This window comes from Candidatus Parakkermansia intestinigallinarum (assembly GCF_944389695.1).
GTDB classification, from domain to species: domain Bacteria; phylum Verrucomicrobiota; class Verrucomicrobiia; order Verrucomicrobiales; family Akkermansiaceae; genus Akkermansia; species Akkermansia intestinigallinarum.
This window is the reverse complement of sequence record NZ_CALXNG010000018.1, coordinates 1-45327: the sequence shown is the minus strand read 5'-3', so window position 1 is coordinate 45327 and position 45327 is coordinate 1. Positions and strand designations below refer to the sequence as shown.

36 protein-coding genes and 1 pseudogene are annotated in these 45327 nt (G+C 63.5%); 17 read left to right on the top strand and 20 right to left on the bottom strand.

What is annotated here, in order from left to right:
* Positions 1-311 precede the first annotated feature (311 nt).
* The 5 genes from AC6UAL_RS06440 to AC6UAL_RS06420 form a co-directional block, all read right to left on the bottom strand.
* Entirely contained in the window at positions 312-1937 is a 1626-nt protein-coding gene (locus AC6UAL_RS06440) for a class I tRNA ligase family protein (protein WP_500682552.1), read from the bottom strand.
* 310 nt (positions 1938-2247) lie between these two features.
* Complete coding sequence (locus AC6UAL_RS06435) at positions 2248-2892, bottom strand: hypothetical protein (RefSeq protein WP_500682551.1); 645 nt, start codon at positions 2890-2892, stop codon at positions 2248-2250.
* A 65-nt stretch (positions 2893-2957) separates the two neighbouring features.
* Positions 2958-4067 carry a glutamyl-tRNA reductase gene (gene hemA, locus AC6UAL_RS06430; protein ID WP_500682550.1) on the bottom strand — a complete coding sequence of 370 codons (1110 nt, stop codon included), beginning with the start codon at positions 4065-4067 and terminating at the stop codon, positions 2958-2960.
* 16 nt (positions 4068-4083) lie between these two features.
* Positions 4084-5619, bottom strand: a complete 1536-nt coding sequence (gene cobA, locus AC6UAL_RS06425; RefSeq protein WP_500682549.1) for a uroporphyrinogen-III C-methyltransferase — start codon at positions 5617-5619, stop codon at positions 4084-4086.
* A gap of 42 nt (positions 5620-5661) precedes the next feature.
* A complete protein-coding gene (locus AC6UAL_RS06420) occupies positions 5662-6738 on the bottom strand; it encodes a polysaccharide deacetylase family protein (RefSeq protein WP_500682548.1) in 1077 nt (358 codons plus the stop codon).
* Positions 6739-6979: 241 nt separating this feature from the next.
* Between AC6UAL_RS06420 and AC6UAL_RS06415 the strand changes: the two genes are divergently transcribed.
* Positions 6980-8065, top strand: coding sequence for an oxidoreductase (locus AC6UAL_RS06415; RefSeq protein ID WP_500682547.1), 1086 nt, complete (start codon positions 6980-6982; stop codon positions 8063-8065).
* A gap of 84 nt (positions 8066-8149) precedes the next feature.
* On the opposite strand, the gene AC6UAL_RS06410 is transcribed toward AC6UAL_RS06415, so the two are convergent.
* Together AC6UAL_RS06410 and AC6UAL_RS06405 are read right to left on the bottom strand one after the other, a co-directional pair.
* Positions 8150-8278 carry a hypothetical protein gene (locus tag AC6UAL_RS06410; protein WP_500682546.1) on the bottom strand — a complete coding sequence of 43 codons (129 nt, stop codon included), beginning with the start codon at positions 8276-8278 and terminating at the stop codon, positions 8150-8152.
* Between the two features lie 64 nt (positions 8279-8342).
* Positions 8343-8882, bottom strand: coding sequence for a MerR family transcriptional regulator (locus AC6UAL_RS06405; RefSeq protein WP_500682545.1), 540 nt, complete (start codon positions 8880-8882; stop codon positions 8343-8345).
* A 192-nt stretch (positions 8883-9074) separates the two neighbouring features.
* Between AC6UAL_RS06405 and AC6UAL_RS06400 the strand changes: the two genes are divergently transcribed.
* The 13 genes from AC6UAL_RS06400 to AC6UAL_RS06340 all read left to right on the top strand — a co-directional run bounded on the left by AC6UAL_RS06400 (position 9075) and on the right by AC6UAL_RS06340 (position 23993).
* Positions 9075-9347 (top strand): KH domain-containing protein, encoded by a 273-nt coding sequence (locus AC6UAL_RS06400; RefSeq protein ID WP_500682544.1) that lies wholly within the window; start codon positions 9075-9077, stop codon positions 9345-9347.
* A 235-nt stretch (positions 9348-9582) separates the two neighbouring features.
* Complete coding sequence (gene priA / locus AC6UAL_RS06395; RefSeq protein WP_500682543.1) at positions 9583-11832, top strand: replication restart helicase PriA; 2250 nt, start codon at positions 9583-9585, stop codon at positions 11830-11832.
* A gap of 163 nt (positions 11833-11995) precedes the next feature.
* Entirely contained in the window at positions 11996-13000 is a 1005-nt protein-coding gene (gene purM / locus AC6UAL_RS06390; RefSeq protein WP_500682542.1) for a phosphoribosylformylglycinamidine cyclo-ligase, read from the top strand.
* Between the two features lie 23 nt (positions 13001-13023).
* A complete protein-coding gene (locus AC6UAL_RS06385) occupies positions 13024-14940 on the top strand; it encodes an amidophosphoribosyltransferase (RefSeq protein WP_500682541.1) in 1917 nt (638 codons plus the stop codon).
* A gap of 387 nt (positions 14941-15327) precedes the next feature.
* A complete protein-coding gene (locus tag AC6UAL_RS06380; protein WP_500682540.1) occupies positions 15328-15933 on the top strand; it encodes an RNA polymerase sigma factor in 606 nt (201 codons plus the stop codon).
* Positions 15934-16021: 88 nt separating this feature from the next.
* Complete coding sequence (locus tag AC6UAL_RS06375; protein ID WP_500682539.1) at positions 16022-16429, top strand: AIR carboxylase family protein; 408 nt, start codon at positions 16022-16024, stop codon at positions 16427-16429.
* Between the two features lie 20 nt (positions 16430-16449).
* A complete protein-coding gene (locus AC6UAL_RS06370) occupies positions 16450-16968 on the top strand; it encodes a phosphoribosyltransferase family protein (protein ID WP_500682538.1) in 519 nt (172 codons plus the stop codon).
* A 7-nt stretch (positions 16969-16975) separates the two neighbouring features.
* Positions 16976-17905 carry an aspartate carbamoyltransferase catalytic subunit gene (locus AC6UAL_RS06365; RefSeq protein WP_500682537.1) on the top strand — a complete coding sequence of 310 codons (930 nt, stop codon included), beginning with the start codon at positions 16976-16978 and terminating at the stop codon, positions 17903-17905.
* Entirely contained in the window at positions 17898-19151 is a 1254-nt protein-coding gene (locus AC6UAL_RS06360) for a dihydroorotase (protein ID WP_500682536.1), read from the top strand. The genes AC6UAL_RS06365 and AC6UAL_RS06360 overlap by 8 nt, the downstream gene beginning before the upstream one ends.
* Before the next feature lie 6 nt (positions 19152-19157).
* Positions 19158-20102, top strand: coding sequence for a mitochondrial fission ELM1 family protein (locus AC6UAL_RS06355; protein ID WP_500682535.1), 945 nt, complete (start codon positions 19158-19160; stop codon positions 20100-20102).
* Positions 20099-21211: a glycosyltransferase gene (locus AC6UAL_RS06350; RefSeq protein ID WP_500682534.1), complete on the top strand. Its 1113-nt coding sequence runs from the start codon at positions 20099-20101 to the stop codon at positions 21209-21211. Before AC6UAL_RS06355 ends, AC6UAL_RS06350 begins: the two co-directional genes overlap by 4 nt.
* A complete protein-coding gene (locus AC6UAL_RS06345; RefSeq protein ID WP_500682533.1) occupies positions 21208-22308 on the top strand; it encodes a glycosyltransferase family 4 protein in 1101 nt (366 codons plus the stop codon). Before AC6UAL_RS06350 ends, AC6UAL_RS06345 begins: the two co-directional genes overlap by 4 nt.
* A gap of 299 nt (positions 22309-22607) precedes the next feature.
* Positions 22608-23993 carry an MBL fold metallo-hydrolase gene (locus tag AC6UAL_RS06340; protein ID WP_500682532.1) on the top strand — a complete coding sequence of 462 codons (1386 nt, stop codon included), beginning with the start codon at positions 22608-22610 and terminating at the stop codon, positions 23991-23993.
* Between the two features lie 630 nt (positions 23994-24623).
* On the opposite strand, the gene AC6UAL_RS06335 is transcribed toward AC6UAL_RS06340, so the two are convergent.
* The 8 genes from AC6UAL_RS06335 to AC6UAL_RS06300 form a co-directional block, all read right to left on the bottom strand.
* Positions 24624-27089 (bottom strand): ATP-binding cassette domain-containing protein, encoded by a 2466-nt coding sequence (locus AC6UAL_RS06335; protein WP_500682531.1) that lies wholly within the window; start codon positions 27087-27089, stop codon positions 24624-24626.
* On the bottom strand, positions 27089-27763 hold the full coding sequence (locus tag AC6UAL_RS06330; RefSeq protein WP_500682530.1) for a bactofilin family protein: 675 nt from the start codon (positions 27761-27763) through the stop codon (positions 27089-27091). Before AC6UAL_RS06330 ends, AC6UAL_RS06335 begins: the two co-directional genes overlap by 1 nt.
* Before the next feature lie 39 nt (positions 27764-27802).
* Entirely contained in the window at positions 27803-28423 is a 621-nt protein-coding gene (locus AC6UAL_RS06325) for a bactofilin family protein (RefSeq protein WP_500682529.1), read from the bottom strand.
* Positions 28424-28594: 171 nt separating this feature from the next.
* Entirely contained in the window at positions 28595-29266 is a 672-nt protein-coding gene (locus AC6UAL_RS06320) for a ubiquinone/menaquinone biosynthesis methyltransferase (protein ID WP_500682528.1), read from the bottom strand.
* 85 nt (positions 29267-29351) lie between these two features.
* On the bottom strand, positions 29352-30575 hold the full coding sequence (gene icd / locus AC6UAL_RS06315) for an NADP-dependent isocitrate dehydrogenase (RefSeq protein WP_500682527.1): 1224 nt from the start codon (positions 30573-30575) through the stop codon (positions 29352-29354).
* A complete protein-coding gene (locus AC6UAL_RS06310) occupies positions 30572-31456 on the bottom strand; it encodes a hypothetical protein (RefSeq protein ID WP_500682526.1) in 885 nt (294 codons plus the stop codon). The genes icd and AC6UAL_RS06310 overlap by 4 nt, the downstream gene beginning before the upstream one ends.
* 197 nt (positions 31457-31653) lie before the next feature.
* Positions 31654-32223: an elongation factor P gene (locus AC6UAL_RS06305; protein ID WP_500682525.1), complete on the bottom strand. Its 570-nt coding sequence runs from the start codon at positions 32221-32223 to the stop codon at positions 31654-31656.
* Positions 32224-32352: 129 nt separating this feature from the next.
* A complete protein-coding gene (locus tag AC6UAL_RS06300) occupies positions 32353-33147 on the bottom strand; it encodes a hypothetical protein (protein WP_500682524.1) in 795 nt (264 codons plus the stop codon).
* Positions 33148-33414: 267 nt separating this feature from the next.
* Here AC6UAL_RS06300 and AC6UAL_RS06295 point away from each other — a divergent pair, with 267 nt between their 5' ends.
* Positions 33415-37866, top strand: coding sequence for a M16 family metallopeptidase (locus AC6UAL_RS06295; RefSeq protein ID WP_500682523.1), 4452 nt, complete (start codon positions 33415-33417; stop codon positions 37864-37866).
* Positions 37867-38190: 324 nt separating this feature from the next.
* On the opposite strand, the gene AC6UAL_RS06290 is transcribed toward AC6UAL_RS06295, so the two are convergent.
* A complete protein-coding gene (locus AC6UAL_RS06290; protein ID WP_500682522.1) occupies positions 38191-39192 on the bottom strand; it encodes a GGGtGRT protein in 1002 nt (333 codons plus the stop codon).
* 26 nt (positions 39193-39218) lie between these two features.
* A complete protein-coding gene (locus tag AC6UAL_RS06285; protein ID WP_500682521.1) occupies positions 39219-39911 on the bottom strand; it encodes an iron-sulfur cluster assembly scaffold protein in 693 nt (230 codons plus the stop codon).
* Positions 39912-40492: 581 nt separating this feature from the next.
* On the opposite strand from AC6UAL_RS06285, the gene AC6UAL_RS06280 reads away from it, so the two are divergent.
* Entirely contained in the window at positions 40493-40756 is a 264-nt protein-coding gene (locus AC6UAL_RS06280) for a hypothetical protein (RefSeq protein ID WP_500682520.1), read from the top strand.
* 523 nt (positions 40757-41279) lie between these two features.
* Positions 41280-42023: a hypothetical protein gene (locus tag AC6UAL_RS06275; protein ID WP_500682519.1), complete on the top strand. Its 744-nt coding sequence runs from the start codon at positions 41280-41282 to the stop codon at positions 42021-42023.
* A gap of 439 nt (positions 42024-42462) precedes the next feature.
* Here AC6UAL_RS06275 and AC6UAL_RS06270 read toward each other — a convergent pair whose 3' ends face one another.
* The 3 genes and pseudogenes from AC6UAL_RS06270 to AC6UAL_RS06260 all read right to left on the bottom strand — a co-directional run.
* Entirely contained in the window at positions 42463-42855 is a 393-nt protein-coding gene (locus tag AC6UAL_RS06270; RefSeq protein WP_500682518.1) for a hypothetical protein, read from the bottom strand.
* Between the two features lie 220 nt (positions 42856-43075).
* Positions 43076-45031 (bottom strand): tape measure protein, encoded by a 1956-nt coding sequence (locus tag AC6UAL_RS06265; RefSeq protein ID WP_500682517.1) that lies wholly within the window; start codon positions 45029-45031, stop codon positions 43076-43078.
* A pseudogene (locus AC6UAL_RS06260) lies at positions 45024-45327 on the bottom strand (hypothetical protein); the annotation flags it as partial. The pseudogene AC6UAL_RS06260 and the gene AC6UAL_RS06265, both read right to left, overlap by 8 nt.

The following is a 45327-nucleotide window of genomic DNA, read 5'->3' as shown; positions in this document are numbered from 1 at the left end:
AAGACAAGCAAGGCTGAATTGCTACTTTTTTTGTCATCCGAGGCTGTTCAAAGCCTCAGCGGATCTGAAACAGACCCTCCTGCCTGTAAACGGTTAAACGGTTAAAGGGTTCATCAGGCGCGGTGCGCAGGTGCAGCGAGGGCGGCGCGGCGGGGCGGTGACGCCAATGCCGTGCGCACCGCAAAATACGAACGCGCACGGAAAGACCCGCGTTGAATCGCGGGGCGCTTCCGTGCGCGTATCAGGAGTTCCGCCCCTCCGGCGCATTCGCTCGGCATTCGAGCGGCGTCCCGAGGAAGGCGCCGAGCGGCTTACTGCTGCTCGGCGGCCTTGCGTGCGGCTTTGGCCGCAGCCTTGGCGGCCTTGGCGGCCATCTTGGCTTTCTCTTCTTCGGAGAGGATGCGGGGGAAGACCGGGCTGGGGGCCTGCACCTTGTGGCCGTCGGCGAGCAGACCCCAGTGCAGGCTCTGCGGGGTGAGGCCGGCGGGGTCAAACTGCAGCTGGTCGAGGATGCGCTTGGAGGCGTCGGGCAGCACGCAGGCCAACAGGTAGCCGACGTGCGTGCAGTTCTCCAGCAGGTGCGCCAACACGCGCTGCAGCTCAGGCAGCTTGCTCTCATCCTTGGCGAGGGCCCAGGGCTGCTTCTGCTCGATGTAGCTGTTGCAGAGGCCGACCTGAGCGTTGAGAGCGCCGAGGGCATCGGCCGTGTTGTAGGCGTCCATGCATTCGATGAACTTGCGCTCGGTGTTGGCCAGGCCGTCGCGCAGGGCGGCGGAGAGCTCGTCGTCGTCGCTGCCGAGGCTGACGGTGCCGTCGCAGTAGCGCACGCACATGTTGAGGGAGCGGTTGACGAGGTTGCCGATGTCGTTGGCCAGCTCGGTGTTGTAGATCATCTTGAGGCGCTCGGGATCGTAGTCGCTGTCGTAGCCCGTCTTGGTGTCGCGGACGAGGTAGTAGCGCAGCGCCTCGGCGCCGAAGGTGTCGCAGAGGTCGTTCGGGTCGACGATGTTGCCGAGCGATTTGGACATTTTTTCGCCCTTGATGTTGAGCCAGCCGTGCACCAGCAGGCGGGGCATCTCATCGTCGGCAAAGCCCATGGCGTGCAGCATGCAGAGCCAGTAGATGCCGTGAGCGGGCACGAGGATGTCTTTGCCGATGACTTCGCAGACGGCGGGCCAGAGGCGCTTGAAGTCGGGCAGAGTGTCGTCGCCGTCGGCGAGGTAGCCCGCAAAGGAGATGTAGTTGATGAGCGCGTCGAACCAGACGTAGGTGACGAAGTCCGGGTCAAAGGGCAGAGGAATGCCCCAGCTGAGGCGCTCTTTGGGGCGGCTGATGCAGAGGTCGTTGCCGACGGCGCGTTCGATGGCCTGCAGCAGGTCCTGACGGCGGAACTCGGGGGTGACGACCTCGGGGTGCGCGGTCACGTAGCTCTTGAGCCAAGCGACGTGCTGACTGAGGTTGAAGTACCAGTTCTCCTCCTCCAGCTCGATGACTTCGCCCCACTCGGGGCCGAAGTTGCCGTCCTCGCCGCGCTCCTTGTCGGTGAGGAACTGCTCTTGGCGGACGGAGTAGAAGCCCTTGTAGGCCTTTTTGTAGAGGCAGCCCTTGTCTTTGAGGCTGTTGAGGATATTCTGCACGCAGCGCTCGTGGCGCGGGTCGGTCGTGGCGGCCCATCCGTCGTTGGAGAGGCCGAGGCGCTGCCAGAGGGCGAGGAATTTCTCGGTGACCATGTCCGCGTAGGCTTGGGGCGTGATGCCTGCCTGCTCCGACTTCTGCTGCACTTTCTGGCCGTGCTGATCCACGCCGGTGAGGAAGTAGACCTCCTCGCCGCACATTCGCTTCCAGCGCGCCAGGACGTCCGCAAGGACTTTCTCATAGGCGTGCCCGATGTGCGGTGCACCGTTCGTATAATCAATAGCAGTCGTGATGTAAAACATGGTGCGGCGATTGTAACACAGGGCGGCAGGCAACGCAAGGGCAATCCTGCTCTGCTTTCGCACGCCGAGGGTGTTTTCCCGCGCCGAGAGGCTCGGCGGCTCGGCCGTGCGGCCTTGCTGCCCTTCTGCGGCCTTGCGGCTCCTCTGCGGCCGCGGAGGCTCAGCCGTATCGGCTTGAGCCCATCGCGAGCCTTCGCCGCCGATCGCGGGGGCTTTGTTGAGCTCCGCCCCGCAACGTGAACGGGCGCGAACCGGAGTTCGCGCCCGAAACAACAACTCTACAACTCTTTGGATGAAAAAACTGTTCGCTTCACCACACGCCGCGCACGGACGGCGAGAGGATTCGCGGAATCGAGACGGGGCTCACCGCGCCCTTCGAAGTCAAAACGGATGAAAAAACACTGTCGGAGGCAAAGATATGATCCTCCTGCTCCGGCGAAAACCAATCCGCAGCCATGACCGAATCCTCATTCAGGAGACTGTTGGACACGCGGTTGACGGAAATGGAGGTGCAGTGCTGCACGTCGGCGTCTCGCGACGGAGCCAACCCGGCCAAGCTCTCCTCGTAAGCCGAGGACGACTTCGACGACGCCGAGGTCGGCGCAGCAGCGAAGGCCGCCGCCGGCTCCGACTCATCCGTGAAGAGGGCGAAACAGCCCATGACCAAGGCACCGAAACCGAGAGTGGAAGCCCCGCAGGCCACGCGGCGGCGGACAATGAACTGGCGGAGATGATCGAACAGGCGGAAGCGAACGGGGCAGCAAACGGCGTCGCGAACGATGCGCTCGTGGAGGTCATAGATGAAACGCTCCTCAAAATCGGCCTCCGGCGTCGGCTCAAGCCTCAGCGCGGCAAGCAAAGCCACGAGACGTGTTTCACCATCGGTCTCCCCGTTAGTTATTTTTTCCTCACTCATCCTCTCTTCCTGATTCATCTGCGTCTGACTTTTAGACACGGCAGCCTCCATTTCGTTGAATAATTCTTGGCGGAGGTATTATTTTTCACGGGCGGGCAGCAGCCTCACGGTCGTTTTTCGTCCGCAGCGGGCGTGCGGACGGCGCTCGGCGCGGGCTGTTGAAGGAGGTCTGCTGCGTTGTCCGCCACCCAGTCATCGATCAGGCTCTGAGCCTTCCGCACCTCGGCGGCGCGGGCGCTGTGGGTGTGCTCCGCCATGGCCTGAAGGGCGTCGATGTCGTACACGTGCACCCCGGGGACGCCCGCGCAGTCGGGGTTGACGTTGCGCGGCACCGAGAGGTCGATGAAGAAGAGAGGGCGTCCGTCGCGGCGCTCCTGAATACCTTCCAGAACGTCGGGGTTGACGACGTAGACGGGTGCAGCGGTGGAGACAATCACGATGTCGATCTGCGCCATGTAGGGAATCCACTCGCTGAAGCGTATGACTTTGCCGCCGACCTGATGCGCCAACTCGACCGCCCGATCGTAGGAGCGGTTGGCCACAAAGACGCTCTCGGCTCCGCGCGAGCAGAGGCTCTGCGCCGTGCTGCGAGCCACATCCCCTGCCCCGACGACGAGCACGTTGGCGCCGGAAAGCTGCCCGAGGATATCCTGAGCCATCTGCACCGCAGCGGCGCCGACGGAGGTCGGGCCCGAGGTGATCTGCGTGAGGCTTCTCACCTTCTTGCCGATGCTGAAGACGTGCTGAAAGGTGGGGTTGGCCGAGCGGTGCGTCGCACCCGCCTCCAGCGCGGTGCGGTAGGCTTGCTTGAGCTGGCCGAAGATTTCCGTCTCGCCGATGACCATCGAATCGAGTCCGGCAGCGACGCAGGCGAGGTGCGTGAGAGCCTCTTGGGCTTCGTAGCGGTAAAAACAGGCAGCGGTCTGCGCATCGGGACGCGCACCGAGGAAGTGGCGCAGCACCTCATCGACGGCAGCGCCGCACTCGGGCGTCCAGAGGTAGACTTCGGTGCGGTTGCAGGTCGAGAGCAAAACGCACTCGGCGACCGAGTCCAGCGCCATGAGTTCGGCGACGGCCTGAGGCAGGTAGGTTTTGGGCACGGAAAACTGTTCGCGCACGGCCACGGGAGCCGTGCGGTGGTTGAGGCCGAGGCAGACCAGCGTCAGGGGGGTCCGCTCGTCGGGCAACGCAGCATTCGTGACGGCCTTGTGCATGGGCGGCAAGGGGGCATCAGCCTTCGCAGAGGCGGCGTATGGCCTGCACGAGGCCGGGGATGTCGTGGCTTTCAGCCTCGGCGGCCGGGCTAAGGCCGTATTCGCGCAGGGTGCCGGTGGTCACCGGGCCGATGCTGACGATGCGGCAGCCTTCGGGGATGCCCAAGCCGAGAGCCATGTAGTTGTGCACGGTGCTGGAGCTGGTGAAGGTGATGAAGTCGGCGCCCTCGTCGCGCAAGCGAGCCTGTGCGCCCGTGGTGTCGTCGGTCTCGGGGACGGTGTTGTACGCGATGCACTCATCGACGATGGCCTGGCGCTTCATGAGTTCGTCGTAGACGACGGAGCGACCTTTCTCGCTGTGCACCCAGAGCATGGTGACGTTGGCGACCCCGCCGAACTCGTCGGCCTTGCGGTCAAACTCGGCGATGAGCTCTTCGGCCACGGCCTTTTTGGGCATGACGTCGACCATGAGCCCCACCTTCTTGAGCTCCGCCGCCGTGGCGGGGCCCACGGCGGCGATGCGCGCGCCGCCGAGCTCTCGGATGTCCTGATAGACGGCGAAGAAGGCGCGGAAGAAGCGTTTGACGCCGTTGGGGCTGGAGAAGATGAGCCAGTCGTAGTGCGGGCTGTCGACGACGGCTTGCGCGAAGTCGCGCCGATCGCTCGGATCGGTAATGCGTATGGTGGGCAGCTCAATGGCGTCGGCGCCGAGCTCGGCGAGCTGCGCGACCAAGCTGCCGGCTTGCTCGCGCGTGCGGGTGACGACGATGCGCCGCCCGGCCAGAGGCAGGCGGCTGCGCCAATCGAGCCGAGGCATCTCGCTGACGACTTCGCCGATGACGACGACGGCAGGCGAGCCGATGCCGGCCTCTTCAACGGCGTCGGCCAAGGTCGCGACCGTGGCCGAGACGCTGCGCTGCCTTCCCGTGGCCGCCCATTGAACGGCGGCGGCAGGCGTGTCGGCGTCCTGCCCCGCCTCGAGCAAAGCGTCGAGCGTGCGGCGCAGGCGGCTCATGCCCATGAGCATGACTTTGGTTCCCTTGGCCGCGGCTATGCCCTGAATGTCGAGTGTCGACTCGGTCTTGGCCGCATCTTCGTGCCCGGTAAAAACGGTAAACTGGGTGCAGTGGGCCCGATGGGTGACGGGAATGCCGGCGAGGGCGGGCCCGGCAATGGCAGAGCTGATGCCCGGCACCACTTCAAAGGGAACTCCCGCCGCATACAGGGCTGCGGCTTCCTCGCCGCCGCGACCGAAGACGTAGGGGTCTCCGCCCTTGAGCCGCACGGTACAGGCGTGGCGCGAGGCGCAGGTCACGAGCAGCTCGTTGATTTGAGACTGGGGCATGGCGTGCACGCCCGAGCGCTTGCCGACGTAGATTTTCTCGCAGTCCGGCGAGGCCCAAGCCAGAACGGACGCGGGCACGAGGGCGTCGTAAACGAGGCAGTCGGCCCGCTCGACGAGCTCCTTGCCCCGCAGCGTCATGAGTCCCGGATCTCCGGGGCCCGCACCGACGAGGCAGACCTTACCGGGTGTCTTGTTCTCAGCTTTCATGGTGGGAGGATGGGTGGGTGAAGGGGAAGCCGAATCTCCGGCTCAGAGCGCGGCGGATGAGCCCGCAATCACCGCTGCCGTCGGAGAGGCGAATGCGGTGTTGGCGGCGGAAGCGGCAGGAGCGACGGGAGCCGACGGCGTCTCGGGTGCCGCAGGCAGCACCGGAGGAGCCGCAGGAGCCGGAACAACGGCGGGAGCGGTAGGAGCAGACGGAGTCGCGGGAGCGGTAGGCGCTGCGGGAGCGGTAGGCGCTGCGGGAGCCGACGGAGCGGCGGGGGTCTTGCCGGCCTCGAGAGCGGCGCGGCGCCCCATGGCGATAAGCTCGGAGACCGTCACGAGGGTGTAACCGCGCTGTTGCAGGCCGGTGACAATGCCCTCGACGGCGGCAGCCGTTGAGCCGTGTATGTCGTGCACCAGAATGATGGAGCCCGGCCTCGCACTGTTGACGGCGCGGTTGATGACAGTCTGCACGCCGGGTTTGCGCCAGTCATTCGTGTCGACATCCCAGAGGATGGAAGGCGCACCGTAGAGGTCGTAGATGTAGTTGACAACGCTTGTGCCGCCGGCACCGTAGGGGGGACGCACAACGCGCGGAGCACGCCCCGTGGCCTGCGAAATCACGGACGCCGTGCGGTCGAGCTCGTTCTTGATTGTCTCCTGACTGCTGCGCGCCATGTTGATGTGCGACCATGTGTGCGAGCCGATTTCACAGCCCTGAGAGACGGCGCGGCTCAGGATTTCAGGGTGCTGCGCGGCGCGCTGACCAAGCACGAAGAAGGTGGCGCGGGCATTGTGGCGAGCCAGCACGTCGAGGATGTGCGGCGTGTGGGTCACGTGGGGGCCGTCGTCAAAGGTGAGCGCGACATACTTGCCGGGCACGGAGACGCGGCTGATGCGCCGCCCGGGGAAAGAGGGCACGTAGGTGTAGGGTTTGCCGGGTTTGACGGAGGGAGTCTTGGAGCCGGGAGTTCGGACGCCGGATGCATTCGGCGTCTCGCCCTGAGTCTTCGAGCTGTCCGTCTCGACCTGATCGGTTTGCTGATCCTGCCGGCTCTGAGAGACGCAGCAGCTGAGCCCCAAGACGGCGACGAAGGCGACAAGGAAAAAGGATTTATTCATAGCTGTGATGCAGATGCGGCACCCGGTGCGGGTGCGTCGCGCGCCATTGTACGCTTTTGTCGCGTCTTTGGCAAACCTTTTCGCTGTCACATGCGTCGCGCGGAGTCTCCGGCGATGCGGTGTCCGTCGGGCCGCTGTATCGCTGCTTTCCCCGAGCCTGTCAGCTCTCGCGGATGGAGCTCCGAAACAGTTTTTCTATCTTCTTGATCAGACTCAAGGCCGATCTTAGAGTACAAGAACCATGAATACCCGCATTGAACTCTGCCTCCGCGATGTTGAGTTTCTTTTCAAGCCCTTTCGCCATCGCAAGCTCTGCTTGCCCACCCGCCTCGTGCTGGAAGCCGGGAACCGGGGTCTGTGTCCGGGCGGGCTTCCGAGCGTTGAGCTGCTCCGCGCGTACACGCGCAGCATGAGCGCCGGAATCGGGCTGGTGATGACGGAGGGCTTGGCCGTCTCGCCCTGTGCGACGAATGATGCCGACGCACCGGAGTTTTACTCGGGGCCGTCGCTGCGGCGCTGGCGCAGGGTGGTGCACGCCGTGCACGCAAACGGCGGGCGCATCGCCGCGCGGCTCTACCACGCCGGAGAACTGAGGATAGGCGGCTCGCGCCGCGTTGTCGGCAAGCAGCCGGCTCTGAGTCCTTCGGGCATCCACCCCGTCACCCTCCAAGCGGTCGGCGAGCCGATGAGCCGAGCCCGCATGGCGGACATCGCGGATGCCTTCGCACTCGCCGCTTGGCGAGCCCGTGCGCTCGGTTTTGACGCCGTCGCCGTCAACGGCCCTGGGGGCGGTCTCATTGACCAGTTTCTGCACGCATCCACCAACCGCCGCAGCGACGAGTACGGGGGAAGCAGCGTCGGGCGCCTGCGCTTTGTCCGCGAACTGCTGGCGGCCGTTCGGCGTGCCGTCGGCGCGCGCACGCCCGTCATTCTGCGCCTGCCTCAGAGGCTCGCGAGTCAGGAGCTTCGTCCGGCCTCAACGCCCGGTGAGCTGGCCGACATCGTTCAGCCTCTTGCCGAGGCCGGCGTTGATATCTTTGAGTGTGCGTCGGATTCCGTCACGCAGCCTGCGTTTGCGGGCAGCGGCCGCAGCTTTGCGGGCTGGGTGCGCTATCTGACGGACCGCCCCGTGATAGCGGCCGGCGCTGCGGTTTGCTCGCAAGCCGTCTCCGAGCAAGCTCGCGAGCGCGACATTCGCGCACAACTCCGCATGTTGCTGCTGATGATGCAGGCGGGAGAGTTCGACCTCCTCGCCATCCGCTCCGCCTCCCGCGCCGACCGAGCTTGGGCGGCGAGTCTGCGCTGCGGGGAGCGATGCGGAGATTAGCCGCAGCACCCGCGGGCGGCGCCTCTTCGTTCGCAGCAGCACCGTCGCGCGTTGCGGCAGCTCCGCAGGCCGCGTGCAGCTCCGTCACTCGTAGCGGCGCAGCATATCGTGCACATCGCGCACGTCGCGGCGCGAGGCGTAGATGAGCATCGCGGCCGCAGCGAGAAAACATCCGGCGGCACCAAGAGCAGCTATGCAAAACATCTTCTTCATGTCGGCTGAAGGATACGGCGATTATACGGCGATTTTGAGGGTTCAGCGAGGGATTCGGGAAAAATCAATCCTCTTGGGCAGCTGGCGGCGAGTCCGGCCTCAGCCCTCGGGGCTCACTCCCGGGCGCGTAGACTTCGAGCTTGTCGCCGATTTGCGCCAGATACGGGAAGGTGACAATGCCCTGCTTGGTGAAGAAGGGGAAGGCCTCATCGGGATCGTCCCCCCGCGCCTCGGCAGCCAGTGCCGCCTCTCCGCCCTTGAGGAAGTAGTTGACCAGCCCCAGAGAGCGGTCGAGCTCATCCCGCTGAGCCTCGAGCTGAGCCTTGGCTCGGCGCAGCATATCGAGACGCTCGGGCAGAGAAACCGCCCCTTCCCTCGTGCTGTCAAAAAAGGTTTTGATCTCGGGCAATGTCAGCCCGGCATGCTTCAGGCAGAGCACACCGAGCAAGCAGGCCAAGCTGTCTTCGGTGTAGACGCGCCGCCCCGACGGCGTGCGCTCGACGTAGCGCAAAACGCCTTCTTTCTCGTAGAAGCGCAGCGTGTGGATGCTCAGCCCGGTCTTGCGAGCCATGGCTGAGATGCTGTAGGTCTTGCGTTGACTCATGAACGTGCGGCATGAGTAAATCACAGCAATCTCCCCGCGTCAAGTCAATTGTTAACTGAGTCGACTTCTTGCAACGCATTCTGTCATGCAGCTCCGGCGGTGCGGATGGAGGCTTGACAGCCGCCGCACCATCGCATAAGATACGTCAAGCGTCGGCGACCTTTCATGCCGCGGCACCCCCGTTTCAGCCATATGCAGCAATTAGTCGAATCCATCGGTCGATATCTTCTTGCGGTCATCGGGCCGCTCATCAAGCATCCCGAAGCAGCTCAGCTGCGCGTGGCTTCGACTCCCCGGGGAGACATGGTGCGCTTTCGTCTGATTCTCAAACACGAGGACGTGGCACGCGTCATCGGCCGCAACGGCATGACGGCCTCCGCCATACGCTCGATGGCCAAGGCCGCCGGCGAGAAACAGGGCATCAAGGTGGTCGTGCACATTCTTTCGGAAGAGGAGCTCGACTGAGTTTCCTCGGGCGAGGCTTGTCCGACCCTCCCTCGCCCCCCCTTCCCCGCCTTCGGCAGGACGGACGCCCCCGACTCCACGCCTCTCGCCGCCGAGCCTCCTCCCCGCCTCCGAGCCTCCGTCTACCGCCTCCCTCCTGCGCCTCCGGCTTTCGTCCCTCTACTCCGAGTCTCCGTCTTCCGACTTCCGGCTTTTCCCCACTCTCCGCACACCCCTTTCCTCCTCCTTTTCCCCCATGCAGGAGCTCTTCAGCGAGGCGCCTCCGCTCAAGCTTGCCCGTGTTCTGGTAGACGGGCGCGACGACATGGCTCTCGATTACGCCATTCCCCCCGGGCTTGAGTCCGTCAGCCGAGGCTTTCGCGTCGAGGTACCGCTGCGCGGCGGCAAAGCTGTCGGCACCGTGCTGGATCTCGTCGATCCCGACCCGGCGCTGAGAAACCGCCTGCGGGCGATCCTGCGGGCCATTGATGAGCAACCCATCGTCTCACCGACGCTGCTGGATCTGGCCGAATGGGCCTCTCACTACTACGCGGTGCCGGTCGAGCAAATGATTCGCTGCATGGTGCCCGAGGCCGTACGGCAGGAGAGGCACGAGGAGAAGACGCGCAAGGTGCTGCACCTGCTGCACATGCCCGATGATGAGCAGCTCAACAAAATCAACGCTCGAGCGCCGCGCCAAGCCTCCCTGCTGCGCCAACTCCAAGCCGCCGATGGGCAGCGAGCCGCCCTCAGCGACTTGGGCGGCAGTTCGGCGCTGGCTCCGGCCCGCGCTCTGGAGCGGCGCGGACTCGTCGAAATCACCGAAGAGCAGGTGAAGCGCGATCCTGCGGGCAACGAAGTCTTTGCCCCCTCGCAGCCGCTCGAGCTCAATGAGGAACAAGCTCGGGCCCTCGCCTGCATCAACGAAGCCTTCGACGCAGGCTCATCCCGCCCCCTGCTGCTGCAGGGCGTGACGGGGTCCGGCAAAACCGAGGTCTACCTGCAAGCGGCGGCGCGCGCCATGGCGGCCGGCAAAGGCGTGCTGATTCTCGTGCCGGAGATTTCGCTCACGCCGCAGACCATGGCTCGCTTCAAAAGCCGCTTTGCCGAAAGCCCCGGCGCCGTAGCCATTCTGCACAGCGCCATGAGCGACGGCGAGCGCTTCGACGAGTGGCATGCCATCCGCCGGGGGCAGGCGCGCATCGCCATCGGGCCGCGCTCCGCCGTCTTCGCACCCGTTCAGCAGCTCGGTCTCATCATCGTCGACGAAGAGCACGACGCCTCCTATAAACAGGAAAACAGCCCGCGCTACCAAGGACGCGACCTCGCCGTTTTGCGCGCACGCATGGAAGGCGCCACCATCGTGCTGGGCTCGGCAACCCCCTCGCTCGAATCGCTGCACAACGCCCAAACGGGCAAGTACCGCATGCTGCGCCTCGACCACCGAGCCGACGGCCAGCGCCTGCCGCTCACCCGCGTGCTGGACATGCGCACGGAACCCAAGGACAAGCGCTATCAGGGCATTCTCAGCGAGCGCCTGCGCATGGCCATCGACGAGCGCCTCGCGCGCGGCGAACAAACCATCCTCTTTCTCAACCGCCGCGGCTTTGCGCGCTCCTTGCAGTGCCCCGACTGCGGGCACATCGTCACCTGCGAGCACTGCTCCCTGCCCCTGACCTACCACGTGACGGAGAACCGCCTCATCTGCCACATCTGCGGCTTCCGCGCCGTCGTGCCGCACGCCTGCCCCGAATGCGGCTCGCGCGGCATCCTGCTCGAGGGCTGCGGCACGCAGAAAGTCGAGGCCATCCTGCGGCGCTGCTACCCGCAGGCGCGCCTGCAGCGCATCGACGCAGACGTCGCCGCCCGCAAAAACGCGCTGCGAGACATTCTGGCCGATTTCCGCGCGCACCGCATCGACATTCTGCTCGGCACGCAGATGATTTCCAAAGGGCTCGACTTTCCGGGCGTCACGCTGGTAGGCGTGCTCAACGCCGACATCGGCCTGAGCATCCCCGATCCCCGCGCCGGCGAGCGCAGCTTTCAACTCCTCACGCAAGTCGCCGGCCGCGCCGGGCGCGGCGAGCTCGACGGCGAGGTCATCATCCAAACCTTCACGCCGCAGGCTCCGGCCATTCAATTTGCCAGACGGCACGACACCGACGGCTTTGCCGAGGCCGAACTGGAACTGCGCCGCCGCTTCAACTACCCGCCCTTCTCGCACATGGCGGTGCTGACGGTGCGCTCGGTGCAGGAAGAACTGGCTCGCTTCGGCATCGAATCGCTGCATCGGCGTCTGGAACAGGCCCTGCCGCCCACGGTACAGCTCAGCCCGCCCATTCCCTCGCCCATCGCCAAGAGCTACGGGCAGTACCGCTACCAGTGCACACTCTGCGCGCCGGGCGCGCGCGTCATCGCCGAAATCGGCTCGCGCGAGATCCAAGCCATGGGCTTCGGCGAGGACATCATCGCCACGCTGGATATCGACGCCTACACCTTCAGCTGAGGGTTCGCCGGCGATTAGCTGACGGAGCTGCACAGCCCTCGCTGCCGCGCGCCCCTCAGCTGCCTTCAGCGTGTCTTTTCCGCCCAAACGGGGAGATAAAATACGACTTGCCAAAAGGGTATTTTTCAGGTACAATAGTCACGCATTCACGCACCTCATTCCTATGTCCGGCAACCTCACCTACAAGCAATCCGGCGTCGATACCATCGAGGCCCAGTCCTTTGTTCATGACATCAGCGCCCATGTGAAGCGCACCCAGAAGAACCGCCGGCTCTGCAATGCCTTCGGTCTCTTCGCTGCCGCCTACGACCTTTCCTCTTACAAGGAGCCCGTGATTGTCACCGGCACCGACGGCGTCGGCACCAAGACGGAGATTCTCTTTGAGCTCGACATGCTTGAAACGGCCGGCAAGGACTTGGTGGCCATGAATGTCAATGACATCCTGACCACGGGCGGCGATCCCCTCGTCTTTCTCGACTACCTCGGCATCTCGAATCTCGAGGCGGAGAGGCCCCGCATCACGCGCCTCGTGGCCGGTATGTGCGACTACCTCGAGAGCTGCAACTGCATTCTTGCCGGCGGTGAAACGGCGGAAATGCCGGGTGTCGTGCCCGAGAATCTCGTTGAGATGGCCGGTTTCAGCATCGGCTGTGTGGAGAAGAGCCAGATGATCGATCCGTCGAAGGTTGAGGTGGGTGACGTTCTCATCGGCTATCCCAGCGACGGCTTCCACGCCAACGGCTGGAGCCTCGTGCGCCGCATTCTCAAGCAGAATCCCGACCTGCTGACCGAAGAGGAGCTGCGCGGCATCCTCGCCCCGACGCGACTCTACCACGACGTTGTCTACGATATGCGCAAGCTCGGCATCACGCCCAAGGCCTACGCCCACATCACGGGCGGCGGTCTGCCGGAGAATCTCGAGCGCTTCCTCGGCGAGAAGGGTGCCGACCTCGAGGTGCCGTACTGGGACAACCCCGCCATCCAGAAGGTGCTCGACTTCGTCGACGCCGAGGATCGCTTCCACACCTTCAACATGGGCATCGGCTGGGTGGCCATCGTGAAGCCCGATGAGGTACAGCAGGCGATGACGGCCGGCCCCGGCGGCACGGTGATCGGCACGATGCGCGAAGGCCGCGGCATTCACGTGAAGGTGCGCGGCGAGCATTGACAAGGGCACATTGATGACGGACCATGTCTGACCCCCTCCATCATGAATGCGGCGTGGCGGCCATCCGCCTCCTCAAGCCGCTCGCCTACTTCGCGGACAAGTACGGCTCGCCCGACTGGGCCTTCAACAAGCTTTTCCTGCTCATGGAGAAGCAGCACAACCGCGGCCAGGACGGCGCGGGTATCGGCTGCATCAAGCTGGGGATGCCGCTCGGGGAGCCCTACGTGTTCCGTGCGCGCGATGCGACGAGCTCGGCTCTCGCCAACATCTTCTCGACGCAGCAGCGCTCTCTGCGCCACATGCGCGAGCGCGGGGAAATCGGCTGGAGCGACGCCGAGAGCTACAAAAAGAACTTCAATTTCGGCGGCGAGATTCTCATGGGGCACCTGCGCTACGGCACCAGCGGCCTCTTTGACGAGGGCAGCTGCCACCCCTACCTGCGCCGCACCAACTGGGAGACGCGCACGCTCATGCTGCTGGGCAACTTCAACATGACCAATGCCCCGCAGCTCAACCGCAGCCTCATCGAGCGCGGCCAGCACCCCATCTTCGGCACCGACACGCAGACGGTGCTCGAGGAGATCGGCTTCTACCTCGACGAGGCGCACACGGACATCTACCGCGAGCTGCGCGACACGATGCCCGGGCGCGACATTCCGCGCGAAATCTCCAAACGCCTCGATCTCTACGATATTATCGGCAAGGCATCGCAGGCTTGGGACGGCGGTTTCTGCATTCTGGGCGGCGTCGGCAACGGCGATTTCTTCTGCCTGCGCGACCCGCACGGCATCCGCCCCTGCCACTACATCATCACGGATGAATACATCGCCATTGCCAGTGAGCGGGTACCGCTCATGAGTGTGATGGAGGTGGAGAGCGAGCAGGTGCACGAGCTGCCGCGCGCCAACATGATTGTGGTGAAGAGCGACGGCAAGATTTCCATTCGCGAGTACACCAAGCCGCTCGAGCCGACGCCCTGCTCCTTTGAGGCCATCTACTTCTCGCGCGGCAATGATCCCATCATCTACCGCGAGCGCAAGGCGCTGGGCGCCGAGCTCACCGAGAAGATCGTCGCCAGCATCGAGGGAGACATCTCCAAAGCGGCCGTCACCTACATCCCGAACACGGCCGAGGTCTCGTACTACGGGCTGCTGGAAGGGCTGCGAAGCTACCGCCGCGAACGCATCACGGCAGATATGATTGCCGCGCTGCGCGAGGGGCGCCTGACCGAAGAGATGATCGAGGAGCAGGTGCTGCGCCGCTGGCCCCGCGCCGAGAAAATCGTCCACAAGGACATCAAGCTGCGCACCTTCATCACGCAGGAGACCAACCGCGGCCAGATGGTCTCGCAGGTCTACGACCTCACCTACGGCGCCATCTCCGAAGACGAAGTGCTCGTCGCCATCGACGACTCCATCGTGCGCGGCACGACGCTCAAGACCTCGCTGCTGCGTCTGCTGGGGCGTGCCAAACCCCGCAAGATTGTCATTGCCTCGTCGGCTCCGCAGATTCGCTACCCCGACTGCTACGGCATTGACATGAGCGAACTGGGCAAGTTTATCGCCTTCCAAGCGGCGATTTCCCTGCTCAAGAAGCGCGGCATGTATGATTACATCACCTCGATTTACGAGGAGTGCAAGCACCAGCTGACCCTCCCCCCGGAGGAGCGCGGCAACCCCGTCAAGAAGATCTACGCGCCCTTCACGGATGATGAGATCACGAATGAGGTTTCGCGCCTCGTCACGCCGGACAACGCCACCTGCCCCGTTCAGGTGATCTATCAGACGCTCGAGGGTCTGCATCGCTCCATCGAAGGGCCCTGCGGCGACTGGTACTTCAGCGGCAATTACCCGACGCCGGGCGGCTACACGACGGTCAATGCGGCCTTCATCAACTGGTTTGACGGACGCGACGGCCGCTCGTACTCCCTGCCGGTGTAGGCTTCTTCGATCGCGGTGCCGGTGCCGTTCCGCCCGGCACCGCGATATCACGACAGTCCTCCTCTCCCCCTCCGTTTCACCCGCAGCACCTCCCGACCTCAGCACCTCCCAAGCAGAAAGCCCCCGCCTCCTCACCCCGCACCCGCTCTCCCTCTCCCTCTCCCTCTCCCCGCTACCGCTACCCCTCCCCTTCACCTTCCTTTCGCTCGCAGCTGCCCCGCCGACTCATACTCCGCTCGCCCCTCCCTCCTCCGCTCGCCCCTCCTCCGCTCGCTCTTGCTCCGCCTCTCCCTTCCTCTCCGAATCCTCCGGTCAAGATGCACTCGGCAAAGCGCCACCGCTGCGAAGCTTTGATTTTCTCACCCACACCTACCCTACCCCACCGCCATGCCTGATGAAACGCAACAGAGCCTCAACGATCGCACCGATGAGGAGTTGATTCGCATCACCTTGGAGGGCAATGTCAAAGCTTACGACGTTCTGGTCAAGAGGCACAGTCGCAAGCTGCACGCCATGCTGCTGCAAATGCTGCGGTCAGAAGCCGATGCCTACGACATCGCTCAGGACGCCTTCCTCAAGGCCTTTCACTCCCTGCGCTACTTCAGCGGGCGCAGCGCCTTCTTCACCTGGCTCTACTCGATAGCCGCCAACCGCGCCCGCAACCTGCTGCGCCGCAAAAAACGCGAAAACTCCTTCAGCATCGACAACGACGCAGACGCCACCCCCATAGACAAGCGCAGCGAGCTTGCCGACGAAAGTCGCGCGGCCGACCCGACGCGCAACGCGCACGTCAGCGAGCTCAAGCAGCGCCTGCGCGCCGCCATGGATCAGCTCTCGCCCGCCCAGCGCGAGGTCGTCACGCTCTTCGACATTCAAGGCAAGAGCTTTGCCGAGATATCCGCCCTGCTCAACATCACGGAAGGGACTCTCCGCTCGCGCCTTCACTACGCCCACAAAATCCTCCAAGGTCTGCTGGGCGATGACCACCGCTGAGCGCGAAGCTCGCGGCGGGCAGTGAACGCGTCTCGCAGCTGCTTTTTGCTTGCGTCCGCCGGCCCCGGCGTGCTAAGATAAGCGGCGCATGAAAGTCATCACCATATACGGCAGCAAGAGCGACCTTCCCTTCATGGAACCGGCTCGCCAGTACTTCGCAGAACACCAAGTCGAGGCCGAAGAAGTCGTCTACTCGGCTCACCGCGATCTTCCCGAGCTGCTGGCCTACCTCCGGAAGCTCGAAGAGGACGGCACGAAGGCCGTTTTGCTCTGCGTGGCCGGGCTTTCTGCCGCTCTGCCCGGCGTCGTGGTCATGAACACGCAGCTGCCCGTCATCGGCGTGCCCGTTCCCTGCGGCCCGCTCAACGGCATCGACGCGCTGCTGGCCATCTCTCAACTTCCCGGCGGCGTGCCCGCCACCACGGTCGGCCTGCACAAGAAAACGCCGCTGAATGCCGCCATGGCCGCCCACCGCATCATTCGCCTCGCCGAATAAACGCAAGCTTCATCCGCACCATGACCGTGATCGGACAGCCTGAACTGGAGAAGGCCATTGACACATGGGCCGAGCATCTGCTGCGCTACGGCGAGCAGGTCCCGCCCGGCAGGCTGGCCGTCGTCGGGCTCATACGCCGAGGTGACGTACTGGCACGCCGCCTGACGGACAAGCTCGAAGCGGCGGGCTGCCGCGCGCGCTTCGGCACGCTGGACATCTCGCTCTACCGCGACGATTTGAGCATGCTGGATCGCAAGCCGGCACTGCACTCCTCCTACCTGCCTTTCAGCACCGATGATCTGCATCTGGTGCTGGTGGACGACGTCATTCACACGGGGCGCAGCATCCGCGCGGCACTCAATGCCGTTTTCGAGTACGGACGCCCCGCCGAAGTGAAGCTGCACTGCCTCGTCAACCGCAGCGGCAGGCAGGTTCCCATCCACCCCGATTACGCCGCCTTCAAGCTGGATCTGCCGTTCGACACCGAGGTCACGGTGCAGCTCAGCGAGTCGGACGGCTGCGAATCCATAACCTATTGAACGAAGTATGAACCCGAGAAAAGATCTGCTCACCATCGATTCTCTGAGCGACGAGGACATCGACACCATCCTCGAGAGCGCCAAGGCGATGAAGGACATCTTCACCAAGAGTGTGAAGAAAGTGCCCGCACTCAAGGGAAAATCGGTTCTGACTCTCTTCTATGAGCCGAGTACGCGCACGCGTTCCTCCTTCGAGGTGGCCGCGCACCGCCTCTCGGCCGACGTGACCACCTTCACCGTCTCGACCTCCTCCGTCGTGAAGGGCGAGAGCGTGCACGATACCATTGACACGCTCATGAGCATGAAGATGGATTACATCATCGTGCGCCACAAAAACAGCGGCATTCCCGCCGTCATCGCCCGCCATTGCAAGGCCTCCGTCATCAACGCCGGCGACGGCGCCCACGCGCATCCCAGCCAAGCCTTCCTCGACGCCTTCACCATCCGCGAGAAATACGGCACGGTGGCCGGCAAGCGCGTCGTGATCATCGGCGATATTCTGCACAGCCGCGTCGCTCGCTCCACCAGCACGATTCTGCGCCGGCTCGGGGCTCAAGTGGCCTACATGGGGCCCGGCCCGCTGGTTCCCGCCGAGAAGTACACGGGCATTCCGCGCTTCACCAATTGGGAGGACACCTTTGAGTGGAAGCCCGACGTCATCTACCTGCTGCGCATCCAAAACGAGCGCATCGACACGCCGTTCTTCCCGGCGGCGGACTACCACCAGGCCTTCGGCGTGACGGAGGAGCGCCTGCGGCGCATCGAAGACCTCGATCTTTCCATCATGCACCCCGGCCCGGTCAATCGGGGCGTCGAGATCTGCGACGCCGCTATGGAATACCGCAACTCGCTCATTTGCAATCAGGTTGAAAACGGCATCGCCGCGCGCATGAGCATTCTTTACCACCTCACCCCGCAGACTCAGAACCATGAATAAGCTCTACATCCGAAACGCGACGGACATCAACGGAAAGGCCGTCGACTGCAGTCTGGGCCGCAGCGGGAGCGAGGTCACGACGGCACCTGCCGGCAGCCTCGCGATTCCGCAAGGAGCCACGCGCATCATTGATGCGCACGGCAAGATCCTGCTGCCCGCGCTCTTCGACCTGCACGCCACCATCGAGATTCCCGGTCGCAGCAAGCGCGAGAGCGTGAGCCGGGCGGGTCAGGCTGCGCTCAACGGCGGCGTCTGGGGCATGCTCGTGATGCCTTCCGAGGGTTTCATGTTCGACAACTACGCGACGCTCGACAGCTTCCGCGACGCCGTTTCGCAGCGCTCGGCGACCGAAATGTACGCCGCCGGCTGCATTTCGCTGGGCATGAAGGGGCAGCAGCAAGCGCCCTACAACACGATGGCGGCGCGCGGCGTGAGCATCCTGACGGATGCCGGCCGCATGCCCGTCAGCCTGCTCATGCTCTACCGCGCCATGAAATACGCCGGTGAGCTGGGGCTGACCTTCGCGATTCGCGGTGACGTGCCCGAGCTGACGCAGAACACCTGCATCAACGTCGGCGCCACCTCCTACCGCCTCGGCCTGCACGGCACCCCGCCCTGCGCCGAAGAAATCGGTATTGAAACCGTGCTGCGCCTCGCGGCGGACGCCGGGGCTCGCGTGCACATCCAGACCGTCAGCACGGCGGAAGGCGTGGCCATCATCCGCCGCGCGAAGGCTCAGGGGGTGAAGGTCACGGCCGAAGTAGCTCTGCACCACCTCCTCTACACCGATGAAGACATCGGCGATTACGATACCAACTTCAAGACCCTGCCGCCGCTGCGTTCGCGCGGCGACGTCGATGCCCTGCTCGCGGGCGTGAAAGACGGCACGATTGACTGCATCGTCTCCGACCACAGCCCCTGCACGCCCTTCGCCAAGAAACAGGACTTCATCTCGGCGCCGCAGGGCATGGTTTCTCTCGACACCTTCCTGCCGGCCATCTACACGCATCTCATCCTCCCCGGCAAGCTCAGCTGGGCAGACGTCGTGCGCACCTGCAGCGAAAACCCCTGCCGCATCGCCAACCCGCAGGATCCGGAGATGGATACCGAGCTCACCCCTCCGCTCATGCTCTTTGATCCGGAGGCTCGCGTTACCGTCAGCGAATCTCAGCTGAGCTGCGGCACGCTCAACACGCCGTTGCTCGGCAGCACCCTGTGCGGCGCCGTGACGCTGCCCCTCCAGTAAAACACAATGATTATCTATATTGTCAGCGATGGCAAGCGCGGCCACCTCTCCCAAACCGAAGGGCTGGCACAGGCTCTGACGGACTGCGCCCGCCGTCGGCGCCCGGATCTGGAGCACAGCTATTATGAGGTCAGCGTCGTCGACAAGACTTGGCTGAGCAAGCTCCTCTACAAGGGGCGAGATCTCGACCTGCCCAGGCCCAACCTCATCCTCTGCGCCGGGCACGGCACCCACTTGGCCGCGCTGAGTCTGGCGCGGCACCTGCGCTGCCTGTGCATGGTGTGCATGAGGCCGAGCCTGCCTCTGCGTCTCTTTGATCTCTGCATCATGCCTCGGCACGATCTGCGCCCCGGCGAGACGAGCGGGGGGCGCATTCTTCCCACCGTCGGCTCCATCAACATGATCAAGCCCCACCCCGAGGTGCCGAAGCGCGAGCAGCTCATCCTCATCGGCGGGCCGAGCAAGGAGTTTGACTGGGATACCGAGACCGTGCTCAACCAGCTCTCGACCATCACGCGCCACAGCTCCTGCCCCATGGTGCTGACCACCTCGCGGCGCACGCCCAAGGACTTCGTGCAGGACGTCACCTCGACCTGCCCGAGCATCCGCGTCGAGCCCGTCGAAACAACCGGCCCGACTTGGGTGGCCGACCACCTCGCCTGCGCCAAGGAGGTCTGGGTGACGCAAGACAGCGTCTCGATGGTCTACGAAGCGCTCTCCAGCGGGGCGCCCGTCGGCATCATCGAGATGCCGCGCAAGAAGGTGTACCGCAAGGGCAAAAAGCTGTCGCGCGTGAGCCGGGGGCTCGATATGATCATCAGCGACGGGTGCGTGCGCAGCTTCACCGAGTGGGCCAAAGATCGCACGCTGCCGCAGCCCGACACCGTGCTCGATGAGGCGCACCGCGCCGCCGAATACATCCTCGACCGCTTCCCGAAGCTGCTGCCATGAAAATCATGCACCTGCTGCCGTCGCTCAGTTCGGGCGGAGTCGAGCAAGTCGTGCTCGAGCTCTGCCAAGGGCTCTGCGCTCGAGGCGAAGAAAACGTCGTCGTCTCCGCCGGCGGCAGCATGGTCGCCCAAATTGAAGCAGCCGGGGCGCGGCACATTACCTGCCCCATCGGCCGGAAAAGCATCCGCTCCCTCTTTCGCATCCGCCCGTTTCGGCGCCTGCTGGAAGCGGAAAAGCCCGACATTCTGCACCTGCACTCGCGCATTCCGGCGTGGGTCGGCTATCTGGCTTGGCGCAAGATGAATCCGGCCGAGCGCCCGGCCCTGGTCACGACCTTCCACGGCTTCCACAGCGTCAACCCCTACTCAGGCATCATGGCGAAAGGGCAGCGCGTGATTGCCGTCTCGCGCTGCATGAAGGAGCATATTCTGGTGCATTACCCGCGCACCGAGGCCTCCTGCGTCGTCGTCATCCCCAACTCAGTGGACACGCAGCTCAACCGCCCCGACTATCGCCCCGATGCCGCCTGGCTGGAGAAGTGGCGCGCGCAGTACCCCGAGCTCAGCGGCAAATACACCCTCTGCCTGCCGGGGCGCGTCACGCGCATCAAGGGCGCCCTGCACCTCGTCCCCATCCTCCGCGAACTGAGGGCGAGAGGCATCCCCGCCCACGCCGTCATCGTCGGTGAAACGAAAAAGGGGAAGGAGGCCTTCCGCCGCGAAGCGCAGGAAGCGTTCGCGAAAGCCGGGCTCAGCGATGCCGTCACGTGGACGGGGCACCGCAGCGACCTGCGCGACGTCCTCTGCGTCTGCGACGTCACGCTCTCGCTGACGCTCCAGCCCGAATCCTTCGGCAAGACGACGCTCGACGCGCTGGCGCTGGGGCGCCCCGTTGCCGGGTACGAGCACGGCGGCGTCGGCGAGCAACTCGATGTCTTTCTGCCCGAAGGGCGCGTTCGCACGGGAGATACGGCAGCCATGGCCGATAAACTTGCCGCATGGTACTCCTGCCCGCCCGTTCCCCGCTCGCCCGTTCCGCCTCCCTACCGCCGCGCCGACATGATTGACGCGCACCTCGAGCTCTACCTCCAGCTACTCTCAGCGCGATGAAGGTTCTGCACCTCAACCCCGGACTTCGCCCCGGCGGCATCACCGGCCAAGCAGCGGATCTCGCGCGAGGTCTCCAAGCCGCGGGCATCAAAAACATCGTCATGGGACCCGCCAGCGAGCTCATCGGAGCGCTGGACGCCGCGCGCGTGCGCCACATCACCTGCCGCACGGGCGGATGGCTGAAAACGCTGGCCGCCGTTCGCAAGCTGCGCAAAACCATCATCTCAATCGCCCCCGACATCCTGCAGACATACACCCCCGAAGCCGCCCTCATGGCGAGGCTGGCCTGCATGCGCCTGAGGCGCCGACGCCGCCCGGCTCTCGTCGGCGTGGTGACGGGCTTCATGTCGGCCCGCTGGCAGCGCTGGGCCATGGGTGCCTGTGATGCGCTGGTGTTCTCCTCCCGATACCTGCGCAAGGTGATGACCGAGCGCGGCTTCGTTCCCAAGGGGGCCGAAGTCTGGGTCATTCCGGGCGGCGTGGACGAGTCTCTCTGTTACCCGGGCTACGCGCCCTCCGCCGATTGGATGGAGCAATGGCACCTCACCCAGCAGCACGGCAGGCATCGCTACACCCTCTGCGTACCCTGCCCCATCTCGCCGCTCCACGGGCTGGAGGATCTCGAGCCCATCATGTCGGTTCTGCTCAACAACGGGCTCTCGCCGCTCGCCTACATCGTCGGCGACTCCGGCAAAGCCGACCCCAACTACCTTGAGTCGCTGCGCAACCACTTCGCCGAAGCGCACCTCGATGAGCGCATCATCTGGCTCGGGCACCGCCCCGACCTGCGCGACGTTATCTGCGCCTGCGACGTCACGATCTACCTCTCGCGCCGCCCCGAAAGCTACAACCGCCCCATTCTCGAGGCTCTGTCGCTGGGGCGACCGGTAGCCGCCTACGATCACGGCGTCGTCTCCGAGCTGCTCGAGGCCTTCCTGCCCGAGGGACGCGTCGAGCCCGATAAGGCGCGCGCCATGGCCGACGTTCTCTTGCAGTGGCGCACCTACAGGCCCAGCCTGCCCGGGCAAATTCCCCCTCCCTACCGCCTCAGCGACACGGTCTCCGCCTACCGCAAGCTCTACGAGGGGCTGCGCTGAACGCCTGTTTCATCCCCTCCCCGCCGCCGAGCTTGCACGAGGCTCAAGAGCGGTGCGGCGCCGGGGGAGTGCACGACGGCAAGCTCGGCACGTGGCGCGGATGTAAGCCCTGCACGAAGCTCCGAGCTCAGCCCGGCCGCAAAATCCGCGCGAAGGCTGGGTTGAGCATCATCCGCCGGCGACGCGAAGGGCAAGAGGGGCAGCGGCGGGTTCAAATCCCTGCTTCAAAGGGGATTTTTTTGCGCGCTGCGGGCCCCGCATCAAGTATCGCATTGACAAGAGGGGTATCTTGAGGCACAATGCCGCCGCTCATTTTCATGATTACATTCACCAACATGACGGGAGCCGCCGAAATCGGCTCCAATAGCTACCTGCTCGACATGGACGGTGTGCGCATCGTGCTCGATGCCGGCATGCACCCCAAAAAGGACGGACGCGAGGCTATGCCGGACTACAGTCTGATCGGGGCGGCCGATCCGGATGTCATTTTCATCACCCACGCCCACCTCGACCACATCGGCACTCTGCCCGTTCTCCAAGATGCACACCCAGCCGCCGAAGTGATCATGACTGCCGGAACGGCCATCGTCGGCGAAGCCATGCTGCACAACTCCGTCAACGTGATGACCTCAAAACGCCTGCAGGAGGGCATCATCGAGTACCCCTTCTTCACGCACCACGAGCTCGAGCACGCCGCGCGCAGCTGGATGGTGCGGCCCTACAACGAAGCCTTCCGCACCGGCCGCCGCGGCGCCGTGCTGGCGACGCTGCACGACGCCGGGCACATTCTCGGCTCCTGCGGCGTTGAGCTCGAGAGCGAGAGCGGCGCGACGCTCTTCTACACGGGCGACGTGCAGTTTGAAAACCAGACGCTCATCGCCGGAGCCGACTTCCCGCAGAAGGGCATCGACATTCTGCTCATGGAGTGCACGCACGGCAGCACGCAACGGCGCAGCGATTACACGCGCGAGGCTGAGCTGCGGCGCTTTGCCGACGCGATACGCGAGACGATCGAGGGCGGCGGTGCCGTCCTCATCCCCGTGTTTGCCCTCGGCAAGAGTCAGGAATTGCTCTGCGAAATCGGGCGATTCAAACGCGAGGGGCTCATCCCCGACGTTCCGGTCTATTTCGGCGGTCTGAGCTCCAAAATCACGCTCATCTACGACAAGACGGCCGACAGCACGCCCCGCCTCAAACCGGGTTACCGCCTGCGCGATGAGGTTGAGACTTACGGTCTGCCCAAACAGGGCAAGGCGCCGCTCATCGCCTCGCCGGGCAACATTTACCTTGTCTCCAGCGGCATGATGAGCGAGCACACGGTCTCCAACCTGCTGGCGGCGCAGGTGATGCCGCACCCGAAAGACGCCATTCTCTTCGTCGGCTACAGCGACCCCGACTCCCCCGCCGGAAAAATCAAGGCGGCCGCGCCGGGCAGTCTCGTCAAGCTGCAGGAGAAGGGCGGCCAGGCCTACCCCCTGCTCTGCCGCACGGAGTGTTTTGATTTCTCCGGTCACGCGACGCGCGAGGCGCTCATTGACTACGCCGTTACTCTTGCTCCGCGCACCATTCTGCTCGTGCACGGCGACGAAGGTGCCCTCGAGCAGACGCGCGAGACGCTGCAACAGCGCCTTCCGCAGACGCAGATCATCATCCCGCAGCCCGGCAAGAGCTACAAACTCGACTGAGCCGCCGAACGCCGCCCGCCTGTAGCGCCTGTAGCGACGCAGCTCCCGAAGCGTGCAGCGACTACAGCGTTTGCAGCGCCCGAGCCGTCGGCGAGCCCGACGGAAGCGACGGAACCGACGAGTTCGGCGGAAGCGACGAAAGGGACGAAGGCTCCGGCCTCTAAGCCGCTCAAATGGCCGAGCCGCGCAGGTCGGTCGCGCGCCTTTTCAGCGCTTGTGATTCGGTATTGAATCCGCATCCCTCGACGAGGTCGCAGAAGTTGCCGACCATCGCTTCGACGGGGTTCAGCCGTGCGCCGGACGTCCGTGCGCGCCGGCTCCAAAGGCGTGCCGTCCGCAGCGCTCCGCATCTCCTGCCGCCCGAGGCCGGCAACGTTCTGCGTTGCGCTCTTTATACTCTTGTTCTGATACGATTCGAACACCTTTTCATAACAGGCTTTATTCGTTTATAATCTGCGCCTTATATAAATCCTGCACGTAGCAGACAAGCGGAATCCGGGCGCGGGAGCGGCGACATATCCCGCTTTTTTACGGGAGGAGGTGAGAAATCCCTTTCTCACCCGCAGCCCCGGCGGGAGCGGCGCTTCGGCACCGCAACGGCCACCGGACGCAGTGTTTGCCGTTCAGCCCTCAGCAGCCGACGGCAGCGCGGTCTTCGGGCCGGGGCGGGCCTGCGTACACAAGGCGCCCGCCCGCCTCTCCGGCTCCGGGGCCGAGTTCGACAATGTAATCGGCACGGGAGAGCAGGCTGTGGTTGTGCTCAATGCAGAGGATACTGTGCCCGGCGGCACGCAGGCGATAAATGGCGCGCAGCAGCAGCTCCAGCTCGCCGAAATGGAGCCCCGTGCCGGGTTCATCCAGCACCAGCAGGTAATGCTCCGGCAAGCCGCGCCGCGATTTGCCGCCGGCCTTCGCTAAATAGGTGGCGAGCTTGATGCGCTGCGCTTCGCCGCCCGACAGGGTCGTGACGCTGCGATCGAGGCTGAGGTAGCCCAGTCCCAGCTCATCGAGCGCTCTGAGGATGGCCGCCGCGGCCGGAATGGCCGAGAAGAAGTCCAGCGCCTCGCGCACGCTCAGCGCGAGAGCCTGCGCGATGGATTTGCCCCGCCACGTGACCTCCAGCGTCTCGCGGTTGTAGCGCGCTCCGCGGCAGGCGTCACAGGGCGTGTAGAGGTCGGCCAGAAAGTTCATGTCGACCTGCAGCAGACCGGTGCCGCCGCAGCGTTCGCAGCGCCCGCCGCGCGTCGTGAGCGAGAAACGCGAGGCCGTGTAGCCGCGCTGACGCGCGAGAGGCAATGCGGCGTAGAGCGGGCGCAGCACGTCGAGCAGCCCCGTGGCCGAGGCAGGCGTCGAGCGCGGCGAGCTGCCCAGAGGGCTCTGATCAACGAGGATTGCGCGGGCGATACCCTCGGCTCCCTCGAGCTTGCCGCTCCGCAAGGCCGGCAACAGGCATTCATGCACGAGTGTGCTCTTGCCCGAGCCGCCGGGGCCGCACAGGCAGCAGAAAGCGCCCAGCGGCAGGCTCAACTCAAGGTCGTGCAGGTTGCGGGCGGATGCGTGCCGCAGCACGAGGCGCGGAAGAGCCGCGAGGTCGAGGGGCTCGGCTTCGGGCATGCGGCGGCGCCCCGAGAGCCAGGCGCCCGTGGGCGAATCGGGATTGTGCAGGAAGTCGTCGTAGCTGCCCTCGGCCAGAATGAGCCCGCCTTCGGGTCCGCTGCCCGGGCCCATTTCGACGAGGTGGTCGGCGGCGGCCAGCAGCTGGGGGTCGTGCTCGACGACGAGGATGGTGTTACCCTTGTCGCGCAGGCGGCGCAGCGCGGCGATGAGGCGGTCAACCTCGCGGGGATGCAGGCCTATGGTGGGCTCATCGAGAATGTAAAGGACACCCGAAAGCCCGCCGCCGATCTGTCCCGCGAGGCGCGCGCGCTGCAATTCGCCGCCCGAGAGCGTGTTGGTGGCGCGGTCGAGCGAGAGGTAGCCCAGCCCCAGCTCGATGAGGCAGTCGAAGCGCCGCTCCAGTTCTTCAAGCGCGGTTTTCAGAGGCTCGCGAAAGGCGGGCGGGACGCGCAGCTGGCGCAGCAGCTCTCGGTTGCGCTCGATGCTCAGGCGGCAGTAGTCGCCGAGGTTGAGGCTGCTCGCGCCGAAGTCGAGCGTGACGGCGAGGGCGACGGGGTTGAGCCTCATTCCCTTGCACTGCGGGCAAAGCTCGGGCTCTCCCCGATCGCCCTTGCCGCCTTCAACGACGCCGAGCCCGTCGCAGCGCGGGCAAGCGCCGCGGGGGGAGTAATGAGAGAAGAGACCGGGGCTGAGATCGGGCATGGTAAAGCCGGTCTCGGCGTTGCGGTAGCGGGTGTGAAAGCAGTCGAGGCGGGGCTCGCCGCCGCGCTCCTGCACCAAGGCTCGCAGCTCGTCGGGCCAGAGGCGCAGCGCCGCTTGGACGGAGTCGGCGATGCGCGAGGCGGCGCCGTCTTTGACGACGATGCGGTCGACGACCAGCTCGCAGACCTCGTCTTCGCGCGGCGGCTGCGATTCGAGCTCGTCGAGCTCGCGAATCACGCCGCTGACGCGCACGCGCAGGTAGCCGGTCTTGCGCAGCTGCATGATGCCGCTCTCCGCCTCGCGTGCGAACGATGCCCCCAGAGGCGCCAGCAGCGTGAGGCGCGTCCCTTCGGGGAGCTCGGCGAGGCAAGATGAGATTTCGTCCGGGCTGAGCCGCGTGAGCACGGTGCCGGTTTCAGGGTCGTGCGGCACCCCGATGGCCGCGTAGATGATGCGCAGGTAGTCGAGCGTCTCGGTGAGCGTGCCGAGAAGGCTGCGCGACGGGCCGCGGCTGAGGCCCTGCTCCAGACAGAGGGCGGGCGGCAATCCGTCGATGGCCTCGACTTGCGGACGCTCGGGGCGCGCCAGCAGGCGCCGAGCTCCGGGCGAGAGGCAGTCGAGAAAGCGGCGTCGCGATTCGGCAAAAAGCGTGTCGTAGGCCAGCGTGCTCTTGCCCGAGCCGCTCGGCCCCATGAGCGCTATGATGCGCCCGGCGGGGAGCTTGAGGCTGATGTGGCGCAGCGTATTCTGCGAAGCCCCTGTGATGCTGATGTCCATCAGACGGCGGAAGCATCAGACCCGCGCCCTGCGGATCGCGGCGCATGAAGCAGTTCGTGGCAGCCTCCCGACTCGATGATGAGGCGCTTCGCGACGCACTCCCCGCGCAAGATGCCGTGGCGGCGAATCCGCACCTCGCCCTCGGCCGCGATGTCGCCCTCCACCAAGCCGTTGATGACGGCGCTGCCCAGCTTCACGGGCGTCTCAAAGCGCAGCACGGCTCCGCGGCACAGCTCCAGCTCACCGACGCGAAAGCTGCCGACTTGGCGAAAGCTGCCCTGCACGGTCATCTTGCGCGAGCAACGCACCGCTCCCGAGCCCTTGCCCAGCACGTTGAGATCCCGACAGACAAGCTTGAGGTGCGAGAGCACGGCCTCGCTCAGAATCGTAATATCGCCCAGCGTGCTGACCGTGCAGCGCGTGCTCGACGGCCGCAGGTCGACGTTGGCCATGTTGAGATGGGCATGGCAATGAATGCAGTTGGCCGAAAGCGCCGCGGCGGGCACGTGCGACTTGCGCCCGCACTCGTAACAGATAATCTCTCGCGTCGGCAGCTGTTTTTTCTCGCGGTGCCCCGCAAACGACGTGAGCGCAACACGACGGTTGCGCTCACCTTCGGGCAGCAGGCCTGAGACATGGGGCACGACGAGCGGCTCGGGCTTGAACTCAGGCATGGCTGCACACAATCAGACTCTTCCGCAACGCGGGAAGAATCAGCTGAGAAGATTGGCCTGCTCCTCCTTGAGAGCCGACGTCTTGGAGCTCTTCTTGGGGGTGGTGGCCGCCACCGAAGCCGAACCGACGTGGCAGTTGCCGATAAACACGGCGCCCTCCTGAATGGAGATGCGGGCCGCCGACACGTCGCCGACGAGCTCCGCCGTCGACGAAAGCTCGATGCGATCGGTCACCACGATGTCGCCCGTCACCCTGCCGTGAATGATGGCGCTCTGCGTGTGAATGGCGACCTTGTTGTCCGCCCCGGCCTGAATCGTCGCGTTTTTGCCCACGGTCAGAATGCCGTCCGACGAAATCTCACCCTCGACGGTGCCGTCGACCAGGAGATCATCCGTGAAGCGCAGCTTGCCGACCACGCTGACGTCGGCGTTGAGCACGTTGCGGGCAGCCACGACGGTGCTCTCGCTGCTGAGGGGATCAGCGGCAGCCGGAACGTACGGAGACGGCTCGCCATAGAGCCCGTCATTGCCGCTCGACACCGGCTCAACGCCGACGGGAGGCGCGCCCCAGTCGGCCGGGATCGAGGTGTCCGCAAGAGAGGGAGACGTCTTCTGCTCAGCATCAGGACGACGTTTGTGATTGAAGTTATTGAATGCCATAAGTCTTTTTGATGTATCAGTGAAAGGGGGTAAGTGGCCTCGGCGGTGTGCCAACGTCCCGGACATGGTAGCCTGAGCCGGGGCATTTGTCGATCCGAAAGTGCGTCAAACGAACACTTTTTTCACGATCGCGGCAGCGAACGTGCCGGCTGCGGGCAAGGGAGCCGTTCTTCAGGCTTCGGCCGTGTAAATCGCGGCGATACCGCCGGTGAGAGGCAGCGAGGTCGTCATGCCGTAGCCGCAGCGCTGCAACAGCCGGCAAAAGGCCTCTCCGCGGGGGAAAGCTTCGATGCTGTCGCCGAGGTAATGGTAGGCGCCGCCGTTGCCCGTGATCAGGCCGGCCATTTTGGGCAGGATGCGATGCAGGTAGAAGCGGTAGGGCGCGGCCGTCCATCCCTCCGGCATGCTGAAGTCGAGCACCAACAGGTGCCCGCCGGGGCGCAGAATGCGGCGAAACTCGCGCAGGGCCGCCTCGTAGTCAGCCATGTTGCGCAGCCCGAACGCCACGGTGGCCGCATCGAACGAGGCGTCGGGAAGCGGCAGATGCAGCGCATCGGCCTCCAGCACCTTCTCCAGACCTCGGCGACGGGCGACGTCGAGCATGGGGCGGCAGAAGTCCGTGCCCAGCACGTCGATCTCAGGGAAGGCGCGACTGACGGCCAGAGCCAAGTCGCCCGTTCCCGTAGCGATGTCGATGAGTCGCGCGGGTTTCCACTCGGCAATGATTTTGAGCGCCCGATCGCGCCAGAGGAGGTCGGTACCCAGGGACAGGACGTGATTGGCCGTGACGTAGCGCTCGGCTATCGACGAGAACGCTGCATGCACGTAGGCGGGATCAGGCATGACGTCGCAGGAGAAGGGAGGGGGGAGAGGTGAGCGTCTCCGCACGCGCCGGAGAGTTCCGTCGGCGCGTGCGGAGCAAAACCCGTCAGGCGAGGCGCGCTATGAGAGCGTCGCCGAAGGCGCTCGTCGACAGAGACGCGGCCCCGGGAATCATCTCGGCCAAATCGGCCGTCACCTGCTTGTCGGCAATCGCCTTCTCGATGGCTGAAACGATGCGGTCAGCCGCCTCATGCCAGCCGATGTAGCGCAGCATCATCTCCGCGGAAAGCAGGAAGGAGCAGGGATTGGCCTTGTCGAGCCCCGCCAGCGCCGGAGCGGTGCCGTGCGTGGCCTCAAAGACGGCGTGCCCGGTCTTGTAGTTGATGTTGGCGCCCGGCGCGATGCCGATACCGCCGACCTGTGCAGCCAGCGCATCGGAGCAGTAATCGCCGTTGAGGTTGAGCGTGGCGATGACAGAGTGATCCTTCGGGTGGATGAGAATCTCCTGCAGGAAGGCGTCGCAGATGCAGTCCTTGATGACGATGCCGTTGGGCAGGCGGCACCAAGGACCCTTGCCGATGGGCTCGGCACCGAACTCGCGGCGGGCGAGCTCGTAGCCCCAGTCGCGGAAGGCGCCTTCGGTGAACTTCATAATGTTGCCCTTGTGCACCAGCGTCACGCTGGGGCGACGGTGCGCCACGGCGTACTGAATCGCCGCGCGCACGAGGCGCTCGGTACCCTCGCGCGAAACGGGCTTGACGCCGAAGCCCGACGTATCGGGGAAGCGCACCTTGTTGGCCAGCTTGGGGAAACAATCCGAAAGCCAGTTGAAGAAAGTCTGAGCCTCGGGCGTGCCGCTCTGGAGTTCGACCCCGGCGTAGATATCCTCCGTGTTCTCGCGGAAGATCACCATATCCACGAGCGAAGGATCCTTCACGGGCGTCTCAATGCCCTTGAAGTAGCGCACGGGGCGCACGCAGCAGTAGAGGTCGAGTCCCTGACGCAGAGCGACGTTGAGCGAGCGGATGCCGCCGCCGACGGGCGTGGTGAGCGGTCCTTTGATACCGACGAGCAGACTGCGGAAGGCGTCGAGCGTCGACTGCGGCAGCCAGGTGTTGAGTTGGTCGTAGGCCTTCTGCCCGGCAAGCACCTCCTGCCAGACAAGGCGGCGTGCGTCGCCGTAGGCGGCGGAAACGGCTGCGTCAATCACGCGCTGAGCCGCACGCCAGATGTCCGGCCCGGAGCCGTCGCCGATGATGTGGGGAATAATGGGAAAATCAGGCACGCGCAATCCCTGCGCGGTCATCGTGATGGGGGTACCTTCGCTCATGGTTGTGTATTCTGATTCAGATTTTGAAGAGGTTGGGGCGCGTCCTGCGTTGCCGCAGGGCGAGCAGCAGGGCCGATCAGTTGCACTTGGCGCAGGACGAGCGGGCGGTTGCTGCGCAGCGCACTGATGGACAACGCGCGAACATCAGCCGCCTTCGGAAGCGTCCAGACCTCATAGCCCTCAAGCGCGAATCCCGCTTCGCAGAAGCGGCGTTTCAGCACGGAGCCGTCGGCCAGTTTGAGCTCGACGCGGAAGCCGCCGCAGAGCTTGCCCGCCGGGCTCCGGGAGCCACCGCCGTAGATGACGACGGTCGTCACGGCCGATGCGCTGCCGGGAGCAGGTGACCACTCGACCCAGGCGGGTTTGTCATCCGTCGGCAAAGCCACCGCCACCCCGGCGTCATTCGCGACGGAGCCGTCGGTGGCGTTGCTCAGGGGAAAAGCCTCATCGACGGCTCCGGCCCGCGCCGGCGTATCCGACGCCAGCAGATTGACCATGCCGTCAGCGGGCACGTAGGGCTCGAGATCCGCATTGGGATCAGGATCCTCGGGCGGCAGTTCCGTCACCGCCGTGCCCATGGCCGTCTCGACTTGCTTCGTGCTCGGCGAAGGTGCGGTCGGCTTCACAGGTTTCGGCGTCTGAGCGACGGCGGGAGCCCCTGCTGCCGGGCTCGAGCCTCCGGGCGCTTTTGCCTGTGCCGTCGGAGCCGGGGCGGGCGAAAGCACGGCAAGCTCCTGCCCGGCGTGCGGGCAGACGGCGCAGAAGACGAAGACGGCAGCAAGAAAGGCGGGAGGCAGGATGAAGTACACCAGCTTCCCGGCGATGCCGCCGCCCGAACGGAGATCTCCGCGCGGTGCGCGATACTGTCGAAGTGGAGCCATACTGAGGTTTCGGCCATTCTAGCACGCCGACAAAGGGAATGCAACCTCAAAGCTCAGGCTGAGCGAGACTTCAAAAACTCCGCAGATTCTCCGAGCTTCGCCTGCCTCCCCCGCCCTGCCCTTGCCGCGTCAAAAAAGCCCCGCCGCCGAAGCAGTGGGGCCTCTTTGATGCCTTGTGAAGGGCAGCGGGCTGTTTATCAGCCGTTGACGCGGCCGAGGTAGGTGCCGTCTTCCGTCTTGACGGAGATGCGCTGGCCGGCGTTGATGAAGAGCGGCACTTGCACCACGAGGCCCGTGGTCATCGTTGCGCTCTTGTAGACATTGTTGGCGGAGTTGCCCTTGACGCCCTCGGGGGCCTCGGCAACCTCCATCGTGATGGCGGCCGGAAGCTCGATGGAGCAGACGGTCTCATCGGTGAAGAGCAGGATGTAGGAGTTGCCCTCCATGAGGTAGTCCTTGACGGGCTCGACGATATCCTCGGGCACGCAAACGTCCTCGTAAGTCTCGGTGTTGAGGAAGTGGTAGCCCATGCCGTCCACGTACGAGAACTCCATCTCTTCGCGGCTGAGCATCACGCCCTCGAGGAAGTCGTTGGAGGTCAGACGAAGGTTGTAGTCCTTCTTGGTAGCGATGCTGCGAATAGTCATCTGGACGTAGGATGCCATGCGGGGAGGAGTCTTGAGCTGGCTCTCACGCACCACGCAGATGTCGCCGTTGTAATTCACGGCGTGGCCTTTGCGAAGTTGGATAACGGGGACTTTTGCCATAGCGGCGGGAGGGTAGCAGAGGACGGCTCAATAGTCAAGCTTTTTCTCACCGCCCCCCTTCAAAAAAGGAGCGTAGCGGCGAACGGCACCTCGGCCGCGCGGCGTCGGCGCAGCGCTCCATCCGCTGACTCACAGCGCATCGACCCCGGCGAAGAACTTGAGCAGGACAATCTGGTCGTCTTTCGTCACGAGGTAGCCGTCCTTCGGGTCGAGCCACTGGAAGGAGTGGATGGATTGGCGGCGCGAGCCCTTGGGGTCTTCGGCGAGAGGCTCGCGCAGACGCTTGAGAAGCGCGGGGTTGAGAGCCTCGACGATTTCGCGGGTCGTCAGCGGGGGCATCGCCGGAATGATGGACTGGATGCCCAGCGGTATGCAGCGCTCAACGTCTCCGAGGATGCGCTGCGGGAAGTAGATCTGGTGCAGCTCATCGGGGGCAAAGGGCAGAGCCTTGCGGCCTGCGGGGGGATCCGCCATAGCCCGGAGCAGCGGGCAGAAGCAATCCATCGGCGCCCCCAGCTCCGTGATGTGAACATTGAGCACGCGGCCGTACTGCAAGTTGAGCTCGCGGTAGAGGTTGATGCGGTTTTGCACGTAGGGGTCGTCGCTGGATTCGAGAACGGGGGTGTTTTCGTCGGCATCGGGTGCGAGCATGTCGCAGGTCGTCACAAAGACGGTGAACTCGGGCTTGATGTCGGCGAGGTGGCGAATCAGGTAGTTGGTGGCGGCCGTGTCGGCCGCTACATCCTTGCGCACGGCATACGAGCCGTTGGCCACGGCGCTGTCGAGGTAGACCATGAAGCGAAAGCTGTGGCCGAAAGTCGACGAGAAATTCTCCTTGTCAATCAGATAGTCGAAGTGCCGACGCTTTGTCCAGTACTTGCCGAGGATGGTGCTGGCGCCGAGGAAAGCCGTTTCGTGAATCATGGGATCGAGGCGAATGAGGTGAAGTGATGGTGGCTGAGCTGACTCTGCCAGAATAGCACGTCGGCAGCCGTCAAGCAAGCTGTTATCACGGCATTGACACGCCGGAACGAGCAAAGCGGCCGGAGCCCTCAAAGAGCCCTTAACAAGCCCTTTCGCAGAGAAAAACGGGCACATCGTCAGTTATTAGCCTTTTTTGGTGGCTTTCTGCGTTTTTTTGTGAAAGAATCAAAGAAAGGTCGACGTACCCTTATTATAGCATTCCAATCCATGAACACGAAATACACCATGATGTTGCTGGCCTTGGCTCTCTCTGCCCCCGCGGCATACAGCCAGGCTCCCGCAAACGCTCCGCAGCCCGCACCCCCCGCAAATCGGCCGGAGGCTGCACCGGATGAGGATCTGACGCGCCCGCTGGCAAACGACCCGCAGATGGTCTTCGGGAAGCTCGACAATGGGCTCTCCTACATCATCCGCCCGACCTCGGAGCCGAAGGGGCGCGCAAGCATCCGGCTTTTCGTCGATACGGGTTCGCTCAACGAGAGCCCCGAGACGAAGGGCATCTCGCACTTCCTCGAACACATGGTGTTCAACGGCAGCCGCCATTTCAAGCGCGGCGAGCTCATCCCCGCCATGCAACGGCTCGGCCTCGGCTTCGGCGGCGATGCGAATGCCTATACGGGGCTGCTGCAAACGGTCTTCATGTTCGACCTGCCGAACCTCAAGGATGAGACGGTCGACTTCGCCTTCACGGCGCTGCGCGACTTTGCCGACGGTGCCGAGCTGAGCGATGAGGCGATTGATCACGAGCGCGGCATCGTCATCAGCGAACTCAAGAGCCGCGATTCGGAGGGCTACCGCGCCAGCATGGCCTTCATTCGCCAGCTCTGCAACGGCACGCGCGTGCCGGACTACATGCCCATCGGCCTCGAAGAGGTGATTCGCAACTGCCCCTACGAGACCATCCGCGCCTATTATCACGCCAACTACGTGCCCGAGCGCATGACGGTGGTGGTGACGGGCGATTTTGATACCGACAAAGCTCGGGAGTGGATTGAAAAACACTTCGCAAGCATGGAGAAGAGCCCCAACCCGGCTCGCCCCGCCATCGGCACCCCGGCGAATATCGGCGCCGATGAAAAGGTGATTCCGAACCCCGAAAGCGCCAAGACGACCGTCATGCTCTCCGTGGTGAATCCTTGGGAACAGCGCCCCGACACGCTCGAGCAGCGCATCGAGGATTTGCCCCTGCAGCTGGCATGCAGCATGCTCAACATTCGCTTCAACCTCCTCGCGAAGCAGGCGGAGAGCCCCTTTGAGGGAGCCGGCGTGAGCGATGACGAAATCTTCCGCTCCGCTCGCGTGTTCGGCCTCGCCGTGCAGGCCAAGCCCGAGAAGTGGAAGGAGGCACTCGCAGCGGCCGAGGCCGAACTCCGCCGCGCCTGCGAATACGGCTTCTCGGAGCAGGAGCTGGAGATGGTGGCCTCATCGCTGCTGACGGCAGCCCAAAGCGCTCAGGACAGCTGGGAGACCGTGACATGCGACAGCCTGGCCGGAGAAATCATCTCGGCCCTCACCGACCGGCAAGCCTTCACCCCCCCGTCCGAAGACCTCCGCAGCATCAAGGCCGGCCTTGCACGCGTGGCGGCCGACCCCGACCTCTGCCGCAAGGCCTTGGCTCAAGCCTACTGCTCGGACCGCGTGAAGCTGACGCTCATGGGAGCGCTGGCCGACGATGCGACCGAGCAGAATCTGCGCCGCGTGTACGATGAAGCCAAAGCCGTGCGCGTCACCCCCCCCGAGGAGCAGAAGGAGCTGAGCTTCGCCTACGAGCAGACGGGCACGCCCGGCACGGTCGTTGAGCAACAGCATCTGGCCGATCTCGATACGACAACCCTCACGCTCTCCAACGGCGTGCGCGTCAACCTCAAGCCGCTTTCCACGCGCAAGGGCAACATCCAAGTCTGCGTCGCCGTCGACGGCGGGCAGATGAATCTGCCGGCCATTCCCGGCCTCAGCCAAATGACGGAGGCGGTGATGTCCGCCGGCGGCCTCGAAGCGCACTCGACGGATGATCTGCGCCGCATTCTCGCCGGACACAAGGTAGGCATGTCGTTTAGCATGGGTCAGGATCGCTTCGCCTTCTCGGGCAACTGCAACCCCAAGGATTTCGAGCTTCAGTGCAAGCTGTTGGCAGCGGCCGTGCTGCACTCGGGCTTCCGCCCCGAGGCCGAGATGCTGCTGCGCCGCCAGCTCGATGCCGTCTACACGCAGTTTGAGACAACGCCCGACGGCGCCTTCATGTTCAACGTAACACGCCTGCTCTTCGGCGACGATCCGCGCTTCAACTTCCCGACCCGCGAGCAGTTCGACGGCGTGAATACGCAGAAGGTGCGCGAGCTCATGACGCCCCTCCTGCAGAAGGGAGCGATGGAGGTGACAATCGTCGGCGACTTCGACGTCCAAGAGGTCATCCCGGTGATTGAGCGCACCTTCGGCGCCATGCCCGAGCGCAGCAAGGAATTCACGAAACTGACGGAAGAGCAGCGCCGCGTGAACTTCCGCCCTTGGGGTGAACGCAGCTTCATCCGCTACAACACCGACATAGACAAGACGATCGTGACGCAGATCTTCCCCGCGGGCAACGGCATGGATCGCAAGCGCAACCGCCGCCTTGCCATCCTCGTCTCCATCGCGCGCGAACGCGTCTTTGACGGCATCCGCGCGGTGCTCAATGAAAGCTACAGCCCCTCCGTCAGCGTTGAAACGAGCAGCGACTTCAACGACGCCGCCTTCGTGATGGTGACGAGCGAAGGCGTGAAAGGCAACCGCGTCAAAGTCAGCACGGCGCTGGATCTCATCATGCAGGACCTCGGCAAGGGCAACATCTCACAAGAGGACTTCGAGCGAGCCATCAAGCCCTATCTGTCCCGCATCGACAAGGCCTTCTCTCAGCCTGCCTTCTGGATGAACAATCTCGCCCAACTCCAGAGCGACCCGGAACAGCTGGCCCTGCTGCGCGGTCTGCGCGAGGATGTGCGCTCCATCACGCTGGAAGAAATCCGGCAGCTGGCGCGCGAAGTCTTCGGCGACGCCTCGAAAGCCACTCACATCTTTACCGTGCCCGACGACTACGATGAAAAGACCGACGAGGGCCAAGGCAACGCCGTGAAGGCGGGCGAGCCCGAAACTGCGGTGCCCGAGACCGCGGTGCCCGCGGCCGCGCCGCAGGCGGCTCTCCGCTACGATGTACGCGTGCTGAGCGTGAGCGATGCCGAGAAGTATTCCCCCTATACGGTCATCATCAGCAAAGACGCCGCCTCCAAGAAATCGTGGCTCAAGGTGGCTCAAACGCTGGCCGACAAGTACGGCCGGAAGGGCAAGGTCGTCGTGGTGGACGAGCTGAGCGAAGACGCCATTGCCAAGGCGCTGCGCGACACGCAAGCCCGCTATGCGGCCTGCGTTGCCCGCCCGATGGAAGTCGGTCGCGAGCTGGTCAACAACCTGCACCGCGCCGCGCGCCGCGTCGATGACGACCCCTACGGCGACTGCATCTGGGGCATCGTCACCGGCTACAGCGCCAAGGACGCCATGCGCATCGCCAAAGCCCGCCAACCGCTCGTCATCAAACGAGTTCTCGGCAGCACCAACGTGAGCCACGAGCGCTTCGACCGCAGCTACTGCCTGACGGACTGGGGCCCTGACAGCCCCGTGCTGGAGCAAACGGGCAACGTAAAACCCACCGAAACCGTCTACAACGACAGCACGGAAGAAGGCCGCCGCATCAAGCGCGAAGGCATGCAGGGCCTTTTCGCGCACGAACTGGCAACGGGCAAGCCGCAGCTCGTCGTCTCCTCGAGCCACGCAACGCAGGCGAATTTGGAAATGCCCTACAGCAAAGGGCTCATCTTCCCGGCAAACAACCGCTACTACGAAGCCAGCCTGCCGAACATGCGCGGCATCGTCGGCCAAGGCATTGCCCCGGCCATCACGCAGAAGCAGACCAAGGCTCTTGCCCGCGTGGCCAAGCAGTTCAAGTGCCCCGAAATCAAGCCGGACGGCGAAACCCGCGTGTGGATTGCCGCCGGCAACTGCCTCTTCGGCGATGCGATGAATACCAAGCAGAGCATGGCCGTCACCGCCCTCTCCGCCTACACCTGCAATCAGCTTGTGGGCTACACGGTTCCCTCTTGGTACGGCAAGGGCGGCTGGGGGACGCTGTCGATGTTCTTCGACAACAGCGCGGGCACAACGCTGGCCGAAGCGTGGTTCCTGAACAATCAGTTCATCCTCAAGGAAGCTGCGGACATTGATCCGAGGCTGCTCAAGGCTCGCTTCAACGAGCCGCAGATCGACGGGCGCATCTACCGCAACATCGCTGCGGTCGGCGTGGATCTCAATCAAGAGAACGCGAAAGACCGCGTCGGCCTCGTGCACGACCGCGACGTGGTGGCCTTCTACGGCGATCCTGCCTGGAGCGCCACGCTCAACGAAGAGCACCACAGCTCCAACTACACGGTGAGCTGGCAGGACGCCAAGACCTTCACCATCACCGCCAACAGCAACCGCAAGGGGCGCGTCGCCGTCTGGTTCCCGACGGCTGAGACCGGCCGGGGAGCCTCGGGCTGCGATGCCCCCGGCGCCTTCTTCACCAACGACTTCATCCTCTTCCCCGAGCTGGACATGAAGAAGGGTGAAACGCTGACGGTGACCATCAAGTAAAGCACAGCGGCGGCAGCCGCTTGCCCGACTCTCATCAACGCCGCACGGCTTCCGGCCGTGCGGCGTTTCTTTCGGCATCCGATCAGCAACGGCACTCCGTCCCAGGCCAACCGCCCCACGCCCCCTACGCCCGCCCCGCGAATCTCGAGCCGGCCGCCCGGCGCCCCACCCTGTTCAAGCTCAGCGAACGCCCCCTGCCCGTCTTCCGCACCGGGCACGCTCCCTTGCCTTCAACCCCGTCGCACACCCTCGCACCCCGGAAAAAGAAAAGGCCGCATCCCCCGGTGGGGATGCGGCCGATCTGCAACTTGCAGAAAGTTGAACTTACTTGTTCATCGCCTCTTCCACAGCCACGGCCACGGAGACGGTCGCACCGACCATGGGGTTGTTGCCCATGCCGATGAGACCCATCATCTCCACGTGAGCGGGCACGGAGGAGGAGCCGGCGAACTGAGCATCGCTGTGCATGCGGCCCAGCGTGTCGGTGAAGCCGTAGGAGGCGGGACCGGCAGCCATGTTGTCCGGGTGCAGCGTGCGGCCCGTGCCGCCGCCGGAAGCCACGGAGAAGTACTTCTTGCCGGCGGCAACGCACTCCTTCTTGTAGGTACCGGCAACCGGGTGCTGGAAGCGGGTCGGGTTCGTGGAGTTACCCGTGATGGACACATCCACACCCTCGAGCCACATGATGGCCACGCCCTCGCGCACATCGTCAGCACCGTAGCAGTTCACCTTGCTGCGCTCGCCGTCCGAGAAGGACGTGCGCTTGACAACCTCGACCTTGCCCGTGGCGTAGTCGAACTTCGTCTGGCAGTAAGTGAAGCCGTTGATGCGGGAAATGATGTAAGCGGCATCCTTGCCGAGACCGTTGAGGATCACGCGAAGCGGCTTCTGGCGCACCTTGTTGGCGGAGCGAGCAATACCGATGGCGCCCTCAGCAGCAGCGAAGGACTCGTGACCGGCGAGGAAGCAGAAGCACTCCGTCTCCTCGCGCAGCAGCATAGCGGCGAGATTGCCGTGGCCGAGACCGACCTTGCGGTCATCCGCGACCGAACCGGGAATGCAGAAGCTCTGCAGACCCTCGCCGATAGCCTCGGCAGCGTCGGCAGCCTTCTTGCAGCCCTTCTTGATGGCGATAGCAGCGCCCACGGTGTAGGCCCAGCCGGCGTTCTCGAAGGCGATATTCTGGATGCCGCGGACAATGGCGCGCACGTCGATACCCTTCTCAAGGCAGACCTGCTCGGCCTCCTCGCAGGAGTTGATGCCGTACTGCTTGAGAACCGGCAGAATCTGGTTAATTCGACGATCGTAAGATTCGAAAAGAGGCATAATCGTGATGTGATGTTAAGGGTTCTTTACTCGTGACGGGGGTCGATGTACTTGGCAGCACCGTCGAAGCGGCCGTAGGTACCCGTGTACTTCTTGACAGCCTCATTGGCGTCAACACCCTTCTTGATGTCCTCCATCATCGGGCCCATCTTCACGTACTGGTAGCCGATGATCTCATTGTTCTCATCGAGAGCCAGCTTCGTGATGTAACCCTCGGCGAGCTCCAGGTAACGGGAGCCCTTGGCGAGCGTGCCGTAGAGCGTGCCCGTCTGAGAGCGGAGCCCCTTGCCGAGGTCTTCGAGACCGGCGCCGATGGGCAGACCGCCCTCGGAGTAAGCGCTCTGCGTGCGACCGTAGACAATCTGCAGGAAGAGCTCGCGCATAGCCGTGTTGATGGCGTCGCAGACGAGGTCGGTATTGAGGGCCTCAAGAACCGTCTTGCCGGGGAGAATCTCGGAAGCCATAGCAGCGGAGTGGGTCATGCCCGAGCAGCCGATGGTTTCGACCAGGGCCTCCTGAATGACGCCCTGCTTGACGTTGAGCGTCAGCTTGCAGGCACCCTGCTGAGGAGCGCACCAACCCACACCGTGAGTCAGGCCGGAGATATCCTCAATCTTCGTGGATGCCGTCCAAGCCCCCTCCTGCGGGATGGGTGCGGGGCCGTGATTGCAGCCCTTCTTGACGCAACACATATGTTCAACTTCTGTCGTGTACTGCATAGTATGTGTATTTGGCTTGAATGACAAAGGGCTCTGTGCTCCAAAGCGGCAGAGCCTGCCTTGCTGGCAGCATTATAGCTCCGCTCTGTCGGTTTTTCCAGCACAAAATGATTGAGGGTCTCAAAAACAGAAGCGAAACGTCGACGCGGGGATGAGACTCCGGGCACGGACGAAAGAACCCCCGACTAACGGGGGCGCAGCATCGGGCCGAATGAGGGCTCAGCGAGCCCCTGCCACGCCTCTTGCCGAGCTCCCTGCTGAGCCTTTCCGCCCGGTGTTTCCGCTCCCGCGTTTTGCCGCGGCCTTCTCCCCCTTGCCCGCCGAACAAAAAACACCCCGATCAGGAACCGAGGTCTACCGACAGGTGACACGGGCGTACGGCCCCAGGCTACTATCCGGACTCTTTCATCCCCATCCTTCAAGGTGCTGTCGGGAGTTTCATGATAGCCCGAGCCGAAGAGGAAGTCAACAGGAATCTCCGCAGCCCCGTCCAACGTTCGAACCAAAGCCGTGCGCCACCCCCGCCGCAAAGGGGAAAAATCATTCTTGCTCAAGCCCTTGAAGAATGCTATACTGCCTGTATGAAGGGGAAGAAAAAGCGCCTCCACCAAACCCCGGCCGAATTCGCCGAGGCGGAAAAGGTGCGCTCCACGAAAGAGTGGCAGCGTGTGATGGAGCGCGATCGCCGCTTGCAGGAGCGCTTTCGCAACGCCAAGTGGCCAAGCCACATTCCTCCCAAGACCCCGGAGCACCTGCTGAATGAATGTTCATTGCGCGGCCCGTATGGCAGGCACATTGATCTCAGCTTTCTTCTTCGTCAGCACAGACGCCCGGATCCGGAATGAAGCCCGCGGCCTTCCCCTGCTGAGGCCATCGGTCGCCCCGCATCCGACTCCCCCGAGTGGAGCCGCAAGCGATGGCCGTCCGCCCCGCCCCGCCTCGCCGCAAAGGGGAAAAATCATTCTTGCTCAAGCCCTTGAAGGAAGTTATACTGCCCGCATGAAAGGGAAGAAACACCGGACTTACCACGAGCGGCAGCGGCAAACCGCCTTAATATAATAGATTAGCAGATCATACCTAGAAAGATAACATACAGACATTATGAATGTGTCTAGTATTGCAATATATGGAAAGAAAGTACTCCTTGTTATTATAACCTTGTGTGTAATGAGCGGTTGCTTTTTTTTGCATTTTTTGATGCTCTATATGCAGTCCTCCGTCAACGGGATTATCTTGGGAAGCAGTCTCTTGTTTCTCATACTATGTTTGTTATATTTAATTCGTCTGGTTTCAGAGAAGATAAGTATCCATTGTGACCTCGACACAATTACTGTCAAATCTTCTTTTTTGACAACAAAAGAAAGGCATATGACCCTTTCAAAAACAGACTGTTTATTATTACGATGTGAAGAAAGTGAGCGATTTAAACGTTGTGATCTTTTTCGTTCACGCGTGCGCATGCCGGTAATTCCTATCTATTATGTGATAAAAACAGAGGATGCGGGAGAACCTATACTGAGATTCAGCGAGAAGCAAGCCGCTTTAGAAACCTTTGATTATATTTGTCGAAGCTTTCCGAATATCGAAAAAAGGATAGATCTGAGTGATGAAAAGAACATTTTAAAAGAGCGTAAACTACTTTGGTCGTCGGCTTTGATGAATTTTTACCTTTTTGCTTCCATAGCAACTTGTTTCATAAGCCTAGTTTTGTTTTTCGCCTCGTTTTGTATTTACCCCACTGTATTTGAAACAAACTGGGTACCATGCAAGGTTCATGTTGAACGTGTGCAGGACCGTGTTGCTTATGTATGGGTGCCGGATTCAAAACAGCAAAAAAGACTCACATGCAGCGTTCGGAGTGATGAGCTGCCGACCTTGAGAGAAGCTGCTAATAAGAAGGAAGAACTGCAGGCCTACATGGCGCTGGGAGACTCTCCCGAGTTAAGGCTTACGGCCCCCAATGATGCATCAGACTTTGTGCTGTTCCTGTCCATTGCGTGCGGCATGCTGTTCGTATCGACAGTGCTTAGTTTTCAGTTCTTCAGAACCAGAAAGAAACTACGATGGGAAAGCTCTGTTATCTACAGGGACAATGCTCTCATATCTTGGTAGGAGGATTGCCGCCTATAACGCCATAATATGGCGAAACAGAGTCCTGACGGATAAAAATGGCATTGATGAGCTGCCGAGACACGAGTCCTTTGGAGTCCCCGGGGCTTTGAAAAGGACTGATTTGGGCTTCATGAGGAGCGACCGCAGCTCAGCTTCTCGATGAGTCGAGAACTCCTCAACCCGCTCATAGACAGCGATAAACAACAAAAGAGCCGCTCCCCGTTCATGTGCCGGGGAGCGGTTTTCGTGACTAGCCTTTGAGAAGGGTACGGCACGGAGTACACCGTCGATTATGTACGTGTTGCAAACTTAGTTGAGAGAAGGCGACAAAAATCAGTCCTACGAGTTGAAAGTGGTGAACTCCGGCGGGTGATGAAGAGCCCGGAACCTTGGGCGGGTTCCGGGCTGGTGCCGTGGGCCGGGCTTTTTATGCCCGGTCTCACGTTGCCGGGTATTCGGCTTTTTCTACCCAGTCCATGCCGACGATGGTTGTCGGGGGGTTGCTCAGCCCGGTTCCTAAAGCTCGGATGCAGGCTTCGTTGCTCCCGACCTGCTCTTCGAGCATGTAGCGCATTTGCTGCAGCTCGCTGTTGTCGAGCAGTTCGGGTTTGATGCGTACGATGTCCCCTGCGCCGGTGAGCTCTTCCGCGTATTCCTCGTCGTTGGCTTCGACTTCCCGCTCTTCCATGTACGCGCAGAACTCCTCGTAGTCCCGCATGGCGGTGCGCTCTTCGCCGCTGCTTGCGGCGTATTCTTGGTTCCACTGGGCCTTGGCGGCGTCGATTTCTTGCCTGTACTGTCGGATGCGTTCCGTAATTTCTTGCTTGTCCATTGTAGCTTAGTGTTTTACCTTATGGTCATACCTTAGCAGATCCTCGACAATATGCAAGAACTTTTTTTATACTTTAGCGATTTATTTTCAGAGCTTTGCGTATTTTTTCAAGCGGGAGACATGCGCACTCCCGCCTTCGCTCTTTTGCCGGTTTGCCCCCTTCCCTCTCCCCGTGCCGTCGTGGTGGTGGGTTTCCCCTGCGCGGGCGGTGCTGAGAGGGTCAGCGTTTGCTTGCTGCGGTGGTGCCTGTGGTGGTGTTTGCCGTGGGCGGCGCGCTCTGGGTGGCGGGTTGCTGCATGTGGAGGATTTCGATGCGGTGCTCGATGGTTTGCAGGCGGGTGGACATTTCGGTGAGGACGCGTACGCTTTCTTCTTGCGCTCGCGATTGCTCGGCGATGAATGACCTCAGGTCGCAGTAGAGGACGGAGGCGGCTATCAGGCGCAGGCGTATCTGCATCTCGGTGTCCAGCCCGCTGAGGTATTGCTCGCGCTCCTGCTCGCGCTGCTGCTGTTGCATGTCGGCCATTTTCTGCCGGGTTTCGTCGATGCGCCGCGCGAGTTCTTCTTCGGCTTCTGCGCGGGCTCGCGCGGCGGCGGCTTCCCGCTCGGCCGCTCGCGCGGCTTCGATTTGCAGCGGGATGCTCCGGCTGTACTCGGCCCGCTTGCGCACCAGCAGGCTGATCTGCCGCGACAGGGCTTCTTCCATCTCTTCGTTGTCATCGCTGCGCGCATCGGCTCGCTGGGCTTTCAGGTCGCTGATCTGCTCTTCGAGCTGCTCCATGAACTCGTCATACTGCCCCTGCGTGGTGATTTTGCCCGCTCGTTTGTTGAGCGCGTTGAGGGTTTTCTCAAACTCCCGGGCCGATTGTGCCGCTTCGCGGGCGGCGTCGGCATTGCCCATAAACCACGAGTAGAGGGCTCCCAGGGCTTCGCCTATCCCCACGATGATCAGCCCGATGCCGGTGCTCACGATGGCGGCTTTCACGGCTACCATCGCGGTGCGGGTGACGGTGGCCATCGTGCTCCATGCGGTTGACCACATCAGTTTCATGCCCGTCAGGGTGCTGGCCAGGCTGCTTCTCATCCCGGCTAAGGCGCTGCGAAAGCCGGCGGCCACGCCCGACAGGCTCAGGCCGCGCAGGGTGGCTATCAGGCTGCTGAGGCTGCCGCGCAGGGTGAGGGTCGAGGCCGCGGCGGCTTTGCTCTGCCCGGCATAGAGCAGCATCGCTGCCGCAAGTGAGGCGACGACGGTGCGCGTGCCGCCCATGGCTTCCGCCAGTCCGGCCACGCCGCTGACCAGCGGGGTCAGCAGGTCAGCCGCTCCGCTCAGGGCTTGGCCCAGCAGGGCTCCCAGTGCCTGCACTTGCGGGGTGATGCTGTCCAGATAGGCGATGAGCTGCTGCATCACCGGCACGATGGCGGCGTTGATGGGGGTGCCCAGTTCGATGGCCAGCGCGGCAAAGCCGTCCTTGAGCGTGCTGAGCATGCCGGAGAAGGTCTGGGATTGCCGCCGGGTCATGTTCTCCAGCAGCCCGCCCGCGCCGGTCAGTTTTGCCAGTACGGCGTCCAGATCGCTGAGGTTGAACTCGCGCTTCGAGATGCCCTCAAAGACCTGCTCGAAGCTGATGCCTTTCATTTCCGCCAGCAGGCGGCGGATGGGCACGCCCTGCATTTCCAGCGATTCGGCGACTTCGTTGCTCAGTCCGGCGTTCTGCACTTTGGCGTACAGGAAGGCCAGTTCCCGCAGCGGTTTGCCCGATACGGAGGCGATGTCGCCGAGTTTGCGGATGACGTCGATGCTTTTCCCGGCGGCGGTTCCCATGGAGAGCAGGGTCTTGGCCGCGTCCGCGATGTCCCCGAACTCAAAGGGGGTCTCGACGGCGTATTTCTTGAGCTGGGCGACGTAGGCGGCGGCCTGGGCAGCGTCGCCCATCATGACGTTGAAGGCCAGCCCGGTCTGCTCCATGGCGGCGGCGGCGCTGCTGATGCCCGCCAGGCCGCTCAGGGCTCCTTTTACGGCGCTGATGCCTGCCTGTATGCTCGCAAAGGCCAGGGCAAAGCTGCCCGAGAGGCCGCCTACGGCCTGTCGGGTTTTGCCGATTTCCTGTTTGATGTCGGCGAGTGCGGCGTTGAGTTCGGAGGCGTCGCCGCTGAAGGTGATGGAGACGTCAGCCATGGCGCGTCAGGGGTTTGAGGCGTTCATAGAGGGCTTGTGCGCTCTGCGCTTCTTCGGCGGTGGCGTGGCGCCAGCCGGTGCGGATGCCTTCGCTGATCCATGCGGCGTGGGCGTACTGCATGGCTCGCCGCAGCGGCATCCAGAGGATGCGCTCTTCGCTCCACCCCGTCGCTCGTGCGATGGTGAATACCCATGAGGCTACGAGCGCGGGGTGGGCACGTTTGGGCTTGCAGGGGCGTCGGCATCCGGCAGGGGTTCTGCGCTGGCACTCCGGATGGCGGCTCGGTCTGCCGCCA

Coding starts and splice junctions, on each gene's coding strand:
- AC6UAL_RS06440 (WP_500682552.1), bottom strand. CDS start 1,937: ATGTTTTACATCACGACTGCTATTGATTATACGAACGGTGCACCGCAC.
- hemA (WP_500682550.1), bottom strand. CDS start 4,067: ATGCACAAGGCCGTCACGAATGCTGCGTTGCCCGACGAGCGGACCCCC.
- cobA (WP_500682549.1), bottom strand. CDS start 5,619: ATGAAAGCTGAGAACAAGACACCCGGTAAGGTCTGCCTCGTCGGTGCG.
- AC6UAL_RS06420 (WP_500682548.1), bottom strand. CDS start 6,738: ATGAATAAATCCTTTTTCCTTGTCGCCTTCGTCGCCGTCTTGGGGCTC.
- AC6UAL_RS06415 (WP_500682547.1), top strand. CDS start 6,980: ATGAATACCCGCATTGAACTCTGCCTCCGCGATGTTGAGTTTCTTTTC.
- AC6UAL_RS06410 (WP_500682546.1), bottom strand. CDS start 8,278: ATGAAGAAGATGTTTTGCATAGCTGCTCTTGGTGCCGCCGGATGTTTT.
- AC6UAL_RS06405 (WP_500682545.1), bottom strand. CDS start 8,882: ATGAGTCAACGCAAGACCTACAGCATCTCAGCCATGGCTCGCAAGACC.
- AC6UAL_RS06400 (WP_500682544.1), top strand. CDS start 9,075: ATGCAGCAATTAGTCGAATCCATCGGTCGATATCTTCTTGCGGTCATC.
- priA (WP_500682543.1), top strand. CDS start 9,583: ATGCAGGAGCTCTTCAGCGAGGCGCCTCCGCTCAAGCTTGCCCGTGTT.
- purM (WP_500682542.1), top strand. CDS start 11,996: ATGTCCGGCAACCTCACCTACAAGCAATCCGGCGTCGATACCATCGAG.
- AC6UAL_RS06385 (WP_500682541.1), top strand. CDS start 13,024: ATGTCTGACCCCCTCCATCATGAATGCGGCGTGGCGGCCATCCGCCTC.
- AC6UAL_RS06380 (WP_500682540.1), top strand. CDS start 15,328: ATGCCTGATGAAACGCAACAGAGCCTCAACGATCGCACCGATGAGGAG.
- AC6UAL_RS06375 (WP_500682539.1), top strand. CDS start 16,022: ATGAAAGTCATCACCATATACGGCAGCAAGAGCGACCTTCCCTTCATG.
- AC6UAL_RS06370 (WP_500682538.1), top strand. CDS start 16,450: ATGACCGTGATCGGACAGCCTGAACTGGAGAAGGCCATTGACACATGG.
- AC6UAL_RS06365 (WP_500682537.1), top strand. CDS start 16,976: ATGAACCCGAGAAAAGATCTGCTCACCATCGATTCTCTGAGCGACGAG.
- AC6UAL_RS06360 (WP_500682536.1), top strand. CDS start 17,898: ATGAATAAGCTCTACATCCGAAACGCGACGGACATCAACGGAAAGGCC.
- AC6UAL_RS06355 (WP_500682535.1), top strand. CDS start 19,158: ATGATTATCTATATTGTCAGCGATGGCAAGCGCGGCCACCTCTCCCAA.
- AC6UAL_RS06350 (WP_500682534.1), top strand. CDS start 20,099: ATGAAAATCATGCACCTGCTGCCGTCGCTCAGTTCGGGCGGAGTCGAG.
- AC6UAL_RS06345 (WP_500682533.1), top strand. CDS start 21,208: ATGAAGGTTCTGCACCTCAACCCCGGACTTCGCCCCGGCGGCATCACC.
- AC6UAL_RS06340 (WP_500682532.1), top strand. CDS start 22,608: ATGCCGCCGCTCATTTTCATGATTACATTCACCAACATGACGGGAGCC.
- AC6UAL_RS06335 (WP_500682531.1), bottom strand. CDS start 27,089: ATGGACATCAGCATCACAGGGGCTTCGCAGAATACGCTGCGCCACATC.
- AC6UAL_RS06330 (WP_500682530.1), bottom strand. CDS start 27,763: ATGCCTGAGTTCAAGCCCGAGCCGCTCGTCGTGCCCCATGTCTCAGGC.
- AC6UAL_RS06325 (WP_500682529.1), bottom strand. CDS start 28,423: ATGGCATTCAATAACTTCAATCACAAACGTCGTCCTGATGCTGAGCAG.
- AC6UAL_RS06320 (WP_500682528.1), bottom strand. CDS start 29,266: ATGCCTGATCCCGCCTACGTGCATGCAGCGTTCTCGTCGATAGCCGAG.
- icd (WP_500682527.1), bottom strand. CDS start 30,575: ATGAGCGAAGGTACCCCCATCACGATGACCGCGCAGGGATTGCGCGTG.
- AC6UAL_RS06310 (WP_500682526.1), bottom strand. CDS start 31,456: ATGGCTCCACTTCGACAGTATCGCGCACCGCGCGGAGATCTCCGTTCG.
- AC6UAL_RS06305 (WP_500682525.1), bottom strand. CDS start 32,223: ATGGCAAAAGTCCCCGTTATCCAACTTCGCAAAGGCCACGCCGTGAAT.
- AC6UAL_RS06300 (WP_500682524.1), bottom strand. CDS start 33,147: ATGATTCACGAAACGGCTTTCCTCGGCGCCAGCACCATCCTCGGCAAG.
- AC6UAL_RS06295 (WP_500682523.1), top strand. CDS start 33,415: ATGAACACGAAATACACCATGATGTTGCTGGCCTTGGCTCTCTCTGCC.
- AC6UAL_RS06290 (WP_500682522.1), bottom strand. CDS start 39,192: ATGCCTCTTTTCGAATCTTACGATCGTCGAATTAACCAGATTCTGCCG.
- AC6UAL_RS06285 (WP_500682521.1), bottom strand. CDS start 39,911: ATGCAGTACACGACAGAAGTTGAACATATGTGTTGCGTCAAGAAGGGC.
- AC6UAL_RS06280 (WP_500682520.1), top strand. CDS start 40,493: ATGAAGGGGAAGAAAAAGCGCCTCCACCAAACCCCGGCCGAATTCGCC.
- AC6UAL_RS06275 (WP_500682519.1), top strand. CDS start 41,280: ATGACCCTTTCAAAAACAGACTGTTTATTATTACGATGTGAAGAAAGT.
- AC6UAL_RS06270 (WP_500682518.1), bottom strand. CDS start 42,855: ATGGACAAGCAAGAAATTACGGAACGCATCCGACAGTACAGGCAAGAA.
- AC6UAL_RS06265 (WP_500682517.1), bottom strand. CDS start 45,031: ATGGCTGACGTCTCCATCACCTTCAGCGGCGACGCCTCCGAACTCAAC.